This is a genomic window from Parendozoicomonas sp. 209JJ7-1 (assembly GCF_058147085.1).
Genome location: NZ_JBYVJU010000010.1, coordinates 1 through 57,671, shown reverse-complemented (window position 1 = coordinate 57,671; position 57,671 = coordinate 1). Strand labels below are relative to the sequence as shown.

52 protein-coding genes and 1 pseudogene are annotated in these 57,671 nt (G+C 49.2%); 25 read left to right on the top strand and 28 right to left on the bottom strand.

Annotated features, from left to right (window positions below):
- Window positions 1–45: 45 nt before the first annotated feature.
- Window positions 46–1,104: an EF-P beta-lysylation protein EpmB gene (epmB, locus tag ACY2RQ_RS11415; RefSeq protein ID WP_490113103.1), complete on the bottom strand. Its 1,059-nt coding sequence runs from the start codon at window positions 1,102–1,104 to the stop codon at window positions 46–48.
- A gap of 32 nt (window positions 1,105–1,136) precedes the next feature.
- Between epmB and efp the strand changes: the two genes are divergently transcribed.
- From efp to ACY2RQ_RS11385, 6 genes are all read left to right on the top strand, one after another.
- Window positions 1,137–1,706 carry an elongation factor P gene (efp, locus tag ACY2RQ_RS11410; RefSeq protein WP_490113102.1) on the top strand — a complete coding sequence of 190 codons (570 nt, stop codon included), beginning with the start codon at window positions 1,137–1,139 and terminating at the stop codon, window positions 1,704–1,706.
- Between the two features lie 84 nt (window positions 1,707–1,790).
- Complete coding sequence (gene epmA, locus ACY2RQ_RS11405; RefSeq protein ID WP_490113101.1) at window positions 1,791–2,780, top strand: EF-P lysine aminoacylase EpmA; 990 nt, start codon at window positions 1,791–1,793, stop codon at window positions 2,778–2,780.
- A 174-nt stretch (window positions 2,781–2,954) separates the two neighbouring features.
- Window positions 2,955–3,569: a guanylate kinase gene (gene gmk, locus ACY2RQ_RS11400; protein ID WP_490113100.1), complete on the top strand. Its 615-nt coding sequence runs from the start codon at window positions 2,955–2,957 to the stop codon at window positions 3,567–3,569.
- 352 nt (window positions 3,570–3,921) lie between these two features.
- Entirely contained in the window at window positions 3,922–4,173 is a 252-nt protein-coding gene (gene rpoZ, locus ACY2RQ_RS11395) for a DNA-directed RNA polymerase subunit omega (protein ID WP_490113099.1), read from the top strand.
- Between the two features lie 79 nt (window positions 4,174–4,252).
- Window positions 4,253–6,373, top strand: a complete 2,121-nt coding sequence (gene spoT / locus ACY2RQ_RS11390; protein WP_490113098.1) for a bifunctional GTP diphosphokinase/guanosine-3',5'-bis pyrophosphate 3'-pyrophosphohydrolase — start codon at window positions 4,253–4,255, stop codon at window positions 6,371–6,373.
- A gap of 100 nt (window positions 6,374–6,473) precedes the next feature.
- On the top strand, window positions 6,474–6,863 hold the full coding sequence (locus tag ACY2RQ_RS11385; protein ID WP_490113097.1) for a RidA family protein: 390 nt from the start codon (window positions 6,474–6,476) through the stop codon (window positions 6,861–6,863).
- Window positions 6,864–6,899: 36 nt separating this feature from the next.
- Here ACY2RQ_RS11385 and ACY2RQ_RS11380 read toward each other — a convergent pair whose 3' ends face one another.
- The 4 genes from ACY2RQ_RS11380 to ACY2RQ_RS11365 all read right to left on the bottom strand — a co-directional run bounded on the left by ACY2RQ_RS11380 (window position 6,900) and on the right by ACY2RQ_RS11365 (window position 10,038).
- Entirely contained in the window at window positions 6,900–7,583 is a 684-nt protein-coding gene (locus tag ACY2RQ_RS11380) for an ABC transporter permease (RefSeq protein ID WP_490113096.1), read from the bottom strand.
- A gap of 3 nt (window positions 7,584–7,586) precedes the next feature.
- Complete coding sequence (locus ACY2RQ_RS11375) at window positions 7,587–8,315, bottom strand: ABC transporter permease (RefSeq protein WP_490113095.1); 729 nt, start codon at window positions 8,313–8,315, stop codon at window positions 7,587–7,589.
- 91 nt (window positions 8,316–8,406) lie between these two features.
- A complete protein-coding gene (locus ACY2RQ_RS11370) occupies window positions 8,407–9,156 on the bottom strand; it encodes a transporter substrate-binding domain-containing protein (protein WP_490113094.1) in 750 nt (249 codons plus the stop codon).
- 108 nt (window positions 9,157–9,264) lie between these two features.
- Window positions 9,265–10,038 carry an ABC transporter ATP-binding protein gene (locus ACY2RQ_RS11365; RefSeq protein ID WP_490113093.1) on the bottom strand — a complete coding sequence of 258 codons (774 nt, stop codon included), beginning with the start codon at window positions 10,036–10,038 and terminating at the stop codon, window positions 9,265–9,267.
- Between the two features lie 200 nt (window positions 10,039–10,238).
- Here ACY2RQ_RS11365 and ACY2RQ_RS11360 point away from each other — a divergent pair, with 200 nt between their 5' ends.
- Window positions 10,239–10,727, top strand: coding sequence for a cupin domain-containing protein (locus ACY2RQ_RS11360; RefSeq protein ID WP_490113092.1), 489 nt, complete (start codon window positions 10,239–10,241; stop codon window positions 10,725–10,727).
- Window positions 10,728–10,759: 32 nt separating this feature from the next.
- Here ACY2RQ_RS11360 and ACY2RQ_RS11355 read toward each other — a convergent pair whose 3' ends face one another.
- Complete coding sequence (locus ACY2RQ_RS11355; RefSeq protein WP_490113091.1) at window positions 10,760–11,656, bottom strand: SDR family oxidoreductase; 897 nt, start codon at window positions 11,654–11,656, stop codon at window positions 10,760–10,762.
- An 81-nt stretch (window positions 11,657–11,737) separates the two neighbouring features.
- Between ACY2RQ_RS11355 and ACY2RQ_RS11350 the strand changes: the two genes are divergently transcribed.
- The 3 genes from ACY2RQ_RS11350 (at window position 11,738) to ACY2RQ_RS11340 (ending at window position 15,476) form a co-directional block, all read left to right on the top strand.
- On the top strand, window positions 11,738–12,667 hold the full coding sequence (locus ACY2RQ_RS11350) for a hydrogen peroxide-inducible genes activator (RefSeq protein ID WP_490113090.1): 930 nt from the start codon (window positions 11,738–11,740) through the stop codon (window positions 12,665–12,667).
- A 9-nt stretch (window positions 12,668–12,676) separates the two neighbouring features.
- Window positions 12,677–14,764, top strand: a complete 2,088-nt coding sequence (gene recG / locus ACY2RQ_RS11345; RefSeq protein WP_490113089.1) for an ATP-dependent DNA helicase RecG — start codon at window positions 12,677–12,679, stop codon at window positions 14,762–14,764.
- A 295-nt stretch (window positions 14,765–15,059) separates the two neighbouring features.
- Complete coding sequence (locus ACY2RQ_RS11340; protein WP_490113088.1) at window positions 15,060–15,476, top strand: hypothetical protein; 417 nt, start codon at window positions 15,060–15,062, stop codon at window positions 15,474–15,476.
- A 61-nt stretch (window positions 15,477–15,537) separates the two neighbouring features.
- Here the strand turns inward: ACY2RQ_RS11340 and ACY2RQ_RS11335 are convergent, their stop codons facing one another.
- Both ACY2RQ_RS11335 and ACY2RQ_RS11330 read right to left on the bottom strand, forming a co-directional pair.
- The gene (locus tag ACY2RQ_RS11335; RefSeq protein ID WP_490113087.1) at window positions 15,538–15,915 is read right to left on the bottom strand and encodes a helicase; all 378 of its coding nucleotides are present in this window, start codon (window positions 15,913–15,915) and stop codon (window positions 15,538–15,540) included.
- Between the two features lie 175 nt (window positions 15,916–16,090).
- Window positions 16,091–16,366 carry an HU family DNA-binding protein gene (locus ACY2RQ_RS11330; RefSeq protein ID WP_490113086.1) on the bottom strand — a complete coding sequence of 92 codons (276 nt, stop codon included), beginning with the start codon at window positions 16,364–16,366 and terminating at the stop codon, window positions 16,091–16,093.
- A gap of 364 nt (window positions 16,367–16,730) precedes the next feature.
- Here ACY2RQ_RS11330 and ACY2RQ_RS11325 point away from each other — a divergent pair, with 364 nt between their 5' ends.
- From ACY2RQ_RS11325 to phoR, 5 genes are all read left to right on the top strand, one after another.
- A complete protein-coding gene (locus ACY2RQ_RS11325) occupies window positions 16,731–17,273 on the top strand; it encodes a chorismate--pyruvate lyase family protein (RefSeq protein ID WP_490113085.1) in 543 nt (180 codons plus the stop codon).
- Complete coding sequence (ubiA, locus tag ACY2RQ_RS11320; protein ID WP_490113084.1) at window positions 17,270–18,151, top strand: 4-hydroxybenzoate octaprenyltransferase; 882 nt, start codon at window positions 17,270–17,272, stop codon at window positions 18,149–18,151. Before ACY2RQ_RS11325 ends, ubiA begins: the two co-directional genes overlap by 4 nt.
- A 9-nt stretch (window positions 18,152–18,160) precedes the next feature.
- Window positions 18,161–18,808 (top strand): SprT-like domain-containing protein, encoded by a 648-nt coding sequence (locus tag ACY2RQ_RS11315; RefSeq protein WP_490113083.1) that lies wholly within the window; start codon window positions 18,161–18,163, stop codon window positions 18,806–18,808.
- A 95-nt stretch (window positions 18,809–18,903) separates the two neighbouring features.
- A complete protein-coding gene (phoB, locus tag ACY2RQ_RS11310) occupies window positions 18,904–19,599 on the top strand; it encodes a phosphate regulon transcriptional regulator PhoB (protein ID WP_490113082.1) in 696 nt (231 codons plus the stop codon).
- Window positions 19,600–19,686: 87 nt separating this feature from the next.
- Complete coding sequence (gene phoR, locus ACY2RQ_RS11305; RefSeq protein ID WP_490113081.1) at window positions 19,687–21,018, top strand: phosphate regulon sensor histidine kinase PhoR; 1,332 nt, start codon at window positions 19,687–19,689, stop codon at window positions 21,016–21,018.
- Here the strand turns inward: phoR and ACY2RQ_RS11300 are convergent.
- The 10 genes from ACY2RQ_RS11300 to ACY2RQ_RS11255 all read right to left on the bottom strand — a co-directional run bounded on the left by ACY2RQ_RS11300 (window position 21,015) and on the right by ACY2RQ_RS11255 (window position 34,422).
- Window positions 21,015–21,434 (bottom strand): H-NS family histone-like protein, encoded by a 420-nt coding sequence (locus ACY2RQ_RS11300; RefSeq protein WP_490113080.1) that lies wholly within the window; start codon window positions 21,432–21,434, stop codon window positions 21,015–21,017. The genes phoR and ACY2RQ_RS11300 overlap by 4 nt on opposite strands.
- A 147-nt stretch (window positions 21,435–21,581) precedes the next feature.
- Entirely contained in the window at window positions 21,582–22,766 is a 1,185-nt protein-coding gene (locus tag ACY2RQ_RS11295; protein ID WP_490113079.1) for a DesA family fatty acid desaturase, read from the bottom strand.
- 343 nt (window positions 22,767–23,109) lie between these two features.
- Window positions 23,110–24,462 carry a DUF642 domain-containing protein gene (locus tag ACY2RQ_RS11290; RefSeq protein WP_490113078.1) on the bottom strand — a complete coding sequence of 451 codons (1,353 nt, stop codon included), beginning with the start codon at window positions 24,460–24,462 and terminating at the stop codon, window positions 23,110–23,112.
- Between the two features lie 222 nt (window positions 24,463–24,684).
- Window positions 24,685–26,259: a SpoVR family protein gene (locus tag ACY2RQ_RS11285; RefSeq protein WP_490113077.1), complete on the bottom strand. Its 1,575-nt coding sequence runs from the start codon at window positions 26,257–26,259 to the stop codon at window positions 24,685–24,687.
- A complete protein-coding gene (locus ACY2RQ_RS11280; protein ID WP_490113076.1) occupies window positions 26,259–27,536 on the bottom strand; it encodes a YeaH/YhbH family protein in 1,278 nt (425 codons plus the stop codon). The genes ACY2RQ_RS11285 and ACY2RQ_RS11280 overlap by 1 nt, the downstream gene beginning before the upstream one ends.
- A gap of 171 nt (window positions 27,537–27,707) precedes the next feature.
- Window positions 27,708–29,630 carry a PrkA family serine protein kinase gene (locus tag ACY2RQ_RS11275; protein ID WP_490113075.1) on the bottom strand — a complete coding sequence of 641 codons (1,923 nt, stop codon included), beginning with the start codon at window positions 29,628–29,630 and terminating at the stop codon, window positions 27,708–27,710.
- 275 nt (window positions 29,631–29,905) lie between these two features.
- Window positions 29,906–30,991, bottom strand: coding sequence for a dihydrolipoamide acetyltransferase family protein (locus ACY2RQ_RS11270; RefSeq protein ID WP_490113074.1), 1,086 nt, complete (start codon window positions 30,989–30,991; stop codon window positions 29,906–29,908).
- Between the two features lie 198 nt (window positions 30,992–31,189).
- Window positions 31,190–32,200, bottom strand: a complete 1,011-nt coding sequence (locus tag ACY2RQ_RS11265; RefSeq protein ID WP_490113073.1) for an alpha-ketoacid dehydrogenase subunit beta — start codon at window positions 32,198–32,200, stop codon at window positions 31,190–31,192.
- Window positions 32,193–33,293, bottom strand: a complete 1,101-nt coding sequence (gene pdhA, locus ACY2RQ_RS11260) for a pyruvate dehydrogenase (acetyl-transferring) E1 component subunit alpha (RefSeq protein ID WP_490113072.1) — start codon at window positions 33,291–33,293, stop codon at window positions 32,193–32,195. The genes ACY2RQ_RS11265 and pdhA overlap by 8 nt, the downstream gene beginning before the upstream one ends.
- Window positions 33,294–33,303: 10 nt before the next feature.
- On the bottom strand, window positions 33,304–34,422 hold the full coding sequence (locus tag ACY2RQ_RS11255; protein ID WP_490113071.1) for a Glu/Leu/Phe/Val family dehydrogenase: 1,119 nt from the start codon (window positions 34,420–34,422) through the stop codon (window positions 33,304–33,306).
- Window positions 34,423–34,580: 158 nt separating this feature from the next.
- Between ACY2RQ_RS11255 and ACY2RQ_RS11250 the strand changes: the two genes are divergently transcribed.
- From ACY2RQ_RS11250 to ACY2RQ_RS11240, 3 genes are all read left to right on the top strand, one after another.
- Window positions 34,581–34,934 carry a PilZ domain-containing protein gene (locus tag ACY2RQ_RS11250; RefSeq protein WP_490113070.1) on the top strand — a complete coding sequence of 118 codons (354 nt, stop codon included), beginning with the start codon at window positions 34,581–34,583 and terminating at the stop codon, window positions 34,932–34,934.
- Window positions 34,935–35,033: 99 nt separating this feature from the next.
- Window positions 35,034–35,642, top strand: coding sequence for a putative adhesin (locus ACY2RQ_RS11245; RefSeq protein ID WP_490113069.1), 609 nt, complete (start codon window positions 35,034–35,036; stop codon window positions 35,640–35,642).
- 199 nt (window positions 35,643–35,841) lie between these two features.
- Complete coding sequence (locus tag ACY2RQ_RS11240; RefSeq protein ID WP_490113068.1) at window positions 35,842–36,924, top strand: hypothetical protein; 1,083 nt, start codon at window positions 35,842–35,844, stop codon at window positions 36,922–36,924.
- 91 nt (window positions 36,925–37,015) lie between these two features.
- On the opposite strand, the gene lrp is transcribed toward ACY2RQ_RS11240, so the two are convergent.
- Window positions 37,016–37,504, bottom strand: coding sequence for a leucine-responsive transcriptional regulator Lrp (lrp, locus tag ACY2RQ_RS11235; RefSeq protein WP_490113067.1), 489 nt, complete (start codon window positions 37,502–37,504; stop codon window positions 37,016–37,018).
- A 211-nt stretch (window positions 37,505–37,715) separates the two neighbouring features.
- Here lrp and alr point away from each other — a divergent pair, with 211 nt between their 5' ends.
- Both alr and ACY2RQ_RS11225 read left to right on the top strand, forming a co-directional pair.
- Complete coding sequence (gene alr / locus ACY2RQ_RS11230) at window positions 37,716–38,834, top strand: alanine racemase (protein ID WP_490113066.1); 1,119 nt, start codon at window positions 37,716–37,718, stop codon at window positions 38,832–38,834.
- Window positions 38,835–38,856: 22 nt separating this feature from the next.
- Window positions 38,857–39,681, top strand: coding sequence for an SDR family oxidoreductase (locus ACY2RQ_RS11225; protein ID WP_490113065.1), 825 nt, complete (start codon window positions 38,857–38,859; stop codon window positions 39,679–39,681).
- A gap of 10 nt (window positions 39,682–39,691) precedes the next feature.
- On the opposite strand, the gene ACY2RQ_RS11220 is transcribed toward ACY2RQ_RS11225, so the two are convergent.
- From ACY2RQ_RS11220 to ACY2RQ_RS11195, 6 genes are all read right to left on the bottom strand, one after another.
- A complete protein-coding gene (locus tag ACY2RQ_RS11220) occupies window positions 39,692–42,088 on the bottom strand; it encodes a TonB-dependent receptor (protein ID WP_490113064.1) in 2,397 nt (798 codons plus the stop codon).
- A gap of 120 nt (window positions 42,089–42,208) precedes the next feature.
- On the bottom strand, window positions 42,209–44,167 hold the full coding sequence (locus ACY2RQ_RS11215; RefSeq protein WP_490113063.1) for an iron ABC transporter permease: 1,959 nt from the start codon (window positions 44,165–44,167) through the stop codon (window positions 42,209–42,211).
- On the bottom strand, window positions 44,164–45,096 hold the full coding sequence (locus ACY2RQ_RS11210; RefSeq protein ID WP_490113062.1) for an ABC transporter substrate-binding protein: 933 nt from the start codon (window positions 45,094–45,096) through the stop codon (window positions 44,164–44,166). Before ACY2RQ_RS11210 ends, ACY2RQ_RS11215 begins: the two co-directional genes overlap by 4 nt.
- A complete protein-coding gene (locus ACY2RQ_RS11205; protein ID WP_490113061.1) occupies window positions 45,093–45,944 on the bottom strand; it encodes an ABC transporter ATP-binding protein in 852 nt (283 codons plus the stop codon). Before ACY2RQ_RS11205 ends, ACY2RQ_RS11210 begins: the two co-directional genes overlap by 4 nt.
- A 72-nt stretch (window positions 45,945–46,016) precedes the next feature.
- Window positions 46,017–46,397 (bottom strand): hypothetical protein, encoded by a 381-nt coding sequence (locus ACY2RQ_RS11200; protein WP_490113060.1) that lies wholly within the window; start codon window positions 46,395–46,397, stop codon window positions 46,017–46,019.
- A gap of 31 nt (window positions 46,398–46,428) precedes the next feature.
- Window positions 46,429–47,679 carry an MFS transporter gene (locus ACY2RQ_RS11195; RefSeq protein ID WP_490113059.1) on the bottom strand — a complete coding sequence of 417 codons (1,251 nt, stop codon included), beginning with the start codon at window positions 47,677–47,679 and terminating at the stop codon, window positions 46,429–46,431.
- Between the two features lie 192 nt (window positions 47,680–47,871).
- On the opposite strand from ACY2RQ_RS11195, the gene ACY2RQ_RS11190 reads away from it, so the two are divergent.
- Genes ACY2RQ_RS11190 through ACY2RQ_RS11175 form a run of 4 tightly spaced genes read left to right on the top strand, consistent with a single transcriptional unit; the run spans window position 47,872 to window position 53,782 of the window.
- Window positions 47,872–49,632: an IucA/IucC family protein gene (locus ACY2RQ_RS11190; protein WP_490113058.1), complete on the top strand. Its 1,761-nt coding sequence runs from the start codon at window positions 47,872–47,874 to the stop codon at window positions 49,630–49,632.
- Window positions 49,633–49,653: 21 nt separating this feature from the next.
- Window positions 49,654–50,691 carry a GNAT family N-acetyltransferase gene (locus ACY2RQ_RS11185; RefSeq protein ID WP_490113057.1) on the top strand — a complete coding sequence of 346 codons (1,038 nt, stop codon included), beginning with the start codon at window positions 49,654–49,656 and terminating at the stop codon, window positions 50,689–50,691.
- A complete protein-coding gene (locus ACY2RQ_RS11180; RefSeq protein ID WP_490113056.1) occupies window positions 50,688–52,460 on the top strand; it encodes an IucA/IucC family protein in 1,773 nt (590 codons plus the stop codon). Before ACY2RQ_RS11185 ends, ACY2RQ_RS11180 begins: the two co-directional genes overlap by 4 nt.
- Window positions 52,457–53,782 carry a lysine N(6)-hydroxylase/L-ornithine N(5)-oxygenase family protein gene (locus tag ACY2RQ_RS11175; protein WP_490113055.1) on the top strand — a complete coding sequence of 442 codons (1,326 nt, stop codon included), beginning with the start codon at window positions 52,457–52,459 and terminating at the stop codon, window positions 53,780–53,782. The genes ACY2RQ_RS11180 and ACY2RQ_RS11175 overlap by 4 nt, the downstream gene beginning before the upstream one ends.
- A 37-nt stretch (window positions 53,783–53,819) precedes the next feature.
- On the opposite strand, the gene ACY2RQ_RS11170 is transcribed toward ACY2RQ_RS11175, so the two are convergent.
- Both ACY2RQ_RS11170 and ACY2RQ_RS11165 read right to left on the bottom strand, forming a co-directional pair.
- A complete protein-coding gene (locus tag ACY2RQ_RS11170; RefSeq protein ID WP_490113054.1) occupies window positions 53,820–55,277 on the bottom strand; it encodes an oligopeptide:H+ symporter in 1,458 nt (485 codons plus the stop codon).
- Between the two features lie 310 nt (window positions 55,278–55,587).
- A pseudogene (locus tag ACY2RQ_RS11165) lies at window positions 55,588–55,791 on the bottom strand (ATP-binding cassette domain-containing protein); the annotation flags it as partial.
- A 364-nt stretch (window positions 55,792–56,155) separates the two neighbouring features.
- Between ACY2RQ_RS11165 and pfkA the strand changes: the two are divergent.
- Entirely contained in the window at window positions 56,156–57,154 is a 999-nt protein-coding gene (gene pfkA, locus ACY2RQ_RS11160) for a 6-phosphofructokinase (protein ID WP_490113053.1), read from the top strand.
- A 68-nt stretch (window positions 57,155–57,222) separates the two neighbouring features.
- Here the strand turns inward: pfkA and ACY2RQ_RS11155 are convergent, their stop codons facing one another.
- Complete coding sequence (locus tag ACY2RQ_RS11155) at window positions 57,223–57,573, bottom strand: DUF2956 domain-containing protein (RefSeq protein ID WP_490113052.1); 351 nt, start codon at window positions 57,571–57,573, stop codon at window positions 57,223–57,225.
- Between the last annotated feature and the right edge of the window lie 98 nt (window positions 57,574–57,671).

Genomic DNA, 57,671 nt, shown 5'->3' with positions numbered 1-57,671 from the left:
AATAAAAAACGAGAAATTTGTCACGCTTTTGGGACTGGGTTTCTATCAGGCTTCAACATTATATACGGGAGATATTGTTGTTTTAGATGGCATACCTGCCTCTTCTCTGGCGAGTTTTGGGACAAGATAGCCTGAACATCTGCGACTCATCTCACCAAGAATCTCTTTGGCCCTTTGCTCTTCGACTTCAAAGTGCGCTGCTCCCTGAACCCTGTCGAGCAAATGAAGGTAGTAAGGCATAACGCCACAGTTAAACAGCTTCTCACTCAACTCCTGAAGTGTTGCGGGGTCGTCGTTTACCCCTTTCAGCAGAGTGCTTTGGTTTAACAGTTGTACGCCATGGCTGCGCAGGGTATTCATGGCATCCTGCAGCTCAGGGCTGATTTCCTGAGGATGGTTACAGTGGATAACCAGAACAGGTTTCAGCCTTGTTCCTGTCAGCCACTGAACCATTTTTTCAGTAATACGTTGTGGAATAGCAACAGGAAGCCTGGAGTGAATGCGCAGCCTCTGAATATGGGGAATAGCCGCCAGCTCTTCAGTAATCCAGGCCAGGCGACGGTCATTCTGGGCCAGAGGGTCACCACCGCTTAGAATGACTTCTCTCAGAGAGGTGTCCTGGCGTATGTAATTCAGGGCTGTTTGCCACTCGGTTTTACTCAGGCTGTTGTCTTCATAGGGGAAATGTCTGCGAAAACAGAACCGACAGTTGATGCCACAAAGAGAACCGGGCATCAGCAGCAGGCGACCATGGTACTTGTGCAGGATACCACGGTGACTGTTGCTGGACTGTTCTTCCAGAGGGTCTGCAGAAAAACCGGGAACTATCTCCATTTCTGCGCCCACAGGTAAAACCTGACGAAGCAGGGGATCACTCGGGTCGCCGGGTTTAATCCGTGCTATATAAGTGTGTGGAACCCGTATCTGGAATTGGTTGTGACCGGCGGTTGCCCCGGACAGTAGCTCAGGGCTGAGCCCCAGGGTTTTCAGAAGTTCAGTAGGGCTGGTAATCGCCTGACTGAGTATTTCCTGCCATGGCTGTGTTTCTTTCTGCAGTAAGTCAATGGAATCACTCTGCACAGCGAGGGCTGAACGGGTTATCATACGGGCCTTTTACACATTCCTGGTGAATACGGATGGCTAGTTACGCGACCAATGAGTTTCGCTCCGGACTTAAGGTAATGCTGGAAGGCGACCCTTGCGTCATTCTTGAAAATGAATTCGTCAAGCCCGGCAAAGGTCAGGCCTTTAACCGGGTTCGCTTGCGTAACCTGATGTCTAACCGGGTTTGGGAGCGCACGTTCAAGTCCGGCGAATCTCTGGAAGCTGCCGATGTCATGGATTATGACATGGAATATCTCTACACCGATGGAGAGTTCTACCACTTCATGATGACCGACGGCTCTTTTGAGCAGCACGGTGCCAGCGTTGCTGCTGTTGGTGACACTGTGAACTGGCTCAAGGAGCAGGAAGTATACACGGTAACTCTGTACAACGGTGCTCCCCTGTCTGTCACCGCTCCCAACTTTGTTCTGCTGGAAGTTGTGCAGACAGATCCGGGCCTGAAAGGTGACACAGCCACAGGTGGTTCCAAGCCGGCTACCCTGAGCACAGGGGCTGTCGTTAAGGTTCCCCTGTTTATTACCGAGGGTGAAACCCTCAAAATTGATACCCGTACCGGTGAGTACGTGGGTCGTCAGAAGTAATCAGGCTTTTTGCCTGTAAGAAAGCCCGGTTTTGCCGGGCTTTCTCGTTTTGAGCGGTTTTTTTGAATCAGAGATGCAGAGACTATGACAGAGGCTACCTGGAAGCCTTCCGCTCCCCTTAAGAACCTCAAACAACGTGCCAGCCTGCTACGGGGCATTAGAGACTATTTCTACCAGCAGAACGTGATGGAAGTAGAAACGCCCATGCTTTCCCATCATGCGACGGTTGACCCCCATATTGACAGTTTCCAGACGGATTTCTGCCCGTTGGGCACAAATCAAAGGGAGACGCTGTATCTGCACACTTCTCCAGAATTCCCCATGAAACGGCTTCTCGCAGCCGGCAGTGGAGATATTTATTTCTTGGGCCGTGTGTTCCGCAACGGTGAAGCCGGAGGTCGCCACAACCCGGAATTTACCATGCTGGAGTGGTACCGACTGGGAATAGACCATCATCAACTAATGGATAATGTGACCGGCGTTATTAATTCCATTACCAATTTCCGTGAGGCTGGACGTTTCAGCTACCGGGAGTTGTTCAGGAAATATCTTGATATTGATCCCCACAATGCTCCTGATGAGACACTAATGGCCTTGGTGCACCAGCATATTGACCAGTCCCTGACAGAGATCACCCGTAATGACTGTCTTGACCTGCTATTCAGCCAGATGGTGGAGCCTCATCTTGGCAGAGAGACAGATGCCGGACTTGAAGGGGTCTATGTATATGATTATCCGGCCAGTATGTCCGCGCTTTCCCGTATTCAGATGAATGAACAGGGGCAGGATGTAGCTGCCCGGTTTGAACTGTTTGTGAACGGTGTTGAACTGGCCAACGGTTACCATGAGCTGGCCGATGGCGATGAGCAGCAGACCCGCTTTGAAAGTGACCAGGCAGAACGACAGGCAACAGGTAAATCCGTGCTTCCCTACGATAAAAATATGGTGAATGGGCTAAAACAGGGGTTCCCCCATTGTGCCGGGGTAGCCATGGGTATTGACCGCTTACATATGTTGATAGCGGATACCCGTGAAATCAGTGATGTAGTGCCCTTTGCCTTTTCGCGTGCATAATTTGTGAAATTTCTGCCTGACTTAACATACCAGATTCCGGATTCGGCATGACGGCAACGCCTGATAACACTTATAATTATCTCATCCAAAAACGGTATGAATTTCACTGCTCTGTTCTAAGAGTCTGTGTATTTGAACATCTGCAACCAACCCCGAAATAAAGATCAGAGAATTATGAGCAAAGGCACTCTTTATATTATCGCCGCTCCCTCCGGTGCCGGAAAAACCAGCCTGGTGAGTGAGCTGGTAAAAACCACCCGCCATATTACTGTATCTGTGTCCCACACCACCCGCCCACAACGATCAGGAGAGGTAGACGGTCAGCACTACCGCTTTGTTTCTGTCGATACCTTCCAGCACATGATCGGCAAAGGCACCTTCCTTGAGCATGCAGAAGTTTTCGGGAATTTCTACGGCACGTCCCAGACCTGGGTTCAGGAGCAGCTGGATCAGGGGGTAGATGTTATCCTGGAGATCGACTGGCAGGGCGGCCAGCAGGTGCGCAGGCTAATGTCCGATGCAATCGGCATTTTCATTCTTCCACCGTCCCAGAAAGAGCTGTACCAGCGCCTTACCGGCAGGGACCAGGATGATGAAAATGTGATTGCTCACCGCATGGCCAAAGCCGTGAGTGAGATGTCCCACTATAACGAGTTTGATTACCTGATTATCAACGACGATTTCGACGAAGCCCTGTTTGACCTGAAAGCCGTTATCCGCAGCCAGCGTCTCGGACTTGAATTCCAGAAAGAATATCGTAAAGACCTGCTCTGTGATTTACTGAAATAAATAAGAGTGACGAAACCCCGTGAAACAGCGCCCGGGGGTTCAATTCTATTCTCCTGACCTCTCATTTAAAGAACATCTTAAATGTAAGCACCCACAAACAAAACCATGATTATCTCCTCCAAACCATGAAAAGACTGCCTTCGGCCTTGTCACAATCGCCATTCATTAAGTAAACTGCAAGTTTGCGGATTGCTGTCGGTTTTGAATGGTTATGGTTGTTGATAGCAGGCGTTAATAAGAGACTGGCCCTGCGATCCGAAAATTCAAGACACCCCTGATAGCCCCTGGCCTGAGATGTGGAATTCTTCCCATCTTGATTCATCAGGATCTTAAACATAGAGTGGAGCACCCTGTGGCGCGAGTAACCGTTGAAGATTGCCTGGACAACGTAGACAACCGTTTTGAATTGGTTATGGCCGCTAGCAAGCGGGCCCGCCAACTGACTATTGGCGGAAAAGACCCCAAGGTAGAATGGGAAAATGACAAGGCGACCGTTGTTGCCCTGCGCGAAATTGCAGACGGTCTGATTGACCCGAAACAGATTGAAAGGGAAGATCAGGAAGATGAAGATGCCGGCATGCTCCTGGCAGGCCTGGAAGGCTGACCTCTCAGGACATTCCATGACGCAATACCCGCTTTATCATTTTCAGGATGCAGTAACCCCCTGACAGAAGGAGCGGGTGTTGTCGGACATCAAGGACCTGGCCTACAGGCTGAAAGCCTACCTGAAACCTGAACAGATTGATCAGGTTCGAAGAGCTTATTATTACGCAGAACAGGCCCATGATGGTCAAAAGCGCCGTTCCGGCGAACCTTACATCATCCACCCCCTTGCTGTAGCCGGTATTCTCGCTGATATGCACATGGACCATCAGAGCCTGATGGCCGCCATGCTGCACGATGTCATTGAAGATACCAGCATCAGCAAAAGCTCAATTCAAAAGCAGTTCGGCGAAACAGTGGCCGAAATTGTGGACGGTGTCAGCAAGCTAACCCATGTTGAGTACGAAGACAAAACCCTGGCCCAGGCCGATAACTTCCAGAAAATGGCCCTGGCCATGGCCCGGGATATTCGGGTAATCCTGGTAAAACTCGCTGACCGGCTCCATAACATGCGTACCCTCGGTGTGCTGCGCCCGGCCAAACGACGACGAATCGCCAAAGAAACCCTCGATATCTACACTCCCCTTGCCCAGCGCCTGGGCATGCACCAGATCAGAATTGAACTGGAAGACCTCTGCTTCAGCGCCATGCACCCCATGCGTGCCAATCTGCTGACCAAAGCAGTGCGCAAAGCCCGGGGCAATCGCAGGGGGGTTGTCAGCGGTGTCGTCGAAAGTATTAATACCCGCCTTGAAAATGAAAATCTCAAAGGGCGGGTTATGGGCAGGGAGAAACACCTGTTCAGTATCTACAGTAAAATGAAGGAACAGCGAAAACCCTTCGCCGATATTATGGATGTATTCGGCGTACGGATTATCGTCGACAGCGTCGATAGCTGTTACCGCACCCTTGGCCAGGTGCACAATCTGTTTAAACCCATTCCCGGCCGCTTTAAAGATTATATTGCCATTCCCAAAGCCAACGGTTACCAGTCCCTGCACACCACACTGTTTGGTCTGCACGGTATTCCCGTAGAAGTGCAGATTCGCACCCAGGAAATGGAAGATATGGCCAACAACGGCATTGCCGCTCACTGGCTGTATAAATCCGGGGACGAAGCCCTGCTTGGCAGCCAGAGCCGTACCCACTCCTGGCTGCAGAATCTTCTTGAGCTACAGCAGACCGCCGGTAACTCCCTGGAATTTATCGAGAACGTTAAAATTGACCTGTTCCCCGATGAGGTTTACGTTTTCACGCCCCAGGGAGACATTATGGAGCTGCCACGGGGAGCAACACCTGTCGACTTTGCCTATGCGGTTCATACCGATGTTGGCAATACCTGCGTAGCCTGTCGTATCGACAGAAAGCTCGCGTCCCTCAGCCAGTCCCTGAACAGCGGCGAAACCGTTGAAATTATTACTGCGCCGGGGGCACGGCCTAACGCAGCCTGGTTGAACTATGTAAACACCAGTAAAGCCCGTTCCAATATTCGCCACTACCTGAAAAACCAGCGCCAGGTGGAGTCTATTGCCCTGGGCCGCCGGTTGTTGAATAAGGTGCTTATCAGCCTTGGCAGCAGCCTCGACAAGATTTCCCAGTCCAGCCTTGACGCTGTTCTGGCTTACACAGACTCCCCCAAGCTCGACAATCTTCTGGAAGATATCGGCCTCGGCAACCATATGGCCTACGTCATTGCCCGACGCCTGCTGGATATCCAGCTGATGGAGCCGGACCAGCTCGATACCTCAAGTCCTGAAAAACCCCTGACCATCAAGGGCACAGAGGGCATGATCATCAGCTTTGCCCGCTGCTGTCATCCGATTCCCGGAGACCCGGTGGTCGGCCACGTCAGCTCAGGGCGCGGCCTGGTTATCCACACAGAAACCTGCAGCAATATCTCTGAAATCCGCCACAGCCCGGAGAAAATCCTGGAAGTGGATTGGGACAAGAATGTTCAGGGTGAATTCCTGGTGGAACTCAATGTTGCTATTGAGCAGCAGAAGGGCATGATCGCTTCTCTGGCCACGGCTATCACTGCGGCAGAAGCCAGTATTGAAAAGATTGGCGTGGAAGAGCGTGGAACCCGGTTCAGCCTGGCTCAGGTACTGATATCTGTCCGTGACCGTTTCCACCTGTCACAGGTGATTAAGCGACTGCGGGCTATTCGAGGCGTTCACAGCATTAACCGCAACAAAGTTTAACAGTGGCAGTCCAATAATGGCGGCAGTCCTGCTCTGGACTGCCTCCCGCCTAACTGCCATGCTGACCACCTTCACCCTCAGACAAACCGGATGTTCTCCAATGAGCAATAAGCAGATTATTCACACAGAAAACGCTCCTGCGGCCATCGGTACATATTCCCAGGCCGTAAAGGTTGGCACCACTGTTTACATCTCTGGCCAGATCCCCCTGATTCCCGCCACCATGGAAATTGCAGAAGGTGATTTCAAAGCCAAAGCCCGTCAGTGTTTTGAAAACCTGAAAGCTATCGCAGAAGCCGCTGGCGGCAGCCTGCAGGACGCGGTGAAAATTAACATCTCCATGACTGACCTGAGCAACTTCCCTCTGGTCAATGAAGTGATGGCTGAATACATCCAGGAACCCTATCCTGCCCGAGCCGCTGTCGGCGTGAAAGAACTGCCCAAGAGTGTTCCCGTAGAAGTTGAAGCGATTCTTGATTTTACCGCTTAATAGCTTTCAAGTTATTAAACAGAGCATGGCTGGTTTTTACGCCAGCCTGTAGCTGTTGGAGTATTTATCCAGCACCTTAAAGAACAACATAAACATCCAGCTGATCACCAGGTACATCACACCCGCCGCCAGATAGATTTCTTCCGGAGTATAAGTACGGGCGATAATTGTGCGTGCCATGCCGGTCAAATCCAGCAGAGTGATGGTGCTCGCCAAGGCACTGCCCTTCAGCATAAGAATCACTTCATTCCCGTAGGCCGGCAGCATAATGCCAAACGCTCTTGGCAGAAGAATCCTGCGGTACATGGTGAATTTACTCATTCCCATCACCTTGCAGGCTTCCACTTCTCCTTTGGGAATGGTCTGTAATGCGCCACGGAGAATCTCCGCAATATAAGCCGTAGTATGAAGTCCCAGGGTAATAATCGCACACCAGTATGGCTCCCGGAGAAACGGCCAGAGCACACTGTCTTTAATCCACTGGAACTGGGATAACCCGTAATAGATCAGGAATATCTGAATCAGCAGGGGCGTTCCCCGGAAAAAGAAAATATAGGCCCGGGGAAACAGGTTAAATCGACGTTTGTCGGAAATACGCGCCAGTGCCATGGGCACAGCCAGAATAATACCGATCACTCCGGAAAGAACCACCAGCTGCAGCGAGACCCAGGCTCCCTCAAGCAGGCGCGGATAATATTGTGCAAGAACAGACCAATCCATTATTTACCCCTGTGCCAGTCTGGTTGAGCCAGATGTCACCGGCTGTTCATGTTTGCGGGAGCGGGCCTCGAAATATCTCAGAATCACTGTGGCAATAACCGTTAATGCCAGATACATAAACGCGCCGGTCAGATACCAGGTAAAAGGCTCCCGTGTCGCGCCAACGGCCATGGCAGTTTTTCGGGTTAATTCCTCAAGGCCGATAACGGAAATCAGCGCCGTATCTTTCATAAGCACAAGAACCAGATTGCCCAATCCCGGAAGGGCAATACGCCAGACCTGCGGCAAAAGAATACGGAAAAAGATTCTTGTTCTACCCATACCCAAAGCTTCGGCCGCTTCTCTCTGCCCCTTGGGAATAGCAAGAAAAGCGCCCCGGAAAACTTCTGTGGCATAACCGCCAAAGGTCAGGCCCAGGGCAATAACACCGGCAATAAACGGGCTTAATTCAATATATTCGTCATAACCAAACTGGGAGGCTATCGCCATCAACAGGCGTGTTGAGCCAAAGTAAATCAGGAAAACAATAAGAAGCTCGGGAATGCCACGAATAATACCAACGTAAGCATCACCAATCAGGCGTACAGGAAGTACTTTGGATAACCGGGAAGAAGCCCCCAGCAGACCAAGACATATACCCAAAACGGTAGAGGCCAAAGTAATTTCAACAGTGACCAGCGCCCCCGCCAGCAATTGAGTCATAAAGCCATTCAGCAGGCCTTCAAATAACAAAACAGTTCACCCCATCACAATACAGCTGTGTTTGTTTTTTTAGTCAGCGCCGGTCAGCAAAAGGCCGGCACTGTTTAATCAGAGGACTCTGTCAGTAAATCGGGAAGGGGAAATACTTGCTGCTGATTTTATCGAAGGTGCCATCCTCACGCATATCCTTCAGAGCCTTGTTCAGACGCTCTTTCAGGGGATCATTCTTGCGCACAGCAATACCAATTCTGTCGTCTTTAGCGAAGGCTCCGCCCTTGTACTCAAAACCATGGCCAGCTTTGCTCTTGAGCCAGTCCCAGGTGGGCAGCTCGTCAGAAACCGCGCCATCCAGACGGCCAGATACCAGATCCAGGTAAACCGCTTCCTGATTGTCGTACAATTTAATGCTGATTACGTCGGCCAGATTATCTTCCAGATACTGGCTGCCAAGGCTGGCACGCAGAGCACCGATGGATTTTCCTTTCAGGCCTTCTCTGGTTGTGTCCAGAGTCTGGTTTTTGGAACCCATAAACCGCAAGCCGCCGGAGTAGTAATAATCGGTGAAATCAACCTGCTTCTGGCGGTCGGGAGTAATGGACATACTCGCCACAATAGCATCGAACTTCTTTACCTTCAGGGAGGGAATCAGACCATCCCACTCATAGGCCTTAATCTCACATTCCATCTCCAGCCTGGCGCACAGGGCTTTGGCCACATCAATATCCAGGCCAACCAGCTCGCCGGATTCGTTGGTATAGCTGAACGGTACCCAGGTGCCGTCTGTCGCGATACGCAGTTTGTCTGCCGCCATAGTCAGCGCACTGGCCGCGAGGCCCGCAACCAAAACACCGGTTTTAATCCACTTATTCATTTTATTTAGTCCTGCTCTTGTTTATGTAAATGACTTATCGTTTTGGTTATTGTCTACAGCTACATAAAAGCCACATATAAAAACTGCATATAAAACTGCGCAAACAAATTACATAACAGATGCCAGAAACTCCCGGCAGCGACTTGATTCCGCTGAGCCGAACACATCTTCCGGTTTTCCTTCTTCTTCAACCTTTCCCTGATGGAGGAACACAACCCTGTCGGACACTTCCCGGGCAAACGACATCTCATGGGTCACAACTACCATCGTTCGTCCATCCGCGGCCAGACTTTTCATAACACCGAGAACTTCCCCCACCAGTTCCGGGTCCAGAGCAGATGTCGGTTCATCAAACAACATAACCTGGGGTTCCATTGCCAAAGCCCGGGCAATAGCGACACGCTGCTGTTGTCCTCCAGACAGTTGGCCTGGGTAATAGTGACTGCGATCCGCCAGCCCCACTTTCTCCAGCAGGGCTTCAGTCATATCCAGCACCTCTCTGCGGTTCCGTCCCAGAACATGAACGGGACCTTCCAGGATATTGTCTATCACGCTCATATGGGGCCAGAGATTGAAGTTCTGGAAAACAAAACCGAGGCGGGAACGGATATTGGCCAGCTGTTTAGGGTCTGCCGCTTCCAGAGAGCCATCAACACGGGGCTTCAGACGAAGTTCTTCGCCATTAACAGCAATACGCCCCTGACAGGGGCTTTCAAGAAGGTTGGTGCAGCGAAGGAGTGTACTTTTCCCTGAGCCGCTGGAACCTATAATGGAAATCACATCTCCATCATGGGCAGTTAAAGAAACCCCCTTGAGAACTTCAAGGTTCCCATAACGCTTATGAATATCCGTTAATTCCAGTGCAACAGGTGCCTTCGACATTACTACTCCGGCGACAGTTTTTATTCTAACGTCGTAACTTACCCTGCCCGAAGCTTTGCTTCCAGTCATACACGACCCAAAAAAGAGCATTTTCAAACAAACCAAGCACTTTTTACAGTGTAAAGAACTAAAAAAAACCAGGAAACAGCGACCATCAACCATACACAGCAAAAATCACCACAAATCAGAGTTTTCACACAATGCAGCTATCAAAACAGGAAATTATCCAGAAACTTCAACTCACTCACCACATAGAAGGTGGTTATTTTCGCCGAACATTCTCTTCAGACCATCGTTCTCCCATTCCCACGGAGCATGGCGAACGGTTCACAATGACCAGCATCTTTTACCTGCTCACAGATGATTCCTCCACCGGCCACTGGAACCTGAACCGCTCGGATATTATTCACTACTTCCACGGTGGCTCACCTGTTCACTATCACCTTATCAATCAACAGGGAGAAGTCAGCAAAGTCACATTGGGGTTTGATTTGATAGCCGGCCACCAGCTGCAACTGGTTGTTCCAGGAGGAAACTGGAAAGCCTGTCATCTACCGGAGGGAGAATATGGACTTATCAGCGAAGCGGTTTCCCCCGGTTTCGATTACCAGGATCTGAGCCTGGGAAAGGAAGAAAAACTGCTTTCCCAATTTCCTCAGCATCGGGAATTGATTCAGCAGTTTTTATAAAACCCATACAGCCCGGATCAGAACCACGATAATCAATATTTCCTTTGAGAGTCGTCCGCCATCAAAGACTTGTAACCATCCTGGTAACCGGGAAAACGAAGCCTGTACCCGGATTCAATCACCCGCTGGTTCCGGCAACGCTTGCTGCCACGGGCAACGGTGGCAATTTCACTGGCGGGTTTTACTCCCAGCTGTTCTGCCAGCCAGCCGGTGACTTCAGACAGCGGAGCCGGATCAGAATCAACACCCAGATAGAGAGGATGAACACACTCTTCGGCCCGGTCTTTTTCAATCAGGTGAGCCAGTAAGCCAGCGCAATCTTCCGAGTGAATTCTGTTACCAAAAATCACCGGAGTTTCACTGTAAACCTCGCCAGACTGCACCTTCCTGAGCATAAAATTACGGCCCGGGCCGTAAATGCCTCCAAATCGCACAACCGTTGCCGGCCAATCGGAATCAAGTATCAGGTTTTCGGCCTCCAGCATGATCTGCCCGTTGAAAGATGCTGGATGGGCCGGAGACAATTCATCTATCCATTCACCATCTTTCTGGTGATAAACCGCCGTGCTTGAAGTAAAAAACAATCTTCGAGGCGGAGTATTTAAACTTTTCACCCGTTCCAGAACATTTTTTAATCCCTGCAGATATGTTTTTCGGTAACCTTCTTCGCCACTTCTGCCGGCAGCCGCCGAATAAACGACATAATCAATATGCTCGGGCCATTCCACCAGCATATCCGGGTTTGCCAGATCACCGGCAATTGAAGTGATGCCCTCTGGCAGTTTTGAAGTGTCCCTGCGCACTCCATAAACCTGATGACCCAGTGACAAAAGCTTTAATCCCAGCCGGCAGCCAACATCACCACAACCGGCAATCAATGTAACCGGTGCGGAACGGGACTTGCTCATATCTGCGTCTGAAAAATCCATAACTGTCTCGGTTTATACCTTTTTTCGTTTATTATTCACTGGTCAGTTAATAGAAATAACCAATTAAAGTATCATGGCCCAATGACACTGACAGAACTCAAGTACATCGTCGCACTTGCCCAGGAGTGCCATTTTGGCAGAGCCGCCGAACGCTGTTTTGTCAGCCAGCCGACTTTGAGCGTAGGTGTAAAAAAGCTTGAAGACGAACTTGGCAGCGCTATTTTTGAACGCAGTAAATCTGCGGTCAGGGTCACGCCACTTGGCAATAAGATAGTCAAACAGGCCCAGAAAGTTCTGGAAGAAGCCTCCGGCATTAAAACCATTGCCACAGAAGGTAAAGACCAGCTCTCCAGCCCTCTGCGTATCGGCACAATTTACACCATTGGCCCTTATCTTCTGCCCCATATGATACCCCAGCTGCGCAAACTGGCTCCGGAGATGCCGCTATATGTGGAAGAGAACTTTACCCATATTCTGCGTCAGCGACTGCGTATGGGTGAACTTGATGCCATTATTATCGCCCTGCCCTTTACCGAAGCGGATGTTGTTACCAAGCCTCTGTACGACGAAGCCTTCACCGTACTGATGCCCGGTAACCACCCCTGGACCAGCCGCAAAGATATTCCTGTGGACGAACTGGCATCCACCGATCTTCTTCTGCTTGGTGAAGGTCACTGTTTCCGGGACCAGATTCTGGAAGCCTGCCCCGCACTTACCAGCAAAGACAAAAACCAGACAAAGAAAACCACCATTGAAGCCACATCCCTGGAAACTATGCGCCATATGGTCGCGTCCGGAATGGGTATTACGGTGCTTCCGCTTTCCGCCACTGGTGGCGGCAACCATTACGCCAAAAATGTACTGACTACCCGCCCGTTTTCTGATCCAGTTCCAGGTCGAACCGTAGCTCTTGCCTGGCGGGCAAGCTTCCCCCGTCCCAAAGCCATAGATGCCCTGGAACAGGCCATCAGCCTGTGTCCGGTGGTTCCACCTTCCTCTTCTTCCAGGTAGCCGTTTGTTATGACGAACAAGCCTCTGCATCAGGTTCCGGTTACAACCCTTAAAGGTGTTGGAGCCGCCCTTGCGGAGAAGCTTGTCAAAATAGGAATTAAATCCCTTCAGGATCTGCTGTTCCATTTACCCCTGCGCTACCAGGACAGAACACGCATTACCCCCATCGGCAGTCTCCAGTTCGGTATGGATGCTGTGATTGAAGGCGAGGTTATCGGTGTGGATGTGGCCATGGGCCGTAGACGCAGTCTGGTGTGCAAACTCAGGGACGGAACCGGTTTAATTACCCTGCGATTCTTTCATTTCAGCGCCGCCCAGAAGAACGGTCTGAAAAAAGGCTCAACAGTTCGCTGCTTTGGTGAACCTCGCCGGGGAGCCCACGGGCTGGAGCTTTACCATCCTGAATACAAAGTTCTGAACAATGACAAATCCTCTGCTATTGAAGAGACACTGACGCCTATCTATCCCGCTACAGAGGGCCTGACCCAGTTAAGAATCCGCGGCCTCTGCCAGCAGACACTGCGCTTTCTGGATAACCCGGCTGCTCTGCAGGAATGGTTACCGGCTTCAATCTGCCGCTCTTACAATCTTTGGGGTTTAACTGATGCCGTGCGCTTTCTCCACCACCCGCCACCTGATGCGGATATCCTGGAAATTATGGAAGGACAGCATCCAGCCCAGAAGCGTCTGGCATTTGAAGAACTTCTGGCTCACCACCTGAGCCTTCAGCAGATTCGCCAGCGGGTTCGCCAGCAGGCTGGTATCAGTCTGCCCGGCACCGGCCGGCTTGTGGATAAGTTTCTTGTTAACCTGCCATTTACGCCCACCGGAGCACAGCAGCGGGTTGCCGATGAGATTAAAAAAGACCTTGCTTCCCAGGCACCGATGCTTCGACTTGTGCAGGGAGATGTTGGTTCAGGCAAAACCATTGTTGCCGCCCTCACGGCTTTGCAGGCTGTGGAAAGCAAATCCCAAGCGGCTTTGATGGCTCCCACAGAGATTCTGGCGGAGCAGCATTACAACAATTTTCACAGCTGGCTTAAGCCTCTGGGAATAACTGTTGCCTGGCTGACGGGAAAAACCAAAGGAAAAAAAAGAGAGCAGCAGCTGGAATTGATTCGCTCCGGCGAAGCGGAAGTTATTGTGGGCACCCATGCTCTGTTTCAGGATGATGTGGAGTTCCGCCATCTAGCCTTGGCGATTATTGATGAACAACACAGGTTTGGTGTTCACCAGAGGCTGGCCCTGCGGGAAAAGGGCCGAAATTTCGGTGCCATGCCCCACCAGCTGATTATGACAGCTACCCCTATTCCCAGAACCCTGGCCATGAGTGCTTATGCTGACCTGGATTTATCAGTTATCGATGAACTGCCTCCGGGCCGAACGCCAGTCAATACCATTGCAATAGGCGACGACAGGCGCCCGCAAGTTATTGAGCGGGTTAATGCTGCCTGTAAAGAAGGCCGACAGGCTTACTGGGTCTGTACCCTGATTGAAGAGTCAGAAGCTTTGCAGTGCCAGGCCGCGGAAGTGACCGCCACAGAGCTTCAGGAAGCCCTGCCGGATTTATCCATTGGCCTTATCCATGGACGTATGAAGCCTGTTGAGAAAGCAGAAGTTATGAATGCTTTTAAGGAAGGTCATCTGCATCTTCTGGTCGCGACAACGGTTATTGAAGTGGGGGTTGATGTTCCCAACTCCAGCCTGATGATTATTGAAAATCCGGAACGTCTTGGCCTTGCCCAACTGCACCAACTCAGGGGCCGTGTTGGTCGGGGCGGCATTGAGAGTCACTGTGTGCTGATGTATCACCCTCCCCTGTCCCAGCAAAGCAAAGAACGCCTGCAGGTTATGCGGGACTCCAGCGATGGCTTTGTTATCGCTGAAAAAGATCTGGAGCTACGAGGCCCCGGCGAAGTTCTGGGTACACGGCAGACCGGTTTAGTGCAGTTCCGAGTCGCCGACCTAGAACGGGATAAAACCCTGCTGGATAATATTAAAGGCGCTGCGGAACAGTTAATGCGTGATGCTCCGACCCATGTTCAGCCACTTATTGATCGCTGGCTGCCCCATGGGGATAAGTTTGCCGATGCCTGATCTCCTGCCTTTTTCAAGAGCCACAAAATCAATACTGTCGTATATTTGATCTGCTCCATGGTAAAACTGGACGACACATTACATAAATCTCATATCTGACCTCTGTCGTTATTTATTGCGACAGCAGGATATTTTGTACAAGACAATTTCAAATTCTCTGCTATTTATAGCTATCAGCTATTCTCCCAAGAGGCTGTCAGTAATGAGAAACTTTCAATCATGCGTCATTATCAGTCTTGTCTTACTGAATTCACATAACGCTGTTTTCGCTGATGACCACAGCATACATCACTCTATGCTGATACTAATCCCCCAAATACAGGCTATAAACCTGGATGGTTCACCCAATCAGAAAAAACAACAAACATGTGAAAAAGACTTCCAGAAAATCATCCAAAGCAACCCCTGGTTTTATGCTGCCAGCTCAAAATCAGGTCTCAATGAAGAACTTGCTGTTGCCGTAACATCCATCCTGCCGGACACATTTGTTACCCTGCACCCTATGGGAATTATGTACAGAGACGCTTTTTTAAGTGATGAACTGCCCGGCAATTACAAAAATTTCTACCATATAGCTAACGGGCACATGTACACCATTGGCAATCTATTCTTTGAAAGCACAGGCACTACTCACCTGTCATCACTGTCTGCAAGCATACAGTTTCTGTCTTATCCGAGGGAATACCAGTGCGTGCTCCAGACCGCTGAATAATGTTTACCTGAAGCACGAATGGAACTTGCTGGTGATTCCCGGGAATGGATATTTGCTCCTTTTATGACTTCATTTTACTTCCAGGAACAACCATGGAGACAATGCCCTGAAACCACATCAGTGACATCGGATTGCCTTCAACCCAGATGACCTTGTCCTGGATTCCTTTCATAAAGGCCAGTTTGGGTTTGCTTGCTGTCAGAGCATCAAACCCTTCACTGGCCGTTCTGAAACGAAGGGCAAATTCAGGCTTCTCTGAGCGACCTTTACGGCTGCTGACTTTCTGGTCTTTAATCGTAAATGTTCTTCTCACGCCATCTTCGCTGGAAATATCAAAGGTCATATCCTTGCCTTCCAGCTTTTTGCGGAACTCCGGATCCTTACTGCTTGCACGCCACATCAGCAGGCCCAGGCCCAGTAACAGGAATCGAAACTTCATACTTCCCTCCGGTTAAAGCTGTCCGAACCCATTCTAGCGATCGGCACAGTATTCGCCAGTGCTTAAAATGACACAAGGAGTGGTTAATTCAGCCAAAAAAGATGAGGAAAATAAAAGGGTTATTGAAGAGAGGAAAATGCGTGCCAGCAGTTTTCGGCTGCCGGCACACGGCTGTTTACTTGTTAACAGCTTCCTTCAGAGCCTTGCCAGGCTTAAAGGCTACGGTGTTACTGGCAGGAATTTGCATCGTGGCGCCAGTTTGGGGGTTCTTTCCGGTACGGGCACCTCTGGAACGCTGAACAAAAGACCCGAACCCTATCAGGTTCACAGACTCCTGACGCTCCAGCGCCTGGGTAATCTGGTCAATAATAACGGTCAGTGCCTGACTGGCTTTGTCTTTGCTTAAATCAGTCTGATCTGCGATTGCAGCGATGAGTTCTGGCTTACGCATAACTCCCTCTCGAATCCATTTGCATTATTTATTATTTTTTTGGTTTCCCTGCAGAGCTTATCCCAAACCCTGAGCAACCGAGAACATGCAGCACTTCAGAGTATGTACTTTTGTGCCGACACGATTTTCAACCTTAATGCAGCCCCTACGCCAGAGCAATACCAAATATCGGAGAAACAGGGATTTCCTCACCATAAAAAAGCGTTTTTACAAAACTTGCATCCCCAGAGCTTATCACTCATGCTGCGCCAAACAGCCACAAGCTGGAAATGCCATCCGCTTTATATCATCAATAAAGAGGCACAAACAAACAGGCACTTCCAATAGAAATCGCCAGGATGTGCTGGAGAAAGTCAGTAAACCTATGCCGTCATGCCCCGTTAATCTCGAATCCCAACAATGGCATCCCTGCGGAAACCTTCCCTGGCCTCTGCCTGAAATCTGGAAATCCTGGCTGCTCGACACAGGCTCCCTGACACAACGCCTGAAGGATACTTTCCCAGGATCCTTTACCGTCGATGTCCTTCGCCATGACTGGGGGCAACCGACCCTTGATGAGCAGCACTTTCTGTCGATAGACGGTGATGAGCAGGCCAGCATTCGGGAAGTGATCCTGATCTGCAATGGTCTGCCCAGGGTTTTCGCCCGAAGCATTCTTCCAGTTTCCAGCCTGGAAGGGGGAAACAAAGAGTTGCTGACTCTGAAAGACAGGCCGCTGGGAGCCTTTCTATTCTCTCACCCGGATCTGCAACGCGGCCCTATTGAGCTGACCAAAGTTCAGGATGTTGAAAACAATCCCGTCTGGGGACGTCGTTCCCTGTTTATCCTGAACCAGAAACCTCTGGTTGTATGTGAATACTTTCTTCCGGTTAATGCTGATCCGGCAACGGCAGAGTCTTCTCTATGAGCAGTGAAAAAATACAGCTGTCTGACAGGCTGGAAAATTATATTCAACTGACCCGAATTGACCGCCCCATCGGCATTTATCTTCTGCTCTGGCCAACCCTTTGGGCTCTTTGGCTCTCCGCTGATGGCTGGCCTTCCTTTGATATGCTGCTTATTTTTGTTTTAGGCACAGTTCTGATGCGTTCCGCCGGCTGCGTAATTAATGACTTTGCCGACAGGAAAATTGATGGACATGTAAAGAGAACCCATCAACGCCCCATGGCAACAGGCAGGGTTTCCAAAAAAGAAGCATTAACACTCTTTGCTGTTCTGATGCTGGCATCTTTTGTACTTGTGCTTTTTACCAATCCGCTCACCATTATACTGTCATTTGCCGGAGCAGTGCTGGCCGCTGTTTATCCGTTTATGAAGCGCTACACCCATCTGCCCCAGTTTTTTCTCGGGGCGGCTTTCGCATGGGGAATTCCCATGGCCTGGGCAGCTGAAACAAATACCGTCGCTCCTCTGGCCTGGCTACTGTTCGGCGGCTGCCTGCTGTGGATTGTGGCTTATGACACCCAGTACGCCATGGTAGACAGGGATGACGATCTGATTATAGGGGTAAAATCAACAGCCATTCTTTTTGGAGAGAAAGACAACACGATCATTACACTGCTTCAAGTACTGACCCTTTTATCTCTGGTCATCACAGGCACTGTAATTCACGCAGGGCTGTTTTATTATCTCGGCCTCGCCGGAATGGCCGGTATGTTCGTCTACCAGTACACTCTTACCAGGAACAGGGAAAGGGAATCCTGCTTTAAGGCCTTTCTTTCCAATCACTGGGCCGGTTTTGCGGTTCTGGCGGGAATAATTATTGATCGCTGCCTGATGAACTGAATAAGGATGATGCCAGACTCTCTCCCCTCCGACCTTGCCCATTCAAACCTTGAGGAGCACCTCTCAAGGCAACTCAGCTCTTATCTGCCCGAAGGCACTGCCCTTTTGTGCGCCAGGTGGCTGATAGACGGACAGGTTCAACTGAAAATAAGCCGCCCCCGCAAAACCAAGCTGGGAGATTTCCGGCCAGCTCAATATGGCAACCCCCACAGGGTCAGCGTAAATAATAACCTGGAGCCTTTACAGTTCCTGATTACCCTTGTCCATGAAATTGCCCATGTTCATACATGGAACCTCCATGGCCACTGTGTTTTCCCCCATGGGAAAGAGTGGAAACATCAATACCGGACTCTCCTCCATAAAATCCTCGAACTTGGTATTTTTGATACAAAAACCCATGGTTCTCTTTATAAACACAGCCTGAACCCCAAGGTCAGAAGCAGTGGCGATCAGACTCTCAAAGAATTAACCCAGCCTGAATCAGGCCTGATTCTTAATCATTTAAAGCCCGGAAAACGGTTCAACATTGAAAATGGAAAAGAGTTCCAGGCCATCCGTAAATTAAGAAAATACTGGCTTTGCAAAGAACCTGATTCAGACCGCCACTACAAAGTATTGGGAACCATTCCCGTATTTGTTGATAACAATCGAATATGACAATAAGACTGAATTGTCATTTATCTGTAACATTTAAGCGGTGTAATTCCTTGGTCCTGCTCATATCCAGACCTTCAGGGGGAATTGTTCGAGCCATGACAATAACTACAAGTAAAATTCTCATCGTGGATGATGAAGCTCCTATCCGGGAGATGATTGTCGTTGCTCTGGAAATGGCAGGCTATCACTGCCTGGAAGCAGAAGATGCCAAATCAGCCCATGCCATTATCGTTGACCAGAAGCCCGATTTAATTCTGCTGGACTGGATGCTGCCCGGCATCACCGGCATTGAACTGGCCCGTCGTTTGAAAAGGGATGAGCTGACCGCTGAAACCCCGATCATCATGCTGACCGCCAAAGGTGAAGAGGATAATAAAATCCAGGGCCTGGAAAGCGGCGCGGACGATTATATTACCAAGCCCTTCTCTCCCCGTGAGCTTGTGGCCCGCCTGAAAGCGGTTCTCCGCAGAACCCAGACTGTTGGCCAGAGCGAACCTATTGAAGTATTCGGGGTAACCCTCGATCCCATCAGCCACCGTGTCACCATTGATGACCAGCCAGCCGAAATGGGGCCCACGGAATATCGCCTGCTGCAGTTTTTTATGACTCACCAGGAACGTGCCTACACCAGAAGTCAGTTGCTTGACCACGTCTGGGGGGGTAATGTCTACGTAGAAGAAAGAACTGTAGATGTACATATTCGACGTCTGCGTAAAGCACTTGGTTTAGAACATGAAAAGCTTGTTCAGACTGTTCGCGGAACGGGTTATCGCTTCTCCACCAAGACCTGATAACACAGTCGTTTATTGTTAACAGCTAACAGGTAGTCGCTCTGAATAAGGGTGTGGATGCACTGATATAACAATACCGGTAAAAACGTGAACCAAAGCTGGCAATCTGCAGTTATAAAAAGCCCAGTTCTCATACTATTCATCTGTCTTGGGCTCGGCATTCTGACAGGAAACACTTTGCTGTTTCTTCTTCTTGGTTCAATCTGCTACCTGCTCTGGACCCTCAGGCACGTAAAACTGCTCTACCAGTGGTTGTATGACTGTTCTGCCGCCGGGCAACTCCTTGAACCTCCAAACTCAAGGGGGCTCTGGGGCGAAATGTTTGACGGCATGTACCGGCTACTGCGCCGAAGCGAACGCTCCCGCAGCCGTATGCAGGCGGTGATTGATCGTTTTCAGGAGTCCACATCTGCCCTGCGGGATGCCATTGTTCTCACCAATTCCCACGGCCAGATTGAGTGGTGGAACCCTGCCGCAGAGCATATTCTCGGCTTCCGGGACCCAGATGATATTGGCCAGCAGATAACCAACCTTATCCGTCATCCCAGGTTTGCCGAATACTTTGACAGAAAAGAGTACCAGGACCCTCTCAGCATCCCGTCTCCTATTTCCGAGGAGAGAAAACTGCTGTACTCCATCACTCTGTATGGAACAGATAACCGCCTGCTGGTTGTAAGGGACAACACCCGTATTTATCAGCTGGAGCAGATGACCAAGGATTTCGTGGCCAATGTCTCCCATGAACTGAGGACTCCTTTAACGGTTGTTTCCGGGTATGTTGAAACTCTGCTCGACAGCCTTACGATGATGCCGGAACCTCCGCATCCGATTCTTCCCAGAGCCCTGGAACAGATGCTGTCCCAGTCCAACCGTATGGGGAATATTATTGAAGACCTGCTGATTCTGTCCAAGCTGGAAACCGCCGACAGTCAGCAGGATCTGACACCGGTTAACATTCCTGTTTTACTGAACGCAATCATCGCTGATGCAAACCTGTTCAGCGGCGAAAGAAATCATGAAATTATTCTGGACTGCAAATCTGACTCCCAGATCCTGGGAAATGAGAAAGAGCTGCGCAGTGCTATTTCCAACCTTGTTTTTAATGCGGTGAAATACACACCGGATAACGGCACAGTGAAAGTGAAATGGCTTGTGGAATTGAATACCGGATATCTTATGGTGAAAGATAACGGTATAGGCATGGAACCCCAGCACATTCCACGCCTGACTGAACGTTTTTACCGGATCGACAAAAGCAGGCACGCCTCAACGGGTGGAACAGGCCTGGGACTGGCCATTGTTAAACATGTGCTGCTTAGACATGACGCTACACTGCTAATCAAAAGCCGGGTTGGTCAGGGAAGCAATTTTACCTGCCAGTTCCCCCATAGCAGACTGGTCAGGGAAACTGAGGATTAACGTTCCTCAACAATGCAGTCTGCTCTCTCTTTACCGGTACGCTGAAGATACTCTTGGAAAACCTTGGGGGCACGGCCGGTAAGAGAACCTTCCCATTGTCGGGCAATATCGTGATTATCCTTGAATTCAAACAGATAACGTTTGATATTTCTTTTCTTTTTTTCAGTAGTGACAAGCTGTCCGAAGTCTTCCACGGACACGCCTTTTTCTTCCATCATTTTACGAATGGCATCTATGCTGTTTTGCTTTGCTTGCAGTTTTTGTTCTTCTTCCACACGAACCTGACGCTTTTCTTCCAGTACATCTTTCAGCCTGGCGACAATCCGTTCAAGGTCTTCAACATGCACATCCCGAAACAACCCCCGTATACGGGTTTTACTGCTCAGGCGGTGCATGACTTCATCAAATATATTCATCTATTAAGCCCTCGCTCTTGCGTACAGGAGAAAAACAAAATAGGTAATAGTTCCCAGACTGACAACCGGAAAAGCGGCATTTATTTCTTGTGGTAAAAACAAAAACGGAAATACGGTGTTTTGTATTTCCGCTATCAAATTGGATTATCAGGCGACCTGGGCAGCAGGCAGGGAATAACTTCTCAAATGTGCGGAAAAATCCTGCAATACACGAATACCACTGTCTTCCGCCCGACGACACCACTCTTTCAAAGCTTCAAGACGTTCATTTTTGTTTTTTAAGTTTTGCCATATTTCCTGCAATTCCAGCCTGCTATGGTAAATAATTTTGAGTGTTTCCCTGGACTCTATAATGCTTTCTATGTTCTTAAAATGAACGGGCTTAAGCAAAGTCTGTTCGCAGGAAAGAAGTTTTTTGCCTCGTTTCAGAAGTTTTCTCTCACTGCCTTTTAGATTGTTGTATTCATCACGCACCATCGGAACAATAACTGTACGACGATATTGCTCCATTACCTGAAAACGATTGTTCACAATGGCCATTAAAGTGTCGCCGTCTATCTTGCTCTTTCCCGCAACCTGATGAGCCAGGGGGCGCCGGAACTTCACTTTGGCAAGACCGAGTATTTCAAACACCCGAATCCAGAACCAGCCAATATCAAACTCCCATTTACGGGCAGAAAGCTTTGCCGAGTTAGGGTAAGTATGATGGTTATTATGGAGTTCTTCCCCACCAATAATAAAACCCAGCGGAGAAATATTGCGGGCATTATCCCGGCATTCATAGTTACGATAACCAAAGTAGTGGCCGATCCCATTAATAACACCCGCCGCCATAACCGGCACCCAGAGCATCTGCACTGCCCATACGGTAATACCAGCCAATCCAAACAGAATCAGGTCAATAATCAACATAATTGCCAGGCCAAGCATATTATGGGGGGTGTAAAGCTTCTTCTCGATCCAGTCGTCCGGGCAACGCTGCCCGTAACGCCTCAAGGTTTCTTCATTTGCCGCTTCTGCCCGATAAAGTTCCGCCCCTTCCAGCAGAACTTTTTTCAAACTGCGCTGAACAGGGCTATGAGGGTCTTTCTCTGTTTCGCAGAACGCATGATGTTTACGGTGAATGGCCGTCCATTCCAGAGTACGCATTCCGGTTGACAGCCATAACCAAAAGCGAAAGAAGTGTTGCAGTGCCGGATGCAGTTCCAGTGCATTATGGGCGCTAAAGCGGTGCAGATAGATGGTAACGGAAAGAATAGTAATATGTGTCATTAACGCTGCGGCCAGTATGGTTTCCCAAACAGACAGCTGCAACAATCCCTCGTACCACATAACAGTTCACTCCCTTGTCAGGCTTACGGACTTATTTTTCTCTATTTTTTTCTGCCGGGAATTTGAAAACATTAAGTACCATGGCTCCACACGGTACATAGTTTCAATGAAATTGATGTATGACAAGGGCCAGGAAGAGCCTGGAGTGCATAGCAGGCAGAAGCGCTTCTGACGCTTACTGCGTTCTGCTTACAGGCAGACTCACGCAGTCACCGGCGCACCTACCATTTTCTTTCTGTTATCTGGCTTTCCATGTGCGTGTCCAGCAGGTTCCTTCAGGGGTTGACGCCCCCTTCTGCTTGCCGAAAGCAGCAGAAGGGGCGTCAGTCAGGCGTGTGGTAAATCACACATCGTTGATGGTGATAGTCCCGTTAGACACATCAAGCGTTTCGGGAAGAGAGTTGTTGACGCTGCCCTCCGGAGCCTGATGATAACGGATAGTGAAACGAGCGCCCCCCTGACACAGAGCACTGGGGGTTGCTGTTTTCTCCTGTGAAACAGACTGAATAATGTAGTATGTCCGATTATCTGTCTGCACGCCTAAAACCGGCCCCAGAGAGTTAATCGAAATGACTGCTGGATTAAACAGGGCGGTATTGGCCATAAGCACGCTGTCTTCCCCGTCGTTTCTGCAGTTCAGATAATCTTCACGGTTGACGCGATAGAGAGCGCCGGCACCTTCCGACAGCAACACCGAAAGACGGGTTCTCGGGTTAATATTCAGTGAAGTTAACTCAACATTTTCACTGCCCGCTGCGGAAAAGCTGGTGTTCTCTGTGCCTGCAGGTTTTACCGTCACAGCCATTTTCGCGGCATTATTGGTGCATAGTTCGCTCGTGCTGTAGGTTCCGCTATCAGCATCGCGATCAGCATGTATGAAGTAGTAGGATGAGTCGGCCCGGTAAACAGGGGCTGACAGATTCAGCGGCAGGCTACCATTTGCCTCAAGGTTACCGACCAGCTGACCACCATTGATGGAGCAGGCATTGAAATTATCTTCATCCACCCGGAAAAGGGCACCCGGTGAGCCTGATACGGCATGCACATTAATGTTTGTATTCAGGGCGGCGGTGTAAACTCTGGCTGTGCCCGGGGCTGGCGGAGGGGTTCGTGGCGTCAGGGTATTGTCGGCAGGTTTGATTGTGACATTGTCAAGCAGGGTGCCGCAGCATCCTGATGGGCCGCTGCTGGAGAAGGCCAGGGTCTCTGTCGTGCTTTTTGCGTGGAAGGTGTACGTGGCCCTCTGCCATGTTTTCTCACCGCTATTCACCACATTAAGGTGGGCCTCCAGACCACTGATGTTGACACCAAGTCGCGTGCTTCCACTGCTGGCGATATGCAGGGCGTAGTCAAAGGTCAGGGTATAGGGCTTATTGACTTCAAGGCCGTTGATGGTTTGCGTAATGCGATTGGGCGCATCAGCAGGGCCACCATCAAGATCAATATGCTGCCTGCCTTCGGCGGCCGCTCCAATCGACAGGGCGTTGGAGTGAGGACTAGCGGTGCCCGCGGTCAGTGTCCATGGGCCCAGCGTGTTCCTGCCGCTGTGGGAATACTCCTCGGACATAACGCCATTCGCCAGAACCGGCTCCTCAAACCCAGCGTTAACCACCAGGTTTTCCGTGGTGGCAAAGGCTGTTGCCCCTGTCATGGCCATATATACAACCACAGCCAGTTTGTTCAGACTGTTCTTCATTGTTGAGCGCCTTCTGTAGCAGGTTTATTCTTTTTTTTGTCAATGAAAAGTCAGGAATGCTTTTCCTGTCTTTTATACGACAATCCTGCCTCTATGGTTTCAACCTTTACGCCCTTTTTATGAGAAAAACGACCGTTTACAGCCAGAGATAAAACACGGTGGCATGTCCAAGCTTGAGATAATGCACGATATTGCCATTGGGTGACTGATCCACTACCGTATTCAGGCCATATCAATCATGGCATCAGAGGATTTTCCACTGTCCACCTTCTGTGGGCAGCCGAGGGTCTTTTTCACATCTTCGCCATCAACGCTTTCCAGGCGGACATCAAATTTCCACAACCTGTGGATATGCTTCACGATTTCAGCGGCATCCGTGTCCAGCGGACGCCCGTGATGCATAAAGTGTCGAAGGGTCAGGGAGCGGTCGCCGGTAACATTCACGTTATATACCTGAATATTGGGTTCACGGTTGCCAATATTGTACTGTGCGGCCAGGGCCTCCCTTACGGCGCGGTAGCCTGCGTCATCATGGATAGCACTTACTTCCAGATAGGCATTTTTCTCGTTATCCACAATGCTGAACAGGTGCAGATCACGCATTACCTGTGGTGACAGATACTGAAGAATAAAACTCTCATCCTTAAAGTTCTTCATGGCGTAATGCACAGTATCCAGCCAGTCAGAACCAGCTATATCCGGGAACCAGCGTTTGTCTTCTTCCGTTGGTTCTTCACAAATGCGCTTAATATCCATAAACATCCGGAACCCCAGAGTGTAAGGATTTATGCCTGAGTAACGTTTGTCATCAAAGTCTGGCTGAAAAACAACACTGGTATGGGAGTGAAGGAATTCCAGCATAAATCCTTCATGGATCAAACCCTCGTCGTACAGCCTGTGCATCAGGGTGTAATGCCAGAAAGTGGCCCAACCTTCATTCATAACCTGGGTCTGACGCTGGGGATAGAAATACTGCGCAACCTTACGCACGATTCTCACCAGCTCACGCTGCCAGGTTTCCAATAAGGGAGCATTCTTTTCAATAAAATAAAGAATGTTTTCTTCCGGGTGCTCCGGAAACCGCTTGTTACTCTTTTCCTGTACTTTTTCCTGCTGGGGAATAGTGCTCCAGATATCGTTCAGGGTACGTTGAATATATTCAGCACGTTCCTCCTGCCGCTTTTCTTCTTCACCGGCCGAAAGAGGTCTTGGCCTTTTATAGCGATTGACCCCCTGGTTCATCAGCGCATGACAGGCATCCATTACCTCTTCCACAGCTTCGACACCATACTTCTCTTCGCACTCGGATACGTAACTCTTGGCAAACATCAGGTAATCAATAATGGATTCTGCATCCGTCCAGGTACGGAACAGATAATTCCCTTTAAAAAACGAGTTATGGCCATAACTGGCATGGGCCAGCACCAGAATCTGCATAGCCATGGTGTTCTCTTCCATCAGGTAGGCAATACAGGGATTGGAGTTAATCACAATCTCATAAGCCAACCCCATCATACCGCTCTGATAACGCTGATGATTGCTAAGGAAATGCTTGCCAAAGGACCAATGGTTATACATCAGCGGCATACCTACTGAGGCATAGGCATCGAGCATCTGCTCCGCGCTGATGACTTCTATCTGGTTGGGGTAAGTATCCAACCGATACTCTCCGGCAATGCGGGCCAGTTCACGGTCGTAGGCTTCTATCAGCTCAAAGGTCCATTCAGAACCTGTGGTGAGCGGTGCTCTTTTTCCGGTTGCCGCGCGTTGTTGTTCTTGTTCTGTCTGACCAGTCATTACGCTTCCTTTTTCTCAAACAGACGCCGGAACACCGGATAAATATCCGCCGCTGTTTTTATCTGTTGCATCGCAAAGGTGTCGGAATAATTATCCTGAATGGTTTCATACTCTCGCCACAGGTTTTGATGCTGGCGGTCGGTAATCTCCACATAAGAGAAATACTGCACCAGGGGCATCAAACCATTCACCAGGATTTTGCTGCATACGGAAGAGTCACCTTCCCAGTTATCACCATCCGAAGCCTGGGCGACATAAATGTTCCAGTCATTGGGGGAGTAACGCTTGGTGATAATATCCCGGGTCATTTCCAGGGCACTGGAAACAATAGTGCCGCCGGTTTCCCGCGAATAGAAAAAGTCCTCTTCATCCACTTCTTTGGCAGCGGTGTGATGACGAATAAACACCACTTCAATCTGCTTGTAGGTTCTCTGCAGGAACAGGTAGAGCAGAATAAAGAAACGCTTGGCCATATCCTTGATTTCCTGGGTCATGGAACCGGAAACATCCATCACGCAGAACATCACGGCTTTATTGGAAGGCCGGGGAACCTTAACGAAGTTGTTATAACGCAGGTCAATATCATCAATAAACGGCAGTTTCTTCATTTTGCTGTTCAGTTCCCGCAGGCGTTCCTTCAGGAAATCAGCCCGTTCTTCATCCCAGGCTCCGGGCTGCACTTCCATTTCCCTCAGCTCGCGCTTGAACTGACGTATATCCCTGCGGGTACCTCCAGACAGGGCAATCCTCCGGGCGTGAGCGCTGCGCAGGGAACGGACAATGTTCAATCTGTCGGGGGGACCATCGGTGGTAAAACCGGCCTGATGGGTTTTGAACTCCATCATGTCGTGGAGCTGTTTCTCCTTCATGTTTGGCAACTCAAGGTCGTCAAACATGAACTCCAGAAATTCATCGTGATTAATATTGAAGGTGAATTCATCCATCCCGTCACCCTGGTCGCTGGCCTGGCCATTACCGCCGCCACCTTTACCAGATCCACTGGGAGGACGCTTTATTCTGTCGCCGGTAACAAACTCTTTGTTTCCTGGATGAACCTGCTGGTTTAAACCACCGGCACCGTGGTGAAAAACGGGTTCGGACAAATCCCGCCGTGGAATGGTTATGCTGCTGCCACTCTCAACATCGGTGATACTGCGCTTGTTCACCGCTTCTGCGACAGCCTTTTTAATATGCTTGCGGTAACGGTTCATAAAGCGCTGCCGGTTGACCGCGCTTTTGTTTTTACCGTTGAGCCGCCTGTCGATAATCATGCTCATAACACACTCCCTGTGCCGCATTAAGACGTCCGGGGCGAGACCGGCACCTTCCCTGGTACCCGGCTCACATCCCTGGTGATCGCCTCGCCCCTAACGCCTACATCTACAACTCACTGTGTCGACTTACTATCATCGAAAAAATGGCTAACGAAGTACCCCCGAGTACATCCCTTACTGGGATTTACGTACCCGTATGTACCATTCAGACAGCAGCCTGACCTGCTTCTCTGTATAGCCGCGCTCCACCATCCGTTTTACAAACTCATTGTGCTTACGCTGCTCTTCGTTACTGCCTTTCGCGTTAAAGCTGATCACCGGGAGCAGGTCCTCGGTATTGGAGAACATCTTCTTCTCAATCACCGTGCGCATCTTCTCGTAGCTGAGCCAGCTGGGGTTCTTGCCGTCATTGCCAGCTCTGGCCCGCAAAACAAAATTCACCACTTCATTCCGGAAATCTTTCGGATTAGCGATACTGGCGGCTTTCTCGATCTTCTCCAGCTCATCATTGATGGCACCACGATCAAGAATATCGCCTGTTTCAGGGTCTCTGTATTCCTGGTCCTGAATCCAGAAGTCCGCATAGGTGATGTAACGGTCAAAGATGTTCTGGCCGTATTCAGAGTAAGACTCCAGATAAGCTGTCTGAATTTCCTTACCGAGGAATTCAATGTATTTCGGTGCCAGGAACTCTTTGATATGACGCAGGTAACGTTCATGAACTTCCTGGGGGAACTGCTGCTGTTCGATTTCTTTTTCCAGCACATAGAGAAGGTGAACAGGGTTGGCTGCTACTTCTGAAGGATCGAAGTTAAAGACCTTGGAAAGAATCTTGAACGCGAAACGGGTCGACAAACCATCCATTCCCTCATCAACACCGGCCGCGTCTTTATATTCCTGCAGAGGCTTGGCCTGGGGATCGGTATCTTTCAGGCTTTCACCGTCATATACCCGCATCTTGGAGAACAGATTGGAATTTTCCGGCTCCTTAATACGCGACAGGGTTATAAACTGAGCCAGCATCTTCAGGGTATCAGGCGCGCAGGGAGCAGCTTTCAGGGAACTGTGTTCTAACAGTTTTCCATAAATCCTGATCTCTTCGCTGACACGGGTGCAGTAAGGCACCTTGACGATATTCACCCGGTCGATAAAGGCTTCATTGGTTTTGTTGTTGCGGAAGCTCTGCCATTCCGACTCATTGGAGTGGGCAAGAATCACACCATCGTAAGGAATCGCGCTCATACCTTCGGTACTGTTGTAGTTGCCTTCCTGGGTGGCGGTCAGCAGTGGGTGCAGCACCTTGATGGGCGCTTTGAACATCTCCACAAATTCCATCATGCCCTGGTTGGCACGACACAGTGCACCGGAGAAGCTGTACGCGTCAGGGTCATTCTGGGAATACTCTTCCAGCTGACGGATATCCACCTTACCCACAAGGCTGGAAATATCCTGATTGTTCTCATCTCCAGGTTCGGTTTTCGCGATGGCCACCTGATCCAGAATACTGGGATGCAGTTTTACAACCTGAAACTTGCTGATATCGCCGCCATATTCATGAAGTCTTTTCACCGCCCAGGGCGACATCACACCACGAATATAACGTCCGGGAATGCCATATTCTTCCTGCAAGATTCCACTGTCTTCTGCAGGGTTAAACAAACCAAGGGGAGATTCAAAAACCGGGGAGCCTTTAATGGCATAAAAAGGAATCTGCTCCATCAGGCTTTTCAGTTTTTCCGCCAAAGAGGATTTACCGCCACCAACCGGCCCCAGCAAATAGAGGATCTGCTTCTTCTCTTCCAGTCCCTGGGACGCATGGCGGAAATAGGAAACAATCTGCTCTATGGCGTCTTCCATGCCATAGAACTCTTCAAAGCCTTTATAACGCTTGATCAATTTGTTGGAAAAAATACGGGATAAACGGGAATCTCTTGAGGTATCAATAACCTCGGGGTCACCAATAGCGGCCAGCATACGCTCTGCTGAATTGGCGTAAGTGGTTGGATCGTCCTTACATCGTTGCAGATATTCCTGCAGGGACATTTCTTCCTGCTCTTTTGACTTATAGCGTTCCTGAAAATTGTTGAAAATATCCATATTTTCTCACCTGACCCTTAAGCAATGTTCGTTATTACTGCTTTGGGAGCGACAGCGCGACCTGCCCCACATTTAACGGTGAATATTATTCGGTTCCCTGCTCTGGCCCCGCCGCCAGACCCCACATGAAAACAACCTCCTGAATTATTCCTGCTGCAACTTTGATTCAGGTGCCATTTCTATCCTTCATTCAATACAACTATCGGCACACATGAAAAAAGTTATACCTGTTGTCATAGAAAATTATTCCTTACCTATTTTGTAAAACGAATTCATCATGCCTGCAACTGAATTGTTGCCTCTTTTTGACAGAGATGTTGCACGACAATTTTCAAAAATCTTGATGCCTCACCACCGGTCACGACCCTGTGATCAAACGACAACGACAGACTCATCACCCTGTGGACCACGGCCTGTCCGGCTTCAGCAACAACTTCATCACCAACAGAACCTATGCCTAAAATGGCAACAGCAGGAGGAACAACAACAGGAGTTGCATATTTTCCACAGCCTAATGCACCAAAATTGCTCACAGATAATGTCGCCCCCTGGAAGGATTCCGGAGGCAAAGTCCTGTTCAGAACCCCCTGTTTCAATCGATTGATTTCGCTCCTGATGTCATTGGCGGATAACTTCTGCACATTCCTTAATACAGGAACAAGAAGCCCGTGGGGAGAATCCACGGCTATACCAACATCAATACCATCCATAAGCTGTCGCTGCTCATGGACACCGTTATACCAGGCATTCAGCGCCGGTTGCTCTTGGCAGGCTGCAACCAGCCCCAGAAGAATCCGGACTGTCACATCTTCACCATCTTTCCAGCTGTTAATATCCGCATCAGCAAACAGTGTTGCCGGAACCACAGCCTCACCGGAGCGAGACATGGCCCGGGCCATTTCACGACGAACACCTTTTAATTTCTCAGCATTATCAAGGGGATAATTCTCGACAGGCGCAAAAGCATTTAAACTCCGAACCAGGCCTTTGACGGTCGGTTTCACCAGCTCCTGGAATTTTGCTGTAGAAGGGGAGGCTCCAACAAAGAAGTCGTCATCATCACTACCAGTGCCTTCTTCCCGACATGCTTCCTGAATAGTACCGACAACAGTTCCGGTATCTCCATTTTCTTCTTCAAACTCCACCAGCGGTTCACCGGTATGCACTAAATCGCCGGGAACACCAAACTGCCGCACAATAACACCTGAACAGGGAGAGGGGACTTCAACGACAGCTTTAGCTGTTTCCATAGAAACAATAATCTGGTCTTCGCGAACGGTTTCCCCTTCACGAACATGCCACTCAACAATCTCTGCCTCCGGAATTCCTTCCCCGAGGTCAGGCAGTTTAAAACATTTCACGGCACCCCCGTGACGCTTCTCATATATTCATCAAAAGCTCTGCGTAAAGGCTTACATCCACTGCACAGTTATATTTTCTGAAGCGTTATTTATTCAGATTAGTTATGGATGTTTTTTATGCAAAAGCAATTTGCACTTAAAACCGAGAAAATTCATTCGCTTCCAACCATATTCAAAAAACAGTGAGATAGCTGATACTCAATTGGTTGTCTCTGTAAGTTTTTTTATGGATGTCATGATTCGGTTCGTATCAGGAAGATAGTGTTCTTCCATGCGGTAGTAAGGAATGGTGATATCGTAACCAGTCACTCTCTGAACCGGTGCTTTCAATTCATAGAAAAGTTCCGAAGATATGCGTGCGGAAATCTCCGCTCCCACACCAAAGCTGCGGGCCGCTTCATGGACAATCACGCAACGGCCGGTTTTGCGGACAGAAGCCAGAATCGTATCCATATCCAGAGGCTTGATTGTTGCCACATCTATCAACTCAACACTGATGCCCTGTTCAGCCAGAGTACGGGTAACTTCCTGACATTCCCGCACACAGGCCCCCCAGGTTACCAGGGTCAGGTCTTTTCCTTCCCGAAGAGTAAAACAGGTATCCAGTGGCAAACGACTACCCGCCTCTGGCAGTGTCTGCTTCTGCACCCGGTAAATTCGCTTGGGTTCCAGAAAGATCACAGGATCGGGATTATCTATCGCAGAACGCAGCAAACCATAAGCCCTGACTGGAGAGGAAGGAATCACCACCCGCAAACCGGGAATATGGGCAAACAAGGCTTCCGTACTTTCTGAATGATGCTCCGGAGCATGGATACCTCCGCCGTAGGGAGCACGAACAACCATCGGGCACGTTAAACGCCCCCGGGTTCTGTTGCGCATCCGGGCGGCATGGGAAATCAGCTGCTCCATGCAGGCATAAATAAATCCCATAAACTGGATTTCCGCGACGGGCTTTAACCCCTGAGTAGCCATGCCTATGGCCATACCTGCGATCAGGGTTTCTGCCAGCGGCGTATCCATCACCCGCTTTAAACCGTATTTATCTTTCAGCTGTTGAGTGGCACGAAATACACCGCCGTTTGTACCAATATCTTCTCCCAGCAGAACAACATCCTGGTCATCAGCAAGGGCATGATCTAAAGCGGTATTAACCGCCTCTACCAGAGTTTTCTTTTCATTGGTGTTTTCAGTTACAGTATTACTCATTGTTCAGCCCTCCCCGCATCTCCTCCAGTTGATGCCTCAAACTTCTCGGAATTTCCGCATAATGATAGGTGAACAGATCTTCCACTGACGGCAAGGGAACAGACTGATAATCCTCCACTGCCTGATGAATATCCCGACTCACCTGCTCCAGTAATTCTTTCTCTTTATCGGGATTCCATAAGCCCCGGTTATGCAGATAGGTTTGTAGACGTTTAACCGGTTCTTCTTCCCAGGCTTTGTGTACTTCGTCATTGTCACGGTAACGGGTCGCGTCATCTGCAGTAGTATGATCTCCCAGCCGATATGTGATCGCTTCAATAACCACAGCACCTTTACCCGCCCTGGCACGAGTAATGGCAGAACCGATAACTTCATGGAGCGCGATCACATCATTGCCGTCTACCTGTACACAGGGGATACCTGCACCCGACCCTTTCTGTGCAAGCGTGACACTACCACTCTGTACAAGACGGGGAATGGAAATCGCCCACTGGTTATTCACAACCAGAAACACCACCGGCAGCTGCCAGACACCGGCCAGATTCAGTGCTTCAAGAAAATCACCTTTGGATGTCGCGCCGTCACCGCAGGTGGTGACAACCACCCTTTTCTCATCCCGGATACGAAAAGCAGAAGCCACTCCCACTCCGTGACCTGCCTGGGTGGCGACAGGCACACAGTTGGGAAAGTCCTGTCCATATTCCTGGCCAGCACTCCCCCGCTCATCACCACCCCAATAGAGGTAAATATCTGAAAGTTTGACTCCCCGCATTAACTGCCCGGCCAGATCCCGGTAATAAGGAACCAGAACATCCTCTTTCTGCATCAGGGAACCATAAACAATTCCCGGAGCTTCCTGTCCAAGGCTGGATGGATAGGTACCCATCTGCCCGGTTCTCTGCAAGGCAATAGCTTTACGGTCAGCTTCCCGCACCATCACCATATTTTTGTAATATTTCACCAGTCGGTCACTGTCTTCGACCCAGCGCGGTAATTGTTTCAGAGGCTGCCCATAGGGAGAGAGGTAACGTACAAACGGCACATCACCCTCATGAATACGAAACAGCCCACCACCATCAAGTGTTGTTGGCATAACCGCCTCCTTAAGCGTTCAGCCGTTCGAAATGCTCCTCTCCATACAGGGCATCTACAGCCATACGATCTGCAATCAGGCTGACAGGCTCACCACTGGAGAGATACCGTTGAAACAACTTCAGAAGGGTATCTTCAATACCACGAACCCGCCGCTGTATTTCCTCTCTGGATTTGTTCTGGTGAGTCAAAGACGCATAAATAAGGCCGCCGGCATTAATCAAATAATCCGGAGCATAAAGAATACCCTGCCGGTGCAGGGACAACCCAGCCTCAGGAGTGGCCAACTGATTGTTCGCGGAACCGGCCACAATTTTGCAGTGCATGGTGCTTGGTGTATCGCTTTGGATAACACCTCCCAGCCCACAGGGGCTGAACACATCACACTCCACCTGGAGAATGCTCTTCGGCGATACAGCGTCTGCTCCGTACTTCTGCTGGCAGTGAATAACTTTTTTCTCATCCATATCACTGACAATCAACTCAACGCCTGCTTGATGGAGAAGATCACACAACGCCTGACCCACATGCCCCACTCCCTGAACGGCGACTCTTGCACCGGATAATGTGTCCGGTAAAGCCTGGCAGGATTTCAGGCATGCCTGAATACCATAGAAAACACCAAGTGCTGTGTGGGGTGACGGATCTCCGTTTTTTGATGTGCAGGTAATATGAGATGTCTCTTTGGCGATGTAATCCATATCCTCCATTGTTGTTCCTGCATCCATAGCGGTGATGTAACGCCCACCCAGGCTTTCTACAAAACGGCCAAAGGACCGGAACAATGCCTCACGGTTTCCAGTATCCCGTGGAGCCATAATTACCGCTTTGCCTCCGCCCTGGTCTATTCCGGCAAGAGCTGCTTTGTAGCTCATACCCTGAGCCAGTCGAATTGCGTCCTGGATAGCGGTTGCGCTGCTTCGGTAGGGGATAAATCTGCACCCACCCAGTGCCGGACCTCTGCGGGTATCGTGGATAGCAATAATGGCCTGCAGACCGGTTTTTTCATCTGACCACAGATGCAGCTCACCGGTTCTGGTGTCTTTCATATCACTGAACATAGCGGGATCCCTCTGCCGGATTATTTTGCTGTCGCGACCCACCGTCTGTAACAGTTCTGTCGCACTCATACGTTAGATATGTCTGAATGTCGGGTATGTGTACCGGATTACGAATCCACATATCTCAAGTTTAGGCAGTGTTCAGAGGCTGTCCGACTGAAATGTTCAGGAATTTGTAATGGCGAGTCCTGGTGTTATGCTCATGAACACATGGAACAATAATAACTATGACTGACCATCCAACAGCTAACCCGACTGAAAAGCGTAAACATGTACGCAAACGTATTATCAACCTCGTGCATGTTTACCAGACAGACAATGGCATGCCCGCCGGAAGGATTCTGGATATCTCCAAAGAAGGACTTATGGTGTTATGTCAGGGGCCGTTTAAAGCAGGTAAAACCTTTGCGCTGTCCCTGGAACTTCCGGGAGTGGATAAAACCCACACCATTCACCTGAAAGCCCTGTGCATCTGGTGCCAGCCCTCTGGCTTTACCAAAGAACTCGGCGCAGGTTTTCATATAGAAGAGATTTCTGACCAGGATCAGGTGGCGCTGAATTACTTTCTTCGGGATTTTTAAACCCAACAGGTTGCGTTTTTGTGCCTTGCTTTTCCAGTTTAACCCTATACTTACGAGCGCTCTGGGTCATCAGTTAAAGACTTGAAAGGATAATTGGTAATGGGCGCGCAACTCGCATTAGGTGATAAAGCAATTCTATGGCATTCCGGCAGTTATCGAAGCACGGTTCTTATCTCAGCCCACGGCAGTCAGACGCTAAGAAACTCTACTTTCATAGTACCTGAATGGGCCCGTATAATTTTTTATGGCGCAGACGGCGTAACGCTGGATGTGTACCCCCGAACCCTGCAAGCAATGGCTTCCACCAACAGAATGCTGCAAATGATACCCTATGATATTTATGAGCCCGGCAGCATCTGCCCGGATTATAGCCTCGGCAAGTTCCAGAAAAGTAAAGACCCCAAACCCGGTGACTGGAACGAAACCTACGAAGACCTGGCCAATATCGTAACCAATGCCGGCAGAGACATCATCTCGATACGCAACCGGCGCGCCATGCTTGCGCCTAACCTCAGCACAGTACTGCGGCTACTGGAAGATAACGGCCTGCATGCGTACTACGGGGAGATTCACTGCAGCTTCTGCCGGGAAAAAATAATCGAAATCATACCCAACATGATTATGGGTAAAGACGGCCACGACCCTCATAGCAACGCCCAGACCACATACCACCTGCCTGGTGGCAATGTAATTACTGCTGTCAAATAAGTTTTAAAACCGTGATTATCAGCCCTTACTCCCCTGTTTTGGTTTACATAACCTGACGGTTTTCTGCGTGAACTCTGTACTTGTCATGGTTCCGCTTCCTGGACTGATGTGAGGCAGTAATTCAGGACCACGGCATTGATTGTCTCGTGTTCAGAATTTCAACTACTTTCATGGGACACAAATGATGAGGAGAGTCTAAATGAAAGATCTGAAGTTCTTATTTAAAAATATATTTCGTCAAACAGCTTCGCTTACGGCACTCTTTTTACTGTCATTACATCTGCACGCAGACCTTGTCCCTGTTTTTTCACTCTTTGACTGGTACAACAAGGCTGTTCAAAAATATGCAAGTACACTGGCAGAAAAGGATGGAAAACGACCTGAGGCTGATGGAAGCTTTCCTGATGAAATCCTGGCTGGATACATAGCCGCTACAGAAGAATTTGTTGGGGGCAGTGAAGACGCTATAGAGAAAAGAAGCACTTTATCCAAATACATAGCCGAGTCTTTTGATAAAGCGATAAAAAAAGACTGGAGAGCAGACGACTGCCCTCTTGTCGCATCAGGTACCAACTATTCACCTGATCTGACTCAACAATTGAAAGCTGAAGTGGATTATTTATCCGTCAGTTTTAAAGTTGTCTTATCCTCCAGCCTCAACAATAAAGACAGCCTGTCAAAAATAAGGGACTATTGGGCGGTAATAAAAAGGCGTTTATCAGATGAGCCAGAGTATTCAACAATCGACCCAGGACATGCTGGAGCAACATATACATGGAACGAAGATATCATTACTGATATTTTCCAGCCTCAAGAGTTTCAAGGCATCCTGACTGGCTACTCTAATGATTTTCAGGATTATGTTAAAACCAGATTATTTAACCTGTTACGTCGTTCGAACAACAACCATCAGGTCGTAGCAGTGAACAAAGATATCTTTGCTTCGCAACCTCAAAGCAGGCCAAGAACATTTGGTACAGATAACATACATATTGCACATCACTTTGCTCTTCAGCAAAAAAATAAAACTGCACGTTCTATCCTGACTGTTTCCTTGTCTGAAACAAACCCTGCAGATTTTCATATGGTCGCACTCTGGCTGAGTCCCAAAGTAAGAGCGGGGGAACAAGAGCTCTATACTGCAACGTTACCCAAAGTGGCTGCTACGCCTTCCCAGCAGGTAGAGGGCATTGTGACCATGGATAATTTCAAGAAATACAAACAACAAAATGGTGAAGCTCTGATTGGATTGACCAGAGTTTTACCTGCACATAAACGGTAGCTCTGTGTGTGGGGAAACTCTGAAGAAAAGCCTGTGCACAATCTTATCGTGGAAAACGAAAGATCATGGACAGGCTCTTACACAGGCGGGCTTATTCCTTGATCGGAAGATTCATGGTTTCCTTAACCTCCTCCATCACGATATAACTCTTCGACTCTCGCACGCCAGGCATTCTCAGCAGAATGTCGCCAAGCAGTTTCCGATATGATGCCATTTCCGATATTCTGGCTTTGAGCAGATAGTCAAAGTTGCCCGAAACCAGATGACACTCCAATACATTAGGCAGGCTGATAACCGCCTTACGGAATTCGTCAAAAATATCCGTAGACTTGGTTTCCAGACTGATTTCCACAAAAACCAGCAGGCCGGCTTCCAGGAATTCGGGGTTTAATCTGGCACTATAGCCCTGTATCACACCCTCACGCTCAAGCCGCTTTACCCTTTCCATGCAGGGCGTAGTACTCAAGCCAACCTTATCCGCCAGGTCAACGTATGAGATGCGACCCTGCTCCTGCAGGATACGTAGGATATTCCGGTCGATGCGATCCAGCTGCCGGGTTATTTCTTTCCGGTTTCTCATGAGATGAAACAATCAACGACAATGGTGCTGCCATGGGAGAGACAGCTACTCATAATAGCGCACACACATAATTCAGGCGCGAGAACCATGACACTGCCAAAACGTGCCGAAAGAATACCTATTCTCAGCACGGAATTTCCCAACAAGAGCAGGATCATGATAAAAAAGACGCGTATTGTTTCATGATTCACTCACCGGAGTCACCTCTAAGATGAGCCGCCCAGCCAAGGCTACGATAGACCTCTCTGCACTGCGCCACAATCTCGCTCTGGCACGCAACCTGACCGGAAGCAGGATAATTGGAGTAGTTAAGGCAAATGCCTATGGGCACGGCTCAATTCCCATTGCCCAGGTACTGGAAGAAGAGAAGGTCGACAGCCTTGCCGTCGCCTGTATAGAGGAAGCCATTGTACTCCGGGAAGCCGGTATTCAATCCCCGATACTTTTGCTCGAAGGTTTTTACGGCAAGGATGAACTGCCGATTATGGAGCGCTACCGGCTGTCTGCCGTTGTTCAGCAGATGGAGCAGGTCGAAATTCTAAAGAAATGGCAGGGGCAGCCCCTGGATATCTGGCTGAAAATTGATACAGGCATGCACCGGATAGGGTTTATGCCACAAGAATTCCCCGATGCCTATACCACACTCAGCCAGTGCCACGGCGTAAACCGCATTGTCTTTATGACCCATTTCTCCAGTGCCGACGAAACAGACAACAACCGAACACTGGAGCAGATCGCCCTGTTTAACAACTCCACCCAAAACATGAACCAGGAAATCTGCCAGTGTAATTCCGCCGGCATCCTAAACTGGCCAGCGGCCCACGGTGACTGGGTTCGCCCGGGACTGATGCTGTACGGTTCCTCTCCTTTTACCGAACCACACGAGCAGGCTGCAAAGCTACGGCCAGTAATGGAACTCACTTCACAAGTCTTTGCCATTCGCAATCTGGAAGCGGGCATGCCCATAGGTTACAACAGTACATTTATTACAGATCGTCCTATGAAGGTGGGTGTGGTGGCCATAGGTTATGCCGATGGTTACCCTCGCCACGCCCCCAGCGGAACTCCGGTACTGGTGAATGGCCAGCGCAGCCGTATTCTTGGCCGTATCTCCATGGATATGTTGAGCGTCGATCTCAACCATATTCCCAACGCGCAGTTAGGCGACACTGTGACTCTTTGGGGAAAGAACCTTCCAGCGACAGAAGTCGCGCACCATGCCGGAACAATTTCCTATGAAATATTCTGCAATATAAAGCGGGTGCCTGTGCACTATATTGGAAAAACTGCGGAGGCCACCTCTCCGTCAGAACTCTCCACCACCATGTAAAACAATAACAACAGGTCTTGCCATGCAGAAAATCGTTCTGATCACCGGCTGCTCAACAGGCATTGGCCGTGCTCTCGCCCTGGCTTTTCATCAGGAAAATTATACCGTATGGGCAACGGCCAGAAAGATCGAAGCACTTTCCGAGCTGTCTGAACAGGGCATCAACACCGCCACCCTGGATGTCACTTCAGCTGAACAGAGAGAAGCTGTCGTTCAGCAGATTCTCCAGAAACACCGTCGGATAGATATTCTGATCAACAATGCCGGCTACGGTGCCATGGGTCCGATGGCGGAAAGCCCGGAAGAAACATTAAAAAGACAGTTTGATACCAACACTTTTGCTCCTGTCGCGTTAGCACAGCAGCTGGTACCGGCAATGGTGAAACAAGGCAGTGGCCTTATTATTAATATCACCAGCGTGTCGGGCATTCTGACGACACCCTTCTCTGGTATATACTGTGCGTCCAAAGCCGCACTCAGCACTATGACAGAAGCTCTGCGAATGGAACTGCAACCTTTGGGTATTGGTGTGATCGATGTACAGCCAGGAGCAATTCGCTCCAGTTTTGGCGATAACGCCTCTAAAACCCTGGATATTCTACCTGAGAAATCTCTCTACCAGTCTATTAACAGCGCACTGCAGGCCCGGGCCAAAGCTTCCCAGAACAATCCTTCTCCGGCTGAAGGATTGGCAGATGCCATTGTAAAAGCTGTAGAAAGCGGAAAATATCCACAGATTCTGCGTTACGGCAATGGCAGCTCAGCATTCCCATTTATGGCCCGCTGGCTGCCAAGAAAGCTGGTACACCGGTTACTTCAGAAGAAGTTCCGGCTACACCAGCTATAAACAACATTTATTAATACTCAACCCGATAGCTGAGGGTGTAAGCACGCCCTTCAGCCTTAGCTGCGCTCAGACCATCATAGGTCTGGCGAGCCCACTGGCTGTAAACTGTCTGGTAATCACGGTTTAACAGATTAGTAATACCACCTTTAATAGTGCCCACAGGCAGATCGTAAGATGCCAACAGATCAAAGGTTGTATAACCTTTGATCTTGCGATCACTCACTTTTTTGGTGGTAGCGCTGAAATTCTTGCCCTTGTTGTAATCTGCGAAACTGGTGGCCTGTAGACGCACACTCATGCCTTCCTCTTCATAAGTCAGGTGCGCTGTGGTTTTTGCGGGAGAAATATCAGCGGCCTGCAAGTCAAGCCATTTGCGGATTTCCTTGTAGTAACTACGCCCTTCTGTGAACGCATAGCTTCCACCCATACTCCAGTTATCAGTCAGGAAGTAATCACCGGATGCTTCAATACCATAGACTTTCTTTTTCTGGTTCAACAGGTCAACACTAAAGTTCTGAGCAAACGCGATGGTCTTATCAGATTCGTTATAGAACGCGGTAACTGCTGAGTTAAATCCAGCGAAGTTACCACGCCAACCCAGTTCATAGTTCTTGATCTTGATAGCATCAAGATTCACTTTTCCCAGATTTGTTGGAGTGCTACCTGGAATAAGTCTGGGGTTCAACGCATGCAATCTGGCTAAAACACTTTTATCAGAAAATGCGTTTCTCAGTATCCGGGAAGCATCTGGTACCTCAAAACCTTCTGAGTAATTCGCAAAAACTTCCTGCTCTTCGGTTAAGCGATAGACAACACCAGCATTAAACATATTGGTCTTGTACTTTTTATGTCCTCCTTTCAGGGGGGTAAATACCTTGGGAAGTGGTGCTCCGCCCAAAGCTGGTGCAAAGGGAGTCTGGCTATAAACAGGAATAAAGAAAGTTTCTGCAATGGGGTTGTAGTCGCTGATATCCAGTTTTGTACGTTCATGCCTTACTCCGGCATTCACGGTCAAGTCTTCCAGTACATCGTATGAGCCCTGCACAAATGCGCCAAAGGTTTTCGCTGTAACATCAGGACCATAGTGATATTTAGCTCCCTGTGGCTTCAACTCTTTGCCATTGCTGTTGGTGAAAGCAACACCATCAAAGCCCTGAGCCAGCTGCTTGCCTTTATCTACATCGTAATCAGCACCATAGGAGATTTTGAATGTATCTGTAATATCAGAACTCAGAACCAGTTTCAGACCATAAACCTGAGCCTTGGACGTGGATTGATTAATAACCACATCATTCTTAACAGAGTCGCTAAGTTTATTATAAATTGCTGGGATAGACGCAGCTGGAATACCTCTATCAAGCAAAGTTTTCGCTATTAATTTGCCCACACCATCAACAGCCCCACGGAAATCATATGCATACGGGTAGTAACGTGCTTCACGCTCACGGTAATAAGCCTGAGCTATCAGATTTTGTCCGAAGAAGTCCGCATCCTTAAAAGCTAAACTAAAGCTATTCCGGTTTGTAAAAGGCTGGGTACTAAGATTCAAGCCTTTTACCGGCGGCTGTATGGGAGCATTTCTATTCCCCAGAAATGACAAGTTATCTCCATAGTTCGGGCGATAGTCCGTATCCATCTTATCCCGGAAAACCTGAATATCCGCTTCCAGACGCTGACCTTCATTAAATTCATAACCCAGCTTGATCAAAGCATCTTTGGTCTTGCTGTCCATACGGCTGACCTGGGAAGGATCAGGATTTACCCGCTTACCGTCGGCATCAAAAATACCGTTCCGCTTTTCAAAAGTGCCACTTACCAAAAAGTCGAAGCCACCCTGACGACCATTAATGCTCTGGTTCAGAGTGTAAGAACCCAGTCGTCCATCAGAAATCTTGATACCAGCTTCAGAAGCGAAGTTAATACCTTCTTTCGGAGTCTTGGTAATAATATTGATAATACCGCCTGTCGCTCCGCCCCCGTAAATTGCGCTGGCACCGGATACTACTTCAATACGTTCGATATTTTCCGGGCGAATAGAGTTCAGTTGACGGCTGATCTGCCTGTTATCCTGCTGGGAAATACCATCAATCAGAATCAACGCTCTCCGCCCACGCAGACTCTGGGTTCTGTCAGTGGCCGTCTGGGTACTCGGTCCCATACCGGCAACCAGTTTTTCCAGGGCATCGGACAGCTTCAGGCCAGGCTGAATCTGTTCCCGCAGGGAAGCACCATCAATCACCTGAACCGTTCCGGAAATAGAAGAGATATTCTCTTCAGCACGGGTAGCGGTAACAATCACATGTTCCAGCTTTACTGTGTCAGCAACCTTAGACTGAGCGGCTTGTACCTGCCCAGACAGAGCCATACCCACAGCCAGAGCCAGTGGCGTAATCTTGTGTGTGTTCATTGAACCTTATCCTTATTATGATTTAGTGCTTATCATTCTCAATAATTCCCTGTAGTTATTTCGCTCTGCTTCCTGCAGAACTGGTTCAGGCAGTGCATTTAATGATTTTTTATTAGAAAGTCAGCGTCGTCGAATATACTTTCCAGTGAGCAGAAGTGTGATGAAGTAAAAACCTCCAACACACGACACCACCAGGCCAGCTGGTAATTCGAAGGGGAACAGAAGAGTCCGGGAAAGCCAATCACCAATCATCAGAAGCAATGCTCCGGTTATGGCAGAGGCCGGTATTAAGTAACGATGACTGGTCAGCCCGATAACCCTGCAAATATGCGGAGCCATAAGACCAACAAAAGAGATTCCACCCACAACGGATACGGTCAGGGAACAGGCAATGGCAATTGCCCCCATCAGCGTCACCATTATCGGTAACTGTTGTACTCCAAGCAGGCCAGCCCAAGTCTGACCAAGGCTTAACAAATCAAGTTTCCGCCAGAAAATAATGGAAACAGCTAACAACACAGCTGCAGAAATACCCAAGGCCAGAGCACTGCCAAGATTGCTGTGATAGGTCGAACCACTAAGCCAAACCAAAACCTCTGTGGACTGGTTACTGCCCAGCACCAGAACAATATTAATTAAAGTTCCGGCCAGGGCTGACAGGCATAACCCTGTTAAAGCAAACAGCTGGGGCTGAAAACCGGTAAAACGGCCAATAACAAACAGCAGAAGCAGTGCTACGCAGCTGCCAAACAGAGTCACACCCACTAGCTGCAAAGACGATATTCCCGGAATCAGTACAACACCAAGAACGGCGAATAAAACTCCTGTCGTGGTTAAACCGGAAACATCCGGGCTTGCCAGGGGGTTCTTTAAAAGAGTCTGCAGAATCAGGCCAGAAATACCGAGGATAACGCCAGAGAAAGCCGCGACCGCAACCCGTGGCATTCTTAACTCCAACCACTGAAGCCAATCAGTTCCCCCTAAAGCGATAAAGAGAATCACACAAGTCAGAGCAGTCAGAAAAATAAGAACAGGGAACGCAGAGAGCTTTAACAACGGCTGAATTCCGGTTTCCCCCGGAGCAGGAAGCTGACCCAACCCTCTGGTTTTTCTGGTCAGCATATAAATCATAAACGGCGCGCCAATCACTGTTGTCATGGCCCCGGCGGGCAGGCTGTAATCTGTTCCCGATACCAGTCGGGCCAGAATATCTGCACTAAGCAGCATTACTGCACCAATCAATGCAGCAGCGGGAATACGTGAACGGGTATTTTGAAAACCAAGAATTCTGGCGATAGACGGCGCAATCAGTCCGACAAAACTGATCATTCCCAATTCACTCACCACCATAGACGACAGAAGCAACGCTACAACCAAAGAACCATTAACAATCAGGCTGACATTAACCCCAAGCCCTTTTGCCATGGTTTCGCCCAGTTCAACCAGATCAAGAGCCCGACCCAGCATCCAGCTGACAACCGCGAGAGCCAAAAGAACCGGCCATACTCGATTTACTCCGGACATATCATGCTGAGCCAGGTTACCGGCACCCCAGGCATACAAGCCTTCCAGGCTGTTTTCCCAGAACATCATTAATCCAGCACTGATGGCTCCTAAAGCCAGAGTCATTGCCATGCCCACCAGCACAAGATTGACCGGGGAATCACTGATCATCCGCGCCAGTTTCAGTACCAGAAATGTCGTCAGCAAGGCTCCTGCAAATGCCACAACAATAGCGTAGCCAGCCATAAACTCAGGTAACACAACTATGCCGATTATCGTTGCGAGCAATGCTCCGGCATTGACTCCAAGGGTTGCAGGGCTGGCAAAACTGTTTCGAGTCGCCTGTTGAATCAGAACACCGGCAATCCCCAGCCCGGCTCCACAGAGCAGGGCCATAAGGGTTCTGGGCACCAGTAATGTATTCAGCACCAGCTGTTCGATGGAGTTTTCCTCGCTCCAGAACAAACTCAGGCTAAGGGTATAGGGGCTGACTTTCAGGGAAGCCACTGCCATCACAATGGTGACAAGCAATAATAACTGAGGAGTAAACGGAGAAAGAGCTTTTTGCTGGATCAAGAGTCCGCTCCTTCCATTAGCTTATCCACAAAAGCTTCAGCCATTCGCTGTGCAGATAACGGCCCCCCATAATTCCAAAGTCGCGGTACTCGATAAATACGCCCTTCCTTTACCGCCGGCAGATTTTTCCACACCGGAGATTCAACTATTGTGCGGGCTTCGTCTTTTATATCTCCCACAATTATCAGACTGGCATCACCAATCAATGGCAACTGCAGCAAATCAATATGGGAGAAATCACGGCCGGGCAGGGTTCGTGTCCAGGCATTCTCAAGGTTCAGCTGTTCCAGCACAGCTCCAACCAGAGAGCCTTCGCCATACACTCTCAGGCCAAGCCCCATACCTACAAACTTACCCACAAGAATTTTCTTTCCGCTGAGCCCCGCTTGTTCAACTTCTGCCCGGGCCTCTGACAGCACCTGCTTTAATTCTGCCAACTGAGCTTCCGCAACCTTTTCTTTATTCACTAAAGCGGCAACAGAACGGTAATTATCCTGCATACGGGCAAAGTAATTACGGGGATCTTCAGGTGTTGGGTATTGCCGGTACAGCGCCGTAGGAGCAATCTCCTGCAAACGCTTATACAAACGACCATGTCGCCAGTTATAACCAAGAATCAGGTCGGGTTTTAACGCCCACAGGGCTTCCATCGCCGGTTCTGCCCTGTGGCCCAACTCTGTTACACCATCCGGCAAAGGAGGGTTATCAGACTGCCAGTAACGGTAACCTTTAGCAGTTGTAAGGCCTGCAGGAGTTATGCCCAGAGTCAGCAGAAACTCTGCCTGGGTCCAGTTCAGTGCTGCTATACGCACAGGTGTTTCTTTCAGAGATACAGTGCCATAGTCGTGAGTATATTCTTCAGAAATGCCTTCCTTTGCCCAAAAGGAGGCTGTCAGCATCATTAATGCCATAACGACTACGCGATTCATGCGACCTCTTTCCTTCCTGCACTCTTCCCGATAGTTGTTACTTTACTCTCACCAATCAGTTCACTTTCAAGCAGGGGAGCCCAGATTTTTTGTCCGCTTGATTCAATATTGGCCTGTCGCGCCTCTACGCCAAATACGGATTTGAGCAAATCACCATCGACAACATCAGCAGCAACACCCTGACGAACCAGCCCACCATTTTTCAGCACAACCAGCTGATCACTGTACTGGGCAGCCTGATTCAAATCGTGAAGAACCCAGATAACAGTGACGCCTTTTTCCCGGTTCAGGGTTTGAACAATCTCTACCAGCTTCAGTTGGTGGGAAATATCCAGCCAGGATGTTGGTTCATCCAACAGAAGAATTCTGGTTTCCTGCGCCAGAGCCACCGCCAGCCAGGCTCGTTGCCGTTCTCCGCCGGAAAGGTGATTCACATCCCGGTCTGCCAGCTGTTCAAGACCCGTTCTCGCAATCGCCTCATTAATGGCACGAATATCATTAGCTTTTAATCGACCAAAAGATCCCACCCAGGGAAACCGTCCACAGGCAACGAGCTCTCTGACAGATACTCCCATCGGGGTTGGAGAATGCTGGGGAAGCATGGCCAGCTCACGGGATAAAGCTTTACGGCTCCAGCTTTGAAGGGACTTATCTCCAATGGAGAGCAGGCCAGCAGAAGGAGGTTCCAGGCCAGCCAGCAATTTCAGCAGCGTACTTTTCCCTGAACCATTGGGGCCGACAATCCCGGTAATCTGCCCCTCAAGAATAACCAGATCAAGGTTATTCAGTATCCTGCATTCCTCTGTATCATAAGACACATGTTTGAGGACAAACGACGCCTTTTCCATATACGGCCCGGGAGAGGAATTATTTTAGATTGCAAATGATAATGATTACTATTTATGAATTCAATACAATGATTAGAATTCGCTCATAATCCGATCTATCCACGCTCTTGCTTCTTCAACAGTTGTTGTTGCCATCATCGGGAAAGGCATTGCCTGTTGCATTTTTTCGCCGGCGACCCGTTCCCCATGCTCATCACTATCCACAAGTCGAGCAATACCGGCGCAATGCTTTGCCAGAACAGCCCGCCTATCTTTAAACCACAGCCCCAGCTCTCTGCGGGCTTCGGGAGAAAACTGACTGTTAGGCCGGGCATAAATCAACATGCTGAATACCTGTTCCCTGTCTAACAGCTCATCAACATCATTCATCCATTGTCGTGCTTCTTCATCGCTGGCCGGATTGACAAATTCCACTTCAACAACAGGCCAGCCTTCCATTCGAATAGCGTTCACACTCACTCCAGATACAGCGTTATTCTTTTATTTAACTATTTGTTATTTGAGAACCCGATAACGGAACACCAGATTCATCATCAATAACCAGCATCACAACCAGAAACACCAGCAGCGCTAGCAACCCTGCTCCCAGCACGACATGACTCGCCCCCAGTGTCATCGTGATACCCGCTATCAGTCCTCCGATACTGTAGCCAGCGGTATGCATCATGCTCAGTAATCCGGTAATCCGCCCTTTTCGGCTCATTCCCTGGCTAACTGCCAACGCGGTGTAAGCAGGCGTAACCAGAGCGACTGCAACCGCCGACAGTATTAATCCTGCGACTATTCCCCATAAATGCCCGGAGAGGGTTAAAGCGGTACAACCAGCCAGTAACAGGGCTGATCCTGAGCGCATCATCAGAACATAAGATGCGGGAGAAAAGCGGCTATACAGCAGGTGAACAACAAGAGAGATGACGGACAACACCATCAACAACCAGGATAGTAGCTCTGTGGCATCGGCAGCCGAAAGAGTCAGCCGCTCCTGCAACAAAGGTCCAATGCTAAATTGCAGGACACCAAACACACCGGTCACCAACAGAGCAATACAAAACATCCAGCCAGCAGATGTCCACAAAGTCAAAAGAGGTGCCTGTTTCTCTTGCCCTTTATCCGACATTCGAGCAGTTATGTTTGCAGTATTTTTACCTCTCCACATCATCGCCAGACAGACCAAAGGCAGCCCTGTCAGGCAAACCAGAAAAACTTCTACTCCCCAACTGATCGCGACAAAGCCGGCAACAGGCCCGACTAAGCGCCCTATATTGACAGCGGCCGATGCCTGGCTTAACGCCTTCAAGTGATTATCCGGTGATACAGATTCCATCAGGCATACCTGAACAGAGGGGTACAATCCACCCCCAAACAATCCATACAGAATTCTGGAAACAAAAATCAAAATCAGGCCGATGGTGGCTTCCAGGCTTCCCTGACTGACCATAATAACAACAACAGCAAACAAGCCATGACTCGCAACCATAGCCAGCAGGGACAAACGAATAACTGTTAACCTTCCAATCTGGTCTCCCAGATTTCCCCAGAATGGCGCTGATACAAACACCATGGCCATCCCTGTGGACAATGCCGCTGTCAGTGACGCGTAACTGAACCCTGTCGTTTGTACCAGCAAGGGCAAACTGGCCAGCATAGCTACCTGTCCAGCGCCTTGCAGTACAACGGAAAACAGCATTCCCCTGAAAGTCATACGATGCAGTCGGTCTTCGTATTTATTTTTCATCCATCACCGCCTTTGATGTACGGCACAGGTTACGACCAACCCTGCACAAGCCACACTTCTGCAAACACATTTCTTAAGAAATGTTGAAATCATGAACGATAACTGCACATAATGTAAATGATAACAATTATCATTTACAAAAACACGAATAATTTTCACTTTCCCTGGATAGCCAAACACCAAGGAGTACCTGTGCAGTCGCGTCCCTCATTCGCTGCAGAACAACTGGCAATAAACTGTTTTTTCAATGCCCTGCTCAGGGAGTGGCAGGGATGGAAATGGGTTTATACTGCCGGGAAAGAGGCCATTGAAATCCCCCTGAATGGGCAGCATGGCTGTCTGGTCTTGAACCTGAAACATCGTGGCTATGCCGGGCGCCATCAGTTCTCTCGGCCACTCTGGCAACAACTGCCAGACGGTTCACTCCTCAGAATATCTTTCTCTGACGCTGTAGAACTGGTAACCATCAATCTTTCTAAAGAAAAGAATCTCTCTAAACAGGAGATTCACTCTTTTCTGGAAAGGGTCACCAACAGCCTGCACAACACCCATCAGGCTCTGGAGGCTCGTTCTACAGAGCTTGTTCAGATTTACCATCAACCGACGCACTTCTCTGAATCTGAACAGGCGCTGTTGTCCGGTCACTCTGTACACCCGGTTCCCAAAAGCAGAACCGGGATGAACCCTCAGGATACTTATCTGTACTCTCCTGAATTTAACCAGAGTTTTTCTCTGCACTGGTTTGCTGTGAAAAATGAACATTTCGCCGCAGATAGCGTCTACTCACTACGCTGTAACGAAATCACACGACAACTGATCGATGAAGACCCTCTCCTTAGTTCTGAGTTTCTGGCACAGATACCAGAGGAGTTCTCCGTATTTCCTGCCCATCCCTGGCAAGCTTGCCAATGGGGAAAACAACCTGAAATCATCGGGCTTATCCACAAAGGGGAAATAATTGATTTTGGGCAGGCAGGCTCCCCCTGGAGAGCGACATCTTCCATGCGTTCCATTTACGCAGCACACTCTTCATGGATGCTGAAATTCTCTCTCAGCGTAAAGTTAACCAACTCTGTACGACACCTGTTACCCAAAGAAGTTGAGCGGGGAAAAGAGATTTATCAAGTGCTGCATTCATCCGCGCCGGGACAGGAATTCAAGGCACGTTACCCTTTCTTCAGCGTGCTTGGAGAGCCAGCACATGGAGCCATCCGAGGACAGGGTGGTTCCACCCTGCCTGAGACCATGTTTATTGCCAGGGAAAACCCTTTTCCACAAGGACAGGATGACCATATAGAGCTGCTGGCAACCCTGACCCAGGACAACCCCAACGGACACTGCCGTCTGATTAACAGGATTCGCTCTCTCTCAATCAGCGAACAGCGCCCTTTTGAAGCCTGCGCCCGGGAGTGGTTCAGAAAATTCCTGAAAATTACAGCTGAACCCTTGCTCATTGCCCAGGCAGACTACGGCCTGTTGTTTGGTGCCCACCAGCAAAACCTCTTGCTGGATATGGCCACCGGGTATCCCACCGCCTCGTTCTTCCGAGATTGCCAGGGCACCGGCTTCAGCCCTGTCGCGCAAAAACTGCTGGGGGATGACTTCCCTGCACAACAGGAATATACCGAGCATCGAGTTGAACAGGAGACGGGGAACCGCCTGTTTACTTACTACCTGCTGATCAACTCTATTTTCGGCGTTGTAGGTGCAATTTCTTCTTCCGGGGAAATTAATGAACAACCCCTGCTGACCGAGCTGCGCGACTTTTTGGAAAGGCTGCGCTCAGGCCCACGTCAAGACACCAGCTGCCTCGACTATATGCTTGACAGTGATGTCTTGCTCTCAAAAGGTAATTTTTTCTGCTGCCTGCAGGCCCTGAACGAAAACACCCTGAATAACCCTCTGGGGATTTATCACCCCCTGAATAACCCTCTTTACACCAATAACAGCTAATAAATACCTTAAGGACATACCATGCGCGCCCATGTTGAAGTGACTGTTCCTGTTGCCAGGTCAACGCCGGTAACAATCGGTCTGCTGGCTTCATCAACCTTTGAAACCTCCTGCGAGTCGGGTTCCCTGATAGTTAATGTCAGGGAAAGTGAATCACCGGAAAGTCTTTTTCTTGATCTTGATGAAAAAAGTACGCAGCCATCCATGGCCACTTCTCTGCACCTTGCGGCTCTGGCTGATTATCTGTTCTCCCGGTCCGATGACCTGGAAGTGATCGCCCTGTCTTCTGCCCTTGTCCAACACCTGAGCAGGTTCTGTGAACATGACGCACTTATCACAGAAACAAAGCCCAATAACAGCGGAACTCTGGAGCGTCCGGCGTTTTACCAGAACGGACTGTTATGGCACTGGCGAGGCACCCGTAATACCGCTAACGAAGTATGGCGCACCAACGATAAAGGTATCCGTCATCCTCTGCGTGCCCACCAGCCTGATGGCCTGCTCTATCAGCGTTATGACTTCAAAAGTGATGTGCTGATCAGTTTTGAAAGCCTTGACCCAGACAAACATCTAAACCTGTTCCATGACTGGATGAACCAGCCCCGTGTTTCTGAATTCTGGGAATTGGATAAAAGCAAAACAGAGCTACGGGAATATATTCAAAAACAGCGGGAAGATAACCACAGCTGGCCGGTACTAATGAGCTTTAATGGCGAACCCTTCGGTTATCTGGAATTCTACTGGGTTGCAGAAAACCGCCTGGCACCTTATTACGATTCCACGCCCTGGGACAGGGGCAGCCACCTGCTTGTGGGCAACCGCAAATACCTTGGCTCCCGCTTTTCCCGGGCCTGGACCTTTGCCCTCACCCACTTCCTCTATCTGGATGATCCCCGCACCCGGACTCTATCGGGCGAACCCAGGGCTGATAACAAAATGGTACTCAAACTGCTAAAGCCAGCGAGCTGGTACTTTGTAAAAGAGTTCGACTTCCCCCACAAACGTGCGGCCCTGGTTCACTGCGACAGGCAGACTTTCTTCCGTGAGGTGCGCCTGTGATACCAGCAAGTCTCGATAAAACTCTTTGGGAAAGAGCCAACAGGCTCCTGCTAGCCAAATCCGTCAGCGAGCTAAGCTGGGAAGAGCTTCTCTCTCCCGAAGATAAGGGTGATAGCAACTGGCAGATAACTCTGCAAAGCGGTGTCGTGTACCAATTCAAAGGCTGGATAAATATCTGGCAGCAGCCGGTTATTGAGCCAAGCAGTATTCAGCGGATTCCAGCAACAGACAACATCTGTGTGCGCCAGTTTTATATTGATGCCTGGGCAGATCTGGGTATGTCCGCCGCCACACTGTCTAATTTTCTGGATGAACTCTCCAGCACTTTGATGGCCGACTACCAAATACTGGCCTCGCGCCAGTATCCAGCAGAGGAACTTGTGCAGATGGATGATGACCATCTACAGGCTTTTCTCGATGGGCACCCTAAGATCGCCTCCAGCAAAGGACGAATGGGCTGGGGACTGGACGATTTTCATAATTATGCCACCGAAGGCGCGCCAGATATCCAACTGGTCTGGCTGGCCCTGAGCCGTCAGCACGTGAAGCTGGCTCTTTCTCCGGATTATTCCGAAAACGACCTGTTAACATCAGTTCTAAAGGAGGATGAACAAAGGAAGATTCAAGCCCTGCTAGTGGAGAAGGGGGTAAGTCTTGATGATTATCTGGTCATTCCCTCCCACCCCTGGCAGTGGTTTAACAAGCTGGCTTCACATTTTGCCAATGAACTAGCCACTGGACATATTATTTACCTGGGTACATTTGGCGATGCCATGCGCCCTTTGCAATCCCTGCGAACGCTGTCCAACAGTCAGCATCCGGAACAGTTTCATATCAAACTGCCCTTAACCATTCTGAATACCTCCTGCTACCGGGGCATTCCAGGGCAATTTATTACGGCGGGACCAGTTGTATCGAAATGGCTGGCAGGTATTGCCAGCAACGACGATATTCTGGCCTCTCGTCGCGCAATTATTCTGCAAGAACCTGCCGGCGCATTTTATCCACACCCCCTCTATGAACAGATTAGCGACAGCCCATATCGTTTCCGGGAAATGCTTGGGTGCATCTGGCGACAAAGTGTTGCCAGCTATCTGGAAGAAGATGAACGCTCTCTACTGATGTCTGCCCTTTTTCAGAAGGACAACGCAGGCAACCCTCTTATCAGCGAATATATCCGTCTCTCAGGGCTGAGCACGGAAGAGTGGCTGCACAGGCTGTTTGATACTGTTGTTATTCCGCTTTATCACCTTCTTTGCCGCTATGGTGTTGGGCTTGTGGCTCATGGCCAAAACATCACTCTGATTCTTAAAAACTGGGTACCGGCACGGGTAGCGCTAAAGGACTTTCAGGGCGACCTGAGACTGACCGAATCCCACTTTCCGGAGCAAGAAGGTTTGCCTGCTGACACAAGAGACATCCTTGGACGAATACCAGACCACTACCTTGTACATGATCTGCTGACCGGCCACTTTGTGACGGTGCTTCGTTTCATTTCCACCGTACTGGCTGAACAAGAGTTCACAGAAACACGCTTCTACCAGATTTTGAGAAATGTCTTAACGGTTTATATGGAAGAAAACCCTGCCCTGCAGCCCCGTTTTAGAACATTTGATTTACTCAAATCTGAAATTGAGCGCATATGCCTGCACCGGGTACGTTTTGAACAGGGCTACGGCGACAGCACTTCCCGACCACTGCCTACCCTTGGGACACCTCTTTCCAATCCTTTGAACAGCTCTCTCAAACCAGGGAAAACCCAGCCATGAACCTTTCAGAGACACATGTTAACCTGGCAGGCATTGGTGCCGGCCCGTTTAACCTCAGCCTTGCCGCACTTCTCAGCGGTATACCCAGCCACTCTTCTGTATTTTGTGACAGCAAGGAAGAGTTTAGCTGGCACCCCGGGCTAATGCTGCCGGGAGCCAAAATGCAGACATCCTGCCTGAAAGACCTGGTGACCCCCGTCTGCCCGACGAGCCCATGGTCGTTTATGAATTTTCTGGTTTCTACCGGTCGCTTCTACGACTTTATGTCTCTGGAATCTTTTGTTATCAGCCGACAGGAATTTACAGCTTATATGTCCTGGGTAGCCGGACAGCTACCAAACCTCTCTTTTAATACTCCCATACGGGAAGTAAGTTTTGAGAAAAACCAGTTTGTGCTGCATACCGATAATAGTCGTATAACAGCTGACAACATCTGCCTTGGCTCCGGTAAAAAGCCCCATATTCCTGCATGCGCACAATCGCATTTGGGAGACACCTGCTTCCATGCAGCCACTCTCAACAGCAACACTCCGTCTTTGAAGGGAAAGAAAATCGCGGTTATTGGCGGCGGGCAGACAGGCGCTGAAGTCTTTATGAACAGCCTGAACGGCCTGTGGGGAGAAACGACAGAGATTGTCTGGATATCAAGACGCTCCAACTTTGCACCACTGGACGAAAGCCCGTTCACCAACCAGTTCTTTACACCCGACTATGTGAAAGCATTCCATCAACTGCCTCAATCACAGAAAAAGCCGATCACAGACCGCCAGAAACTGGCCAGTGATGGTATTACGCCGGCTTATCTCTCTTATATGTATGAAGAGCTATATCACCGTTCCTATATTGAGCCCGGCTCTTCACCGAACACACCTTCACCTCAATGGACGATGAAGCCTGACTGCACCCTCACAGGTATGGAATGCATCGATGGCAAATACATGCTTCAGCTGAATGATGCCTTCCACCAGGAAGATACCTTTGTTGACGCGGACTATGTTGTACTCTGCACCGGGTTTGAATATGTTCTGCCTTCATATCTGGAGAGTCTCGAGCCTTTTCTGCAACTTACGGACGATAACCGCTGCCACCTGGATGCCAACTTCCGTGTACAGTGGAATGGCCCCGATAACAGGCGCATCTACGCAGTAAACGCCGGACTCCACAGCCACGGCATTGCCGAACCCCAGCTCAGTCTGAATGCCTGGCGTGCTGCAACAATTATTAATGATGTGCTCGGCTATGAGTATTTCAATCTGAATACCTCCAGCGCCCTGCTTTCCTGGAATAAACCGGAAGCTCCACAGCGACTTCAGGTGGCATAATCACTCCCGCGGCAGAAAACAACAGGCCCGTTTTCTGTCACGCTTCCTGACAGTCCATCATCCACCGGTTCATCAAGGGCACCAGAAGCATAAAGAAAAACGCAATCACCAGTGTCACTAAACCAATCTGCCAGAATACATTCCGATAAATCATCAAAGTCTCTGAAGGTGGAGCCGTTAGTCTGTGGCCGGGCACAGCCGTTAATACTGCGACATAACTTCCGAGCAACGCGGCCCCTGCCAAAGTAAACTGCCAAATGCCCATAACAAACCCTTGTAGATGAAAGGGTATTAATCGGGCTATCATCGCCAGCCCCAGGCTACTGATCAACAGTTCACTGACAGCTCCCAGAAAATACATTCCAACCAGCCATCCTGACGAAACCAGATTATCGCTACCGGCGGTATAGGTGCTGCCTGAAAGTAACAAAAAACCAAGTCCATAGGCCACCAGTCCCAATACAAATTTGGCAGGCAGACTTAAATCCCTTCCCTGAGCCCCATAATGCTCATAAAATCTGGCAAGAACAGGACTCAAAATAATTATCCAGAAAGGATTAAGAGCCTGAAAACTTACGGGGTTAATATAGTTCCCTGCAATATTTGTATCCACATTATGAATCGCAAAGAAGTTAATAGATGTCGGCATCTGAATATAAAGAGTAAAAAAAACGGTGGCTTCCAGCATCAGGATCAGGGTCACAAACATCTGTCGTCGTTTATTTCCTTTCATCAGTGAGGCGTGCCTCAAATAGTTAGCAACAACAGCAAAAGCAACAATAATCAGGAACACTTGGGCATAAAACTGATAATGTAAAATCCAGCTACATAAACCGATCAGAACCAGTGTACTGACTACGGAAAAAATCAGCTTACCTGTCGTCAGTGGTTTTTTATCCGCCTCAGAGCCTATTCCCCGCACCGTAGCCCGCATCGCGAAAAATGTCACCAGGGCGATGATCATTCCAATGCCAGACAACATGAAGGCATTGGACCAGCCAAATTGATGGGCCACAACAGGAACCAGATACATAGCCGGTAAGCTACCCAGGTTTATGGACATGTAATAGAAGGTGAAAGCACTGTCGAGACGGGGGTCTTCACTCTTGTAGCATTTTGCCAAAAGACTTGCCGGATTGGCTTTAAACAGGGCGTTTCCTGCAACAACAGCGGCCAGAGAACAAAACACCAGGGTTTTATTCCCCTCCGCCAGCATCATTCCAAAGTAGCCACTGGACAACACAGCTATCCCCAGCACCATAGTGGCTTTTATCCCCAACACTTTGTCTCCAAGATAACCTCCCCAGGAGTTCATGCCGTACAGCAGCGCGTTAAAAACTCCAAAGACCAGAAATGCTTCGGAATCCTCCATTCCCAGCTTTTTTACCAGATAAACCGCCAGTACCGCCTGAAGCCCATAGAAGCCAAAACGCTCCCAGAACTCGATCATGGATATCAGATAAAACGGGCGTGGATGATGCACAAGCAATGACATCGGACATATCCTGATCGACGGGATGAATGCGGTATATAGCCCACAACAGCCTGCCGCACCTGCTTGAGCTGAAAAGAGAGGTGTTATTGGTCCCTGCCCTGCAACAAAACTGGAAATCACCAGATCATCCAACGACAAAGTAACCGACAAAAGCCATGCGGATTCCACAACGGCAGCAGTACAGCCACATGCAGTATCGACTGTCACTTACTCGAAGCACGGGCCATGGGATAACCAGGAATCAGTTACAATTTTCTCCGGGTGGGTTCACCATAAGACAAGTGACACCTGCATTTTCTAGAATCTCCACAACCTTAAGCTGCATCACGCCAAAAGCCACGTTCTGTTCAACAGTCATATGGGGGAACAGGGCATAAGACTGGAACATCCTATTGATAGAACGCTCATAGGGCTGCGGACCGATAATATCCTGCCCGTCCAGCATAATCCTTCCTTCACGGGGCTTTTCCTAGCCCGCCAGAATACGCAGAAGCGTAGCTTTTCCTGAGCAGGAGAAATATAACCGGGATGTAATAAAGAGAGCGAAGGAGAGCAGAAAAGAAAGTCCCTGCGCAGATAGTGGGACTGAATCAGTTAAGGGTACCCATCCTTGGGTTATACGGCCCTGTGCGCAAATCATCCTTGATGAAAAAATACTAACGAAACCTGATTTCCTAAAGAAGAAGAGAGTGTCTTTATTTATTGTAAGAAATCTCCTACATAATTGATTTTTCCAAGTGTCAGGTCATTCAAAACGAGTTACTGTACAGAAACCAGTAGCCAGGTCGATGATTGCTGTAGCTGCAGTCATCAATTGTAATTGTGCGATGCTTGGCTGCTTGCTGCTTATTGTGCAACGCAGGTAAAAATACAACTCTATGTGGACAACACAAATGGGAAAAAACCTGAACCATATTGGCGTACTGACCTCTGGTGGCGATGCTCCGGGAATGAACGCTGCCATACGCGCCGTCGTCCGGGCCTGTACCCATTACAAGATTAAGTCCAGTGGCTTTCGTGAAGGCTATCAGGGCCTGATTGATGATCTGATTCAACCCATGGATGCCCGCACCGTTGCCCACATAATCAACCGTGGCGGCACTATGCTGAAATCAGCTCGCTGCCAAGGCTTCAAAAGCCGGGAAGGTCGCAGGAAAGCCTTTGATAACCTGAAGAAAAATAGTATTGATGCACTGGTTGTTATTGGAGGAGATGGTTCTTTTACCGGTGCCAATATTTTCTCCACAGAGTTTGATATTCCTGTTGTCGGTATTCCCGGAACCATTGATAACGATATATACGGCACTGACTTTACCATTGGCTATGACACCGCTCTCAACACTGTTGTAGAGGCCATGGATAAAATCAGGGACACAGCCACTTCCCATAACCGCCTGTTCTTTATTGAGTGTATGGGCCGGGACTCCGGCTTCATCGCTCTGAATGCGGGCATTGCCGGTGGCGCAACCGATATCCTTATCCCTGAAGACGACAAGGGCATTATGGATATTGTGGACAAGCTAAAAAGCAGCCGGGCTTCCAACAAGACATCAAATATTATCCTTGTTGCTGAAGGCGACCAACTAGGTGATACTTTCAAGCTGGCAAGGGATACTGAAAAACTTTTGCCCGATTATGATATTCGAGTGTCTGTACTCGGCCATATACAGCGTGGCGGCAACCCTACCTGTGCAGACAGAGTGTTAGGAAGCAGACTGGGTGTCGCAGCTGTCGAACAGCTGATGACAGGTCACAATGGCGTTATGGTGGGCATGCGTAACAACACAATCACAACAGCCACTCTCGATGACGCTATCAGCCGTAAGCCTGGTATCAACAGAAACCTGATGCATATCGCAGATATTGTTTCTCTGTAATCCGGTATTCCGGGCAATAAAAAAGGGTCACTTTTCAGTGCCCTTTTTTTATTAAATACTGTTATCAATCAGATGTTCTGCTGTACCAAGTAGGCAATAAATCCAATCCAGCTGAGTCCAAGTAGAATCCACGGTAGCATGTTTGCAGACTGGAAATGTGTCTCTGAAGATTCAGGTTCCTGGATCTCATCCAGCTGTTGCGCCTTCTGTGCTTTCTTTTTCTGTTGTTTATCCAGTTCCCGCAGTTTGGCTTTATGTTGCTTCTTATAAAGCTCGATACCTTTCTGAATACCCTGGGCAACCAGGCGGGTCTGCTCTTTGGTCTGGCCCGGCTTCTGTATAGACTTGGCGACATTCATGGCCTCTTCCTGGGTTTTGGAAGAGTTAGCTTTCTGCTTTCTATTCTGACTTCCTGACACCGGCCTGCTCCATCGCTGTTCGACCAGATTGAAAAGGACTGAATATAGAAAACCCCAGCCGACTCATTCATTGAATATGCCGACTGGGGTTCTTATTA

Bases quoted from the DNA above. Each gene is read 5' to 3' on its own strand.
- ACY2RQ_RS11220 (WP_490113064.1), bottom strand. From the start codon at position 42,088: ATGAACACACACAAGATTACGCCACTGGCTCTGGCTGTGGGTATGGCT.
- ACY2RQ_RS11365 (WP_490113093.1), bottom strand. From the start codon at position 10,038: ATGTCGAAGGCACCTGTTGCACTGGAATTAACGGATATTCATAAGCGT.
- ACY2RQ_RS11265 (WP_490113073.1), bottom strand. From the start codon at position 32,200: ATGAGTAATACTGTAACTGAAAACACCAATGAAAAGAAAACTCTGGTA.
- ACY2RQ_RS11195 (WP_490113059.1), bottom strand. From the start codon at position 47,679: ATGAAAAATAAATACGAAGACCGACTGCATCGTATGACTTTCAGGGGA.
- ACY2RQ_RS11280 (WP_490113076.1), bottom strand. From the start codon at position 27,536: ATGAGCATGATTATCGACAGGCGGCTCAACGGTAAAAACAAAAGCGCG.
- ACY2RQ_RS11340 (WP_490113088.1), top strand. From the start codon at position 15,060: ATGCTGATACTAATCCCCCAAATACAGGCTATAAACCTGGATGGTTCA.
- ACY2RQ_RS11290 (WP_490113078.1), bottom strand. From the start codon at position 24,462: ATGAAGAACAGTCTGAACAAACTGGCTGTGGTTGTATATATGGCCATG.
- recG (WP_490113089.1), top strand. From the start codon at position 12,677: ATGACGAACAAGCCTCTGCATCAGGTTCCGGTTACAACCCTTAAAGGT.
- alr (WP_490113066.1), top strand. From the start codon at position 37,716: ATGAGCCGCCCAGCCAAGGCTACGATAGACCTCTCTGCACTGCGCCAC.
- ACY2RQ_RS11255 (WP_490113071.1), bottom strand. From the start codon at position 34,422: ATGAGTGCGACAGAACTGTTACAGACGGTGGGTCGCGACAGCAAAATA.
- epmB (WP_490113103.1), bottom strand. From the start codon at position 1,104: ATGATAACCCGTTCAGCCCTCGCTGTGCAGAGTGATTCCATTGACTTA.
- epmA (WP_490113101.1), top strand. From the start codon at position 1,791: ATGACAGAGGCTACCTGGAAGCCTTCCGCTCCCCTTAAGAACCTCAAA.
- ACY2RQ_RS11300 (WP_490113080.1), bottom strand. From the start codon at position 21,434: ATGAATATATTTGATGAAGTCATGCACCGCCTGAGCAGTAAAACCCGT.
- ACY2RQ_RS11385 (WP_490113097.1), top strand. From the start codon at position 6,474: ATGAGCAATAAGCAGATTATTCACACAGAAAACGCTCCTGCGGCCATC.
- ACY2RQ_RS11175 (WP_490113055.1), top strand. From the start codon at position 52,457: ATGAACCTTTCAGAGACACATGTTAACCTGGCAGGCATTGGTGCCGGC.
- ACY2RQ_RS11325 (WP_490113085.1), top strand. From the start codon at position 16,731: ATGCCGTCATGCCCCGTTAATCTCGAATCCCAACAATGGCATCCCTGC.
- pdhA (WP_490113072.1), bottom strand. From the start codon at position 33,293: ATGCCAACAACACTTGATGGTGGTGGGCTGTTTCGTATTCATGAGGGT.
- ACY2RQ_RS11330 (WP_490113086.1), bottom strand. From the start codon at position 16,366: ATGCGTAAGCCAGAACTCATCGCTGCAATCGCAGATCAGACTGATTTA.
- ACY2RQ_RS11355 (WP_490113091.1), bottom strand. From the start codon at position 11,656: ATGGATTTTTCAGACGCAGATATGAGCAAGTCCCGTTCCGCACCGGTT.
- ACY2RQ_RS11360 (WP_490113092.1), top strand. From the start codon at position 10,239: ATGCAGCTATCAAAACAGGAAATTATCCAGAAACTTCAACTCACTCAC.
- ACY2RQ_RS11350 (WP_490113090.1), top strand. From the start codon at position 11,738: ATGACACTGACAGAACTCAAGTACATCGTCGCACTTGCCCAGGAGTGC.
- ubiA (WP_490113084.1), top strand. From the start codon at position 17,270: ATGAGCAGTGAAAAAATACAGCTGTCTGACAGGCTGGAAAATTATATT.
- ACY2RQ_RS11380 (WP_490113096.1), bottom strand. From the start codon at position 7,583: ATGGATTGGTCTGTTCTTGCACAATATTATCCGCGCCTGCTTGAGGGA.
- ACY2RQ_RS11205 (WP_490113061.1), bottom strand. From the start codon at position 45,944: ATGGAAAAGGCGTCGTTTGTCCTCAAACATGTGTCTTATGATACAGAG.
- ACY2RQ_RS11210 (WP_490113062.1), bottom strand. From the start codon at position 45,096: ATGAATCGCGTAGTCGTTATGGCATTAATGATGCTGACAGCCTCCTTT.
- ACY2RQ_RS11275 (WP_490113075.1), bottom strand. From the start codon at position 29,630: ATGGATATTTTCAACAATTTTCAGGAACGCTATAAGTCAAAAGAGCAG.
- ACY2RQ_RS11185 (WP_490113057.1), top strand. From the start codon at position 49,654: ATGCGCGCCCATGTTGAAGTGACTGTTCCTGTTGCCAGGTCAACGCCG.
- ACY2RQ_RS11250 (WP_490113070.1), top strand. From the start codon at position 34,581: ATGACTGACCATCCAACAGCTAACCCGACTGAAAAGCGTAAACATGTA.
- ACY2RQ_RS11170 (WP_490113054.1), bottom strand. From the start codon at position 55,277: ATGTCATTGCTTGTGCATCATCCACGCCCGTTTTATCTGATATCCATG.
- ACY2RQ_RS11335 (WP_490113087.1), bottom strand. From the start codon at position 15,915: ATGAAGTTTCGATTCCTGTTACTGGGCCTGGGCCTGCTGATGTGGCGT.
- ACY2RQ_RS11295 (WP_490113079.1), bottom strand. From the start codon at position 22,766: ATGTGGTACGAGGGATTGTTGCAGCTGTCTGTTTGGGAAACCATACTG.
- gmk (WP_490113100.1), top strand. From the start codon at position 2,955: ATGAGCAAAGGCACTCTTTATATTATCGCCGCTCCCTCCGGTGCCGGA.
- ACY2RQ_RS11225 (WP_490113065.1), top strand. From the start codon at position 38,857: ATGCAGAAAATCGTTCTGATCACCGGCTGCTCAACAGGCATTGGCCGT.
- ACY2RQ_RS11315 (WP_490113083.1), top strand. From the start codon at position 18,161: ATGCCAGACTCTCTCCCCTCCGACCTTGCCCATTCAAACCTTGAGGAG.
- ACY2RQ_RS11285 (WP_490113077.1), bottom strand. From the start codon at position 26,259: ATGACTGGTCAGACAGAACAAGAACAACAACGCGCGGCAACCGGAAAA.
- ACY2RQ_RS11240 (WP_490113068.1), top strand. From the start codon at position 35,842: ATGAAAGATCTGAAGTTCTTATTTAAAAATATATTTCGTCAAACAGCT.
- ACY2RQ_RS11370 (WP_490113094.1), bottom strand. From the start codon at position 9,156: ATGAATAAGTGGATTAAAACCGGTGTTTTGGTTGCGGGCCTCGCGGCC.
- phoB (WP_490113082.1), top strand. From the start codon at position 18,904: ATGACAATAACTACAAGTAAAATTCTCATCGTGGATGATGAAGCTCCT.
- lrp (WP_490113067.1), bottom strand. From the start codon at position 37,504: ATGAGAAACCGGAAAGAAATAACCCGGCAGCTGGATCGCATCGACCGG.
- efp (WP_490113102.1), top strand. From the start codon at position 1,137: ATGGCTAGTTACGCGACCAATGAGTTTCGCTCCGGACTTAAGGTAATG.
- pfkA (WP_490113053.1), top strand. From the start codon at position 56,156: ATGTGGACAACACAAATGGGAAAAAACCTGAACCATATTGGCGTACTG.
- ACY2RQ_RS11245 (WP_490113069.1), top strand. From the start codon at position 35,034: ATGGGCGCGCAACTCGCATTAGGTGATAAAGCAATTCTATGGCATTCC.